General features: G+C 53.2%; 47 protein-coding genes and 3 pseudogenes (2 of these 50 running past the window's edge). 25 read left to right on the top strand and 25 right to left on the bottom strand.

The annotated features are described in order from the left end of the window. Together glnD and MMC1_RS07205 are read left to right on the top strand one after the other, a co-directional pair. Window positions 1–2731: the 3' portion of a [protein-PII] uridylyltransferase gene (gene glnD / locus MMC1_RS07210; protein WP_160162676.1), read on the top strand. Its footprint begins 5 nt before the window's first position; 2731 of the gene's 2736 nt are visible here — the last part of the coding sequence; the start codon falls outside the window, past its left edge; its stop codon occupies window positions 2729–2731. A 398-nt stretch (window positions 2732–3129) separates the two neighbouring features. Further along, window positions 3130–4482 (top strand): class II 3-deoxy-7-phosphoheptulonate synthase, encoded by a 1353-nt coding sequence (locus MMC1_RS07205; RefSeq protein ID WP_011713074.1) that lies wholly within the window; start codon window positions 3130–3132, stop codon window positions 4480–4482. Window positions 4483–4583: 101 nt separating this feature from the next. On the opposite strand, the gene MMC1_RS07200 is transcribed toward MMC1_RS07205, so the two are convergent. Next, window positions 4584–6425 carry an SLC13 family permease gene (locus MMC1_RS07200; RefSeq protein WP_011713073.1) on the bottom strand — a complete coding sequence of 614 codons (1842 nt, stop codon included), beginning with the start codon at window positions 6423–6425 and terminating at the stop codon, window positions 4584–4586. A gap of 231 nt (window positions 6426–6656) precedes the next feature. Between MMC1_RS07200 and MMC1_RS07195 the strand changes: the two genes are divergently transcribed. After that, window positions 6657–7028 (top strand): hypothetical protein, encoded by a 372-nt coding sequence (locus MMC1_RS07195; protein WP_011713072.1) that lies wholly within the window; start codon window positions 6657–6659, stop codon window positions 7026–7028. Between the two features lie 5 nt (window positions 7029–7033). On the opposite strand, the gene MMC1_RS07190 is transcribed toward MMC1_RS07195, so the two are convergent. From MMC1_RS07190 to MMC1_RS19780, 7 genes are all read right to left on the bottom strand, one after another. Continuing rightward, window positions 7034–7807, bottom strand: coding sequence for a DUF4126 family protein (locus MMC1_RS07190; protein ID WP_011713071.1), 774 nt, complete (start codon window positions 7805–7807; stop codon window positions 7034–7036). Window positions 7808–7951: 144 nt separating this feature from the next. Beyond that, window positions 7952–8824 carry a glucose-1-phosphate thymidylyltransferase RfbA gene (gene rfbA / locus MMC1_RS07185; RefSeq protein WP_011713070.1) on the bottom strand — a complete coding sequence of 291 codons (873 nt, stop codon included), beginning with the start codon at window positions 8822–8824 and terminating at the stop codon, window positions 7952–7954. Beyond that, entirely contained in the window at window positions 8821–9885 is a 1065-nt protein-coding gene (rfbB, locus tag MMC1_RS07180; RefSeq protein ID WP_011713069.1) for a dTDP-glucose 4,6-dehydratase, read from the bottom strand. Before rfbB ends, rfbA begins: the two co-directional genes overlap by 4 nt. Before the next feature lie 262 nt (window positions 9886–10147). After that, window positions 10148–11320, bottom strand: coding sequence for a GGDEF domain-containing protein (locus tag MMC1_RS07175; protein WP_011713068.1), 1173 nt, complete (start codon window positions 11318–11320; stop codon window positions 10148–10150). Window positions 11321–11332: 12 nt separating this feature from the next. Next, window positions 11333–12160 (bottom strand): carbon-nitrogen hydrolase family protein, encoded by an 828-nt coding sequence (locus MMC1_RS07170; RefSeq protein ID WP_011713067.1) that lies wholly within the window; start codon window positions 12158–12160, stop codon window positions 11333–11335. 19 nt (window positions 12161–12179) lie between these two features. Beyond that, window positions 12180–12437 (bottom strand): glutaredoxin 3, encoded by a 258-nt coding sequence (gene grxC / locus MMC1_RS07165; RefSeq protein ID WP_011713066.1) that lies wholly within the window; start codon window positions 12435–12437, stop codon window positions 12180–12182. A gap of 221 nt (window positions 12438–12658) precedes the next feature. Then, window positions 12659–13387: a ComF family protein gene (locus tag MMC1_RS19780; RefSeq protein WP_011713065.1), complete on the bottom strand. Its 729-nt coding sequence runs from the start codon at window positions 13385–13387 to the stop codon at window positions 12659–12661. Between the two features lie 73 nt (window positions 13388–13460). Here MMC1_RS19780 and MMC1_RS07155 point away from each other — a divergent pair, with 73 nt between their 5' ends. Beyond that, entirely contained in the window at window positions 13461–14366 is a 906-nt protein-coding gene (locus MMC1_RS07155; protein ID WP_011713064.1) for a methyltransferase domain-containing protein, read from the top strand. Window positions 14367–14567: 201 nt separating this feature from the next. Continuing rightward, a complete protein-coding gene (locus MMC1_RS07150) occupies window positions 14568–15998 on the top strand; it encodes a GGDEF domain-containing response regulator (protein WP_011713063.1) in 1431 nt (476 codons plus the stop codon). 40 nt (window positions 15999–16038) lie between these two features. Here MMC1_RS07150 and MMC1_RS07145 read toward each other — a convergent pair whose 3' ends face one another. After that, window positions 16039–16482: a (deoxy)nucleoside triphosphate pyrophosphohydrolase gene (locus MMC1_RS07145; protein WP_049757636.1), complete on the bottom strand. Its 444-nt coding sequence runs from the start codon at window positions 16480–16482 to the stop codon at window positions 16039–16041. Between the two features lie 28 nt (window positions 16483–16510). Further along, complete coding sequence (locus MMC1_RS07140; RefSeq protein ID WP_011713061.1) at window positions 16511–16948, bottom strand: hypothetical protein; 438 nt, start codon at window positions 16946–16948, stop codon at window positions 16511–16513. A gap of 87 nt (window positions 16949–17035) precedes the next feature. On the opposite strand from MMC1_RS07140, the gene argJ reads away from it, so the two are divergent. Continuing rightward, window positions 17036–18253: a bifunctional glutamate N-acetyltransferase/amino-acid acetyltransferase ArgJ gene (argJ, locus tag MMC1_RS07135; RefSeq protein WP_041640958.1), complete on the top strand. Its 1218-nt coding sequence runs from the start codon at window positions 17036–17038 to the stop codon at window positions 18251–18253. A 178-nt stretch (window positions 18254–18431) separates the two neighbouring features. On the opposite strand, the gene MMC1_RS07130 is transcribed toward argJ, so the two are convergent. Next, a complete protein-coding gene (locus MMC1_RS07130) occupies window positions 18432–19685 on the bottom strand; it encodes a PilZ domain-containing protein (RefSeq protein WP_011713059.1) in 1254 nt (417 codons plus the stop codon). A gap of 182 nt (window positions 19686–19867) precedes the next feature. Between MMC1_RS07130 and yrfG the strand changes: the two genes are divergently transcribed. Continuing rightward, window positions 19868–20569, top strand: a complete 702-nt coding sequence (gene yrfG / locus MMC1_RS07125) for a GMP/IMP nucleotidase (protein ID WP_011713058.1) — start codon at window positions 19868–19870, stop codon at window positions 20567–20569. 4 nt (window positions 20570–20573) lie between these two features. Here the strand turns inward: yrfG and MMC1_RS07120 are convergent, their stop codons facing one another. Then, on the bottom strand, window positions 20574–21077 hold the full coding sequence (locus MMC1_RS07120) for a deoxycytidylate deaminase (protein ID WP_011713057.1): 504 nt from the start codon (window positions 21075–21077) through the stop codon (window positions 20574–20576). Window positions 21078–21373: 296 nt separating this feature from the next. On the opposite strand from MMC1_RS07120, the gene glgB reads away from it, so the two are divergent. Beyond that, window positions 21374–23545, top strand: coding sequence for a 1,4-alpha-glucan branching protein GlgB (gene glgB, locus MMC1_RS07115; RefSeq protein ID WP_011713056.1), 2172 nt, complete (start codon window positions 21374–21376; stop codon window positions 23543–23545). Between the two features lie 81 nt (window positions 23546–23626). On the opposite strand, the gene MMC1_RS07110 is transcribed toward glgB, so the two are convergent. The 3 genes from MMC1_RS07110 to MMC1_RS07100 all read right to left on the bottom strand — a co-directional run bounded on the left by MMC1_RS07110 (window position 23627) and on the right by MMC1_RS07100 (window position 25546). Next, a complete protein-coding gene (locus MMC1_RS07110) occupies window positions 23627–24232 on the bottom strand; it encodes a hypothetical protein (protein ID WP_011713055.1) in 606 nt (201 codons plus the stop codon). Window positions 24233–24420: 188 nt separating this feature from the next. Then, a complete protein-coding gene (locus MMC1_RS07105; protein ID WP_011713054.1) occupies window positions 24421–25188 on the bottom strand; it encodes an RluA family pseudouridine synthase in 768 nt (255 codons plus the stop codon). Window positions 25189–25204: 16 nt separating this feature from the next. Beyond that, window positions 25205–25546, bottom strand: coding sequence for a DUF3301 domain-containing protein (locus MMC1_RS07100; protein ID WP_011713053.1), 342 nt, complete (start codon window positions 25544–25546; stop codon window positions 25205–25207). Window positions 25547–25613: 67 nt separating this feature from the next. Between MMC1_RS07100 and MMC1_RS07095 the strand changes: the two genes are divergently transcribed. After that, window positions 25614–27485: an ATP-binding cassette domain-containing protein gene (locus MMC1_RS07095; RefSeq protein ID WP_011713052.1), complete on the top strand. Its 1872-nt coding sequence runs from the start codon at window positions 25614–25616 to the stop codon at window positions 27483–27485. A 67-nt stretch (window positions 27486–27552) separates the two neighbouring features. On the opposite strand, the gene MMC1_RS07090 is transcribed toward MMC1_RS07095, so the two are convergent. After that, complete coding sequence (locus MMC1_RS07090) at window positions 27553–28515, bottom strand: GGDEF domain-containing protein (protein WP_011713051.1); 963 nt, start codon at window positions 28513–28515, stop codon at window positions 27553–27555. A gap of 321 nt (window positions 28516–28836) precedes the next feature. Between MMC1_RS07090 and MMC1_RS07085 the strand changes: the two genes are divergently transcribed. Further along, window positions 28837–31047, top strand: a complete 2211-nt coding sequence (locus MMC1_RS07085; protein WP_011713050.1) for a M1 family metallopeptidase — start codon at window positions 28837–28839, stop codon at window positions 31045–31047. 220 nt (window positions 31048–31267) lie between these two features. Here the strand turns inward: MMC1_RS07085 and MMC1_RS07080 are convergent, their stop codons facing one another. Together MMC1_RS07080 and MMC1_RS07075 are read right to left on the bottom strand one after the other, a co-directional pair. Next, the gene (locus tag MMC1_RS07080; protein ID WP_011713049.1) at window positions 31268–35581 is read right to left on the bottom strand and encodes a hypothetical protein; all 4314 of its coding nucleotides are present in this window, start codon (window positions 35579–35581) and stop codon (window positions 31268–31270) included. A gap of 1084 nt (window positions 35582–36665) precedes the next feature. Continuing rightward, a complete protein-coding gene (locus MMC1_RS07075) occupies window positions 36666–38129 on the bottom strand; it encodes an IS4-like element ISMasp2 family transposase (RefSeq protein ID WP_011711719.1) in 1464 nt (487 codons plus the stop codon). Window positions 38130–38269: 140 nt separating this feature from the next. Here MMC1_RS07075 and MMC1_RS21865 point away from each other — a divergent pair, with 140 nt between their 5' ends. From MMC1_RS21865 to MMC1_RS07055, 4 genes are all read left to right on the top strand, one after another. Further along, the gene (locus MMC1_RS21865) at window positions 38270–38491 is read left to right on the top strand and encodes a hypothetical protein (protein ID WP_041640956.1); all 222 of its coding nucleotides are present in this window, start codon (window positions 38270–38272) and stop codon (window positions 38489–38491) included. Between the two features lie 66 nt (window positions 38492–38557). After that, on the top strand, window positions 38558–39187 hold the full coding sequence (locus MMC1_RS07065) for a hypothetical protein (RefSeq protein ID WP_041640954.1): 630 nt from the start codon (window positions 38558–38560) through the stop codon (window positions 39185–39187). Between the two features lie 276 nt (window positions 39188–39463). Beyond that, on the top strand, window positions 39464–41155 hold the full coding sequence (locus tag MMC1_RS07060) for an IS1634-like element ISMasp1 family transposase (protein WP_011713047.1): 1692 nt from the start codon (window positions 39464–39466) through the stop codon (window positions 41153–41155). 106 nt (window positions 41156–41261) lie between these two features. Beyond that, window positions 41262–41471, top strand: a complete 210-nt coding sequence (locus MMC1_RS07055) for a thermonuclease family protein (RefSeq protein ID WP_160162675.1) — start codon at window positions 41262–41264, stop codon at window positions 41469–41471. Between the two features lie 128 nt (window positions 41472–41599). Here the strand turns inward: MMC1_RS07055 and MMC1_RS07050 are convergent, their stop codons facing one another. Beyond that, window positions 41600–42400, bottom strand: coding sequence for a hypothetical protein (locus tag MMC1_RS07050; protein ID WP_041640952.1), 801 nt, complete (start codon window positions 42398–42400; stop codon window positions 41600–41602). Window positions 42401–43250: 850 nt separating this feature from the next. Here MMC1_RS07050 and MMC1_RS19775 point away from each other — a divergent pair. The 3 genes and pseudogenes from MMC1_RS19775 to MMC1_RS07030 form a co-directional block, all read left to right on the top strand. Further along, on the top strand, window positions 43251–43634 hold the full coding sequence (locus MMC1_RS19775) for a hypothetical protein (protein WP_049757634.1): 384 nt from the start codon (window positions 43251–43253) through the stop codon (window positions 43632–43634). Between the two features lie 481 nt (window positions 43635–44115). Continuing rightward, a protein-coding gene (locus MMC1_RS21140; protein WP_085987172.1) for an IS5-like element ISMasp6 family transposase occupies window positions 44116–44879 on the top strand; the annotation gives its coding sequence in 2 pieces (ribosomal slippage) (window positions 44116–44476 and window positions 44476–44879; 765 coding nt in all). An 11-nt stretch (window positions 44880–44890) separates the two neighbouring features. Further along, window positions 44891–46384 (top strand): annotated as a pseudogene (locus MMC1_RS07030) (IS66-like element ISMasp5 family transposase); the annotation flags it as partial. 19 nt (window positions 46385–46403) lie between these two features. Here MMC1_RS07030 and MMC1_RS21860 read toward each other — a convergent pair. From MMC1_RS21860 to MMC1_RS21135, 4 genes and pseudogenes are all read right to left on the bottom strand, one after another. Then, window positions 46404–46574 carry a hypothetical protein gene (locus MMC1_RS21860; protein WP_160162674.1) on the bottom strand — a complete coding sequence of 57 codons (171 nt, stop codon included), beginning with the start codon at window positions 46572–46574 and terminating at the stop codon, window positions 46404–46406. A 2-nt stretch (window positions 46575–46576) separates the two neighbouring features. After that, on the bottom strand, window positions 46577–47218 hold the full coding sequence (locus MMC1_RS07025; RefSeq protein ID WP_011713040.1) for a hypothetical protein: 642 nt from the start codon (window positions 47216–47218) through the stop codon (window positions 46577–46579). Window positions 47219–47445: 227 nt separating this feature from the next. Next, entirely contained in the window at window positions 47446–47688 is a 243-nt protein-coding gene (locus tag MMC1_RS07020; protein WP_011713039.1) for a single-stranded DNA-binding protein, read from the bottom strand. A gap of 121 nt (window positions 47689–47809) precedes the next feature. Next, window positions 47810–49408: pseudogene (locus tag MMC1_RS21135) on the bottom strand (IS66-like element ISMasp5 family transposase). A gap of 282 nt (window positions 49409–49690) precedes the next feature. Here MMC1_RS21135 and MMC1_RS21125 point away from each other — a divergent pair. The 8 genes and pseudogenes from MMC1_RS21125 to MMC1_RS06975 form a co-directional block, all read left to right on the top strand. Further along, window positions 49691–50197, top strand: a pseudogene (locus MMC1_RS21125) (transposase family protein); the annotation flags it as partial. Window positions 50198–50639: 442 nt separating this feature from the next. After that, window positions 50640–50942 (top strand): transposase, encoded by a 303-nt coding sequence (locus MMC1_RS07005; RefSeq protein WP_011713035.1) that lies wholly within the window; start codon window positions 50640–50642, stop codon window positions 50940–50942. Next, window positions 50939–51910 carry an IS3 family transposase gene (locus MMC1_RS07000; protein ID WP_227665319.1) on the top strand — a complete coding sequence of 324 codons (972 nt, stop codon included), beginning with the start codon at window positions 50939–50941 and terminating at the stop codon, window positions 51908–51910. Before MMC1_RS07005 ends, MMC1_RS07000 begins: the two co-directional genes overlap by 4 nt. A 90-nt stretch (window positions 51911–52000) precedes the next feature. Beyond that, window positions 52001–52438, top strand: coding sequence for a group II intron maturase-specific domain-containing protein (locus MMC1_RS06995; protein ID WP_011713033.1), 438 nt, complete (start codon window positions 52001–52003; stop codon window positions 52436–52438). Window positions 52439–52504: 66 nt separating this feature from the next. After that, complete coding sequence (locus tag MMC1_RS06990; RefSeq protein WP_011714295.1) at window positions 52505–53050, top strand: integrase core domain-containing protein; 546 nt, start codon at window positions 52505–52507, stop codon at window positions 53048–53050. Between the two features lie 44 nt (window positions 53051–53094). After that, a complete protein-coding gene (locus tag MMC1_RS06985; RefSeq protein ID WP_011713031.1) occupies window positions 53095–53430 on the top strand; it encodes a hypothetical protein in 336 nt (111 codons plus the stop codon). Between the two features lie 139 nt (window positions 53431–53569). After that, entirely contained in the window at window positions 53570–54628 is a 1059-nt protein-coding gene (locus MMC1_RS06980) for a helix-turn-helix domain-containing protein (RefSeq protein ID WP_011713030.1), read from the top strand. A 3-nt stretch (window positions 54629–54631) separates the two neighbouring features. Continuing rightward, complete coding sequence (locus MMC1_RS06975) at window positions 54632–55135, top strand: PIN domain-containing protein (protein WP_011713029.1); 504 nt, start codon at window positions 54632–54634, stop codon at window positions 55133–55135. A 246-nt stretch (window positions 55136–55381) separates the two neighbouring features. Here the strand turns inward: MMC1_RS06975 and MMC1_RS06970 are convergent, their stop codons facing one another. Continuing rightward, window positions 55382–56560, bottom strand: coding sequence for a sigma 54-interacting transcriptional regulator (locus MMC1_RS06970; RefSeq protein WP_011713028.1), 1179 nt, complete (start codon window positions 56558–56560; stop codon window positions 55382–55384). Window positions 56561–56881: 321 nt separating this feature from the next. Then, window positions 56882–57671: the 3' portion of a hypothetical protein gene (locus MMC1_RS06965; protein ID WP_011713027.1), read on the bottom strand. The gene runs 626 nt beyond the window's last position; the window shows 790 of its 1416 coding nt (coding positions 627–1416); the start codon falls outside the window, past its right edge — the gene reads right to left on this strand; the stop codon is at window positions 56882–56884.

The following is a 57671-nucleotide window of genomic DNA, read 5'->3' as shown; positions in this document are numbered from 1 at the left end:
TCAAGATGCGAAACGCCCTCTGATCAACATTTCGGAACTCGATGAGGCCATTACCGATGCGGTGCGCCGCCACGGCCCCAGCCCCTTCGAGAGCAAAGGCCGACAAGAGTTGGTTAACATCTTTAAAAATGCGCTACAAATGGGCCGCGAGGCACTGCGTATTGAACATGAGTGCGGCGCAACGGGTCGGCGTATTGTCAAAGGCCACACCTTCGTCATGGACCTGCTGCTCAATCGGCTGCATGCCCTGGTACACGGCATTGCCCACCAAGCGGTCGAAGAGGGGGCCGCCACGCTGGATGAGCACCCGGATGAGCGCTATGCCATGGTGGCTACCGGCGGTTATGGCCGTGGTGAGTTAGCCCCGTATTCCGACATCGACCTGCTCTTTATCATACCCGACGCTGCCCCTAGCGAGATCACCGACAAGATTGAAAAGGTCCTCTATTTTCTATGGGACCTAGGCTTGGATGTCGGGCAGGCGGTGCGCACCCTAGATGAATGCATGGCCCAAGCCAATGAAGAGATTGAAAATCGCACCAGCATGCTGGAGTCGCGTTTTCTCGCCGGCAACCGCGCCCTCTTTAAAAACTTTAGCGAGCATTTTCAAGAGCGGGTTTTATCCGACCCTGCCCGTTTTCTCAAGGAGAAGTTAGAGGAGCAGTCCAAACGTCACGAACGTTTTGGCAATTCGCTCTTTTATCTGGAGCCCAATATTAAAGAAAACCCCGGCGGTCTGCGGGATATCCACACCCTTTTTTGGGCCGCTAAATACCGCTACAAAGTTATGCGCATTAAAGATCTTATTCCACAACAATTGATCACGGAAGAGGAGTATACCACCTTTACCCGCGCCCGTGAATTTTTATGGCGCATCCGCAATGCGCTACACTACACCGCCGACCGTCGCGATGACCGCTTGACCTTTGGCCACCAGCTCACCATCGCCCAGGATTTTGGCTATCGCGACCGCGAAGGCATGTTGGGTGTTGAGCAGTTTATGCGCCGCTACTATCAAACCGCCAAGCAGATCCATAATCTCTGTCAGGTGTTTTTGCATCAGTACACCGTTGAGCATAAGGATACCGAGCTCCAACGCCAACCGTTGGAAGACTGTTTTGTGCTCGAAGGCAACTTGCTTGCTGTTGACAGCCCTAACGCTTTTGAACAAGACCCGGCGCGTATGATGATCCTGTTTGAGATCGCCCAGCGCCATGGTGAGGCCATTCATCCAAACGCCCTGCGTCAAATAACCGGTCACCTTGCCTTGGCTGATCGCACTTTTCGCGTTGACGAGCGGGTAACCACCTCTTTTCGCAATATTCTAACCGCCCCCAATGGCGTCGCGTGGGCGTTGCGCAGCATGAACAACTGCGGCCTACTGGGCCGTTTTATCCCAGAATTTGGTCGTATTATTGGGCAAACCCAACACGACCTTTTCCATGTTTACACCGTGGATGAACATAGTATTCTGGCGGTGGAAGCGCTACGCGCCATCCGTGCTGGACGGTTAATGAAAGAGCTGCCCCTAGCCAGTGAACTCATCAGCCGGGTACGCAACCCCTTGGTGCTGCTCATGGCGGTACTGTTCCACGATATTGCCAAAGGGCGTGGCGGCAACCATGAGATCAAAGGGGCCATCATGGCCCGCGAGGTCTGCCCCCGCTTGGGGCTGGATCGCCAAGCTACCGAGCAAGTTGCTTGGTTGGTGCGCAACCATCTTATCTTCTCCCACACCGCTTTTCGGCGGGATATTAACGATCCAGAAACGGTCTTCCAGTTTGCCCGACAGATGGGTGGCCTGGAAAATATGGATATGTTACTGCTGCTCACCGTTTCAGATATCCGCGCGGTGGGACCCAATGTTTGGAGCGAGTGGAAAGCCTCCCTCTTACGGCGGCTCTACAATGTCACCTCGCAGGTTATTGTGCGAGGCCTCTTTAAACCAGAAGATATGGCAGAACTGGCCGCTGAGCAGCGCGAGGCCACCTTTGAACTGCTCATGAATGATTATCCCCACAATGAGGTCGAAACCTATCTTGAGCGTTTTTACGACGACTATTTTATCGGTTTTGAAACCGGTGCTGTGGCAGAACATTTTCGCAGTTTGTATGGCAAGTTTGATGAACCCTTGGCGGTCTGTTTTCGCACCAATCCTGCCTCGCATACCACCGATATGCTCATCTATTGTCAGGATCACCCCGGCTTGATTTCACGCATCTCGGGTGCGCTGGCGATGGAGTCCATCAGTATTTTATCCGCCAATGGCAATACCACCAAAGATGGCATGGCGTTGGATATTTTTGTCATCCAGGATTGGCAAGCCCAGCCTGTGGCCGACCTCGAAAAACAGCAGATGGTCAAACAGACCCTCGCTAAAATTCTCAGTGGCAAGCTCCACCCAGACACCCATAAGGCCCACAAACCCAAGATCCGTAAAGAGGATCACTTTATGGTGCCCACAGCGGTCAATTGGGACCATCATGCCTCAGAGATCTACACCATTATGGAGATCACCACGCGCAACCGCTTTGGCTTGCTGCACGCAGTAACCCGTACCTTGACCGAAGAGGGCGCCCAGATCAGCACCTGTAAAATTGCCACCTATGGCGAAAAGGCCATTGATGTCTTTTATCTGAAAGACCTGTTTGGCCTTAAACTCAACCATAACCGCTGCCAACGGATTGAAAGAGCCCTGCACGCCGCCCTAGAAGCGGTCGAGCCAGAATGACGCTTCGGCACAACGGCCCTCGCACCCCCGCACCCCCGCCACCTCGCCACAGCTTGGCGTGGTGGGGTGTGAAAGGCTCTGCCCGGAGCCTGCTGCGTGGGGTCAGAGCGCTGGCGCCCTCTCCTTTTATATGCCATGGGCCTTGGGCAGAACTGCAACCAGACAACCTAACACCTGAAAAACTCGGAGCAGACGCCTGCGCCACCCCCAGCCGGCCCGCGACCTAGACAACCCCCAAGCCGTTCGCTAGGTTGGCGGTGGTGGCGGGAAAATTGGGTGGTAACGGTTGCTTTTTAACCGCCATACGTGGCAAACTTCCGCGACTAACGTGCAACTCGACTGCCTTGTTCATCCATAGAATTGGGCTTTAATCCGACCCATTACTTGAGGATTTCACTGTGTCCAACCCGTGGCAACCCGACTCCTGGCGCAAATTTAACGCTCTGCAACAGCCTGAGTGGCCCAATCAGGACGAACTCCAACAGGTGTGCAAAAACCTGAGCAGCTATCCGCCGCTGGTGTTCGCCGGTGAGGTTCGCTCACTTTCTGGCCATCTCAAGCGGGTGGCCAATGGCAAAGCGTTTTTACTGCAAGGGGGCGATTGTGCCGAATCCTTTGGGGAGTTTAATGCCAACGCCATTCGCGACAAGCTCAAAATCCTGCTGCAAATGGCGGTTATTTTGACCTATGGCGGCGGGCGTCCCATCGTCAAGGTTGGGCGCATTGCCGGCCAGTTTGCCAAACCCCGCTCCAGCCCAACCGAAACCCAAGGGGATCAAACCCTACCCAGTTTCCGTGGGGAGATGGTCAACGATCCCGATTTTTCCGAATCCTCCCGCAACCCAGAGCCCAACCGTCTGGAACGGGTCTATTTTCAGTCGGCCAGTACTCTTAACCTGCTACGCGCCTTTACCAGTGGTGGTTTTGCCGATCTGCATAGTCTAAACAACTGGACCCGCGATTTTGTAAGCAACAGCCCCCAAGGCAAGCGCTACGCCGAAATCGCCGACAAACTGACGGACGCCCTTAAATTCATGGATACCGTGGGGATTAACTCCACCAACACCCCGGTGTTGCATGAGGTGGAGTATTTTACCAGCCACGAGGCGCTCATTCTCGATTATGAGCAGGCCCTCACCCGTGAGGATTCCCTGACCAATGAGTACTATTGCTGCTCGGCCCACATGTTGTGGATTGGCGAGCGCACCCGCCAGTTGGATGGTGCCCATGTGGAGTTTTTGCGCGGGGTGAAAAATCCCATTGGTGTCAAACTGGGTCCCAGCGCCACCGCCGAAGATGCCTTGCGCCTGTGCGATGCGCTGAATCCTCAGAATATACCCGGACGCCTCACCTTTATTACCCGCTTTGGGCACAATAAAGTGGAAGAGAATCTGCCAAAACTGATCCGCAGCATCAAACAGGCCGGTCGCTCCGTGATTTGGAGTTGTGACCCCATGCATGGCAATACCTTTACCGCCAGCAGCGGTTACAAAACCCGCAATGTGGACCATGTTATGTCGGAAATTCGCTCCTTTTTTGCGGTGCATAAAGCCGAAGGCACCTGCCCAGGCGGCGTACACTTTGAGCTCACCGGTGACGCGGTGACGGAGTGTGTGGGCGGCTCGCACCAAGTGACCGAGGCCCATCTGCCTGAGCGTTACGAGACCACCTGTGACCCCCGTCTCAACGCCACCCAGAGCCTGGATATTGCCTTTTTGATCACAGAGACGCTGCAAGACTTCAAAAAATAAGGCAGACATCTCGCTGAACCAAACGAGGGCGGATTATTAAGATCCGCCCTCGTTTTTTTAGACCTGTTTTAGCCCTACCCCGTTACCTGCGGCCCAAGGGTTTAGGGGGTGAATGGAAAAAATAGTGGCACACAGAGCAGCGTGACCACCATCACCAACACCTGCAAGGGCACACCAATCTTAACAAAGTCATTAAAGCGATAGTTGCCCGGCCCCAGCACCAAGGTGTTGACGGGGGAAGCGACGGGGGTTGCAAAGGCCGTGGAGGCCGCAATGGCAACGGTCATCAAGAGGGGATAGGGCGAAACCGCTAGCCCCTGTGCGGCACCAATGGCGATGGGGGCAATCAACACTGTGGTGGCGGTGTTGGAGATAAACTGGCTAAACAGGGTGGTGATTAAAAACAGACCCGCCATCATAACCATAGGGCTCATATCTCCCACTCCATCGAGCAACAACCCCACGATCAACTCGGCCCCACCACTTTTTTGCAAGGCGGTGGCCATGGGCAGCATACCGGCGATGAGAATCAGCGACTCCCAGCGGATGGATTGATAAGCCTCCTCCATGGTTAAACAGCGTAGCATCACCATGGCCACGGCGGCCAACATGACGGTTGCCACGGTGGGTAAGAGTTTTAAACCCAAGGCGACCAGCATCAATGCCACAATGGCCAACGCGATCCAGGAACGCTCCCGCGCGGGGACCACCTCATCCACCTCTTTGGGCAGGCTCATCACCATAAAATCTTTGCCCCGCACACCTAACAACTGGAGCTGCGACCAATTGCCCCCTACCAAAAGGGCGTCGCCACACTGCAACACGGTTTCACTGCTCGGGGCTGGCAGTGCCACACCCAACCGTTTGACCCCCAACACACTCAAGCCATAGCGCTTACGAAATTGCACTTCTGCCAATGATTTACCATTGATACGCGACCCCGGCGGGATCAACACCTCGGCAATGCCCAAAGCCAAAGCCATATGGGTAATGTGTTGTTCCTGCATGGGCAAGGCGCGTAACCCCTGCTGCTGCTCTACCAACCCCATCTGATCAGGGTTGTTGCAGACCATGTAGAGTTGGTCGCCCTGCATCAATGGGGTATGCGAGAGCGCGGGCAAAAACCGCATGTGACCAAACCGCCCAGCACGCTCAATGCCCATGAGGGTGCAGTTGTAGCGGGTGCGAAAATGCACCTCCGAGACCGACTGTCCAATCAATGCTGAACCGGGCTCCACCTGCATCCGCTTCATGCGGCTGCGCACTTGATAGCCCTCGGCCATCTCCCGTCGGGTTTGACGTTCACTCTGCTCTTCGCTGCGGGCCAGCCGCCGGTCGGGCAGTAAAAAACGCCCGGCCACCACCATGTAGAGCATCGTGACCACCAGCACCGCCAGACCAATGGGGGTAAATTCAAAAAAGCCAAATGGCTTTAAACCCGCATGCACCAGGGCCTGACTGGCGACCATGTTGGGGGGCGTGCCAATCAGCGTAAGCATGCCGCCAATCAGCGAGCCAAAGGCCAAGGGGATTAATAACCGTGAGGGCGCGATATCCCCCTTTGCCGCTAGGCCCATGGCCACGGGCATAAAAATCGCCACCGCGCCGGTGGAACTCATAAAGGCCGACAAGATGGCCACCGCCACCATTAACAGCAACATTAACCGCACCGGATGGTTCCCCGCTACCTGCATCAAGCGGTTGCCTGCATCGTAAGCAATACCGGTTTTGAACAGACCTTCCCCCACCACAAACAGCGCCGCAATCAACACCACCACCGGGTTGCCAAAACCCGCCAGCGCCTCCTGCATGGTCACTACCCCACTGACGCCCAACACCAGCATCACCCCGATTGCCACCACATCCAGACGCACCCGATCACTGGCAAACAGCACCACTGTGACCCCTAACAAACCGAACACCATGAGCATCTCTAAGTTCACGTAAGCTCCTTTATAACGCCATGTAAACGTAACAATTTATAAGAAACCTTGCGGGCAAGACACTACCCACAGCGTCCTCTTTTTGCAACCACTTTATAAAGATGTCAGGGGGGGCGTAAGCAGCGATTTGGCATACGGGATGAAAAAGTGATTTTTTTGGTTACAGCGCTGGTCATTCGAGGCCGGGGGATGCTAGCATAGCCCACCGTTTACCGCTGGGGAGTGACCACTATGGAATTTTTTGCAACCACGAAAAGCCCTTGGGATGCCCAGCAATTACAAGAGCAGATTACCCCGGCGCGACTGCCGCACTTTTGCAGCGCCATTAGCACCACCCTAGAGAGCGATGCTCAAGGTGGCCGTTACCACACCGACTGGGGGGAATTTGTCATCAGCTGGCAACCCATTCGTGGTGGTCTACGCATGAGCATGCCCACCTGCCCCAATGTGCTAAGCTGGAGCCTAACCACCGGCCTACCCCCAGACCCAAGCCAGCTGGTGGTACATGCCACCATCAACCGCACCGAGCATGACCCCGATTTTATTGAGTCCCTGGATGAATTTGTGGATGCCTGGATTGCGGGCATTTTATCTCATTGTTAAAGGGGTTACTCTTTAAGCAACCGGCTCTTTTCCCGCTCATACTCCCCACGGCTCAAGGCGCCATCATCCAACAGCGCTTTGAGCTTGGCCAAGCGATCCAGGTTGTCCCCCTGCCCCATTGCAGCCACCGGGGAGGCCCTATTGCTCACCACAGCGGCAGGGGGCGCATCCCCGCCCCCGCCAAACAGCCGCCCGATCCAGCGAAACACCCGTTTGATGGCGCCCCATATTTTGGGTAGCAGCCAAGCTGCAAAGATTAAAAAGAGCACCATAGCCGCCAAAAACCAGAGCGGGTGGTGTAGTGCCGCGTAGAGCCCACCAATCACCGCCACATCCTCACCAATGGAGGCCGCCCAGTTGGTAAAGGGCTCAGGGGAACTGTTAATCACCACCCGACTACCCGCCTTGGTGGCGTGGCTGACGGTGGCCATGCCGCCACCCAGAATCGCCGCAGCGAGCTCCATAGGGGCCCCCACCTCACCCACAGCCCCAGCGGCCATCATCGCCCCAGCGGGAATACGCACAAAGGTGTGAATGGTGTCCCAGCCGGTATCTACCCCAGGGGTTTTATCGGCGATAAACTCGACAAAATACATCAGCGAGGCTGCCACCATCACCATGGGGTTGGCCAATATCTGCAAATCTGGCGGGAGCGTAAAGGAACCATTCATGGAGGCAAAACCCAGCACCGCCATGGTGGCATAGAGGTTGATACCACTGGCCCACGAGGCCCCCATGGTTAACGCCAATACCTGGATAATATGTTGATACTGCTCCATCTGGCACCTCATTGGTCGCGTGGTCAGCCCGGTAACAATCGCGGAGCACGATCCTTATTTAACCCGCTTTATGCCCAACCTCTACACCGTGTTTGACTTGGGCTGTTTAGGCATAGCTCGCCCTGGGACTGCAATGGTTGCCCATCAATCGGGCTCTTCACACACCCGCAGCAGATATTGGCCGTAGCCATTTTTTAGATAGGGTTGGGCCAGCGCCCGCAATTGTGCTTGGTCGATCCAGCCCATACGGAAAGAGACCTCTTCTGGACAGGCAATCTTAACCCCTTGTCGTTTATCCAGCGTCTCCACAAAGGTGGCCGCGCGCAGCAGGGAGTCATGGGTACCGGTATCCAGCCAAGCGTAACCCCGCCCCAACCGTTCTACCGACAAAGAGCCCTCGGCAAGGTAGCGGTTGTTCAGATCGGTAATTTCCAACTCCCCCCTAGGGGATGGACGTAGCGCGCGGGCATACTCCACCACATGCTGGTCGTAGCAATAAAGCCCCGTGACAGCATAACGCGATTTTGGCTTCGCCGGTTTCTCTTCAATACCCAACGCCCTACCTTGGCTATCAAAATGCACCACGCCATAGCGCTCTGGATCACTGACCGCATAGGCAAATACGGTGGCCCCTTGCTGCCGCAAGGCAACCCGCTGCAACACCTGCGACAAGTCGTGTCCAAAAAAGATATTATCCCCCAATATCATGGTGCAAGGCTGTCTATCCAAAAAATCTTCTGCAATAATAAATGCTTGCGCCAAACCATCGGGAGAAGGCTGCACCGCATAGGAGAGGGAAACCCCCCAATTTGAGCCATCCCCCAACAACTGCTCAAAACGGGGTGTATCTTGTGGGGTGGAGATGATTAAAATATCCCGGATACCTGCCAACATCAGCGTGGTCAGGGGGTAATAGATCATCGGTTTATCATAGATCGGTAAGAGCTGCTTAGAGATCGGTATGGTCACCGGGTGCAGCCGGGTGCCGGATCCACCAGCAAGGACAATCCCCTTCATGCGCGCGCCCCTTGTTTGTCTAGTAAGCCTAAGCGTTGCTCTGCCACCCCGCGGATCTGCTCTACCCACTGGGGGTGCTGCAAATACCACTTTACCGTCTCTCTAAGACCCTGTTCAAAACTGACCGTTGGCTGCCATCCCAGTTGCTCGCTTATCTTACTGGCGTCAATGGCATAGCGAAAATCGTGGCCGGGACGGTCTTGCACAAATGCGATGAGCGAAGCATAGGGCTTTTCCCTAGGCTGCAATTCATCCAAAAGGGTGCAGAGGGTTTGAACCACCGTCAGGTTACTACGCTCAGCCCCACCGCCAATATTATAGGTTTGCCCCACCTGCCCCTGGGCTAACACCTGTCGCAGCGCCCGAGCATGGTCTGCCACATAGAGCCAGTCGCGCACATTGCTACCTTGACCATAGACGGGCAAAGGCTTTCCCGCTAGGGCATTTAAAATCATCAATGGAATTAATTTTTCCGGAAATTGGTAGGGTCCATAATTATTGGAACAATTGGTAATCAGGGTCGGCAGGCCATAGGTGGTATACCACGCCCGCACCAGATGGTCCGAAGCCGCTTTGCTGGCCGAATAGGGTGAGCTGGGGGCATAGGGGGTCTGTTCCGTAAAGAGCCCTTGCTCCCCTAAAGCGCCATACACCTCATCGGTGGAGACATGTAAAAAACGAAAGGTTTGTTGTTTGGCGGGCGCGGTTTGCACCCAATAGGCCCGAGCCGACTCCAGCAGTACAGCCGTACCCATCACATTGGTCTGTACAAAAGTAAGAGGACCATCAATGGAGCGGTCCACATGGCTTTCTGCGGCCAAATGTACCACCGCATCAGGCTGCTCTTGCACAAACAGTTGGCTCATGGCCCCTCGGTCACAGATATCAGCCTGCACAAAACGATAGTTTGGCCGCGCGGCGACCGGTGCCAATGAAGCCAGATTGCCCGAATAGGTTAAGAGATCCACCATAACCACCGAGCACTCTGCCTGTGTCACCAGCTGCCTAACCAACTCCGAGCCAATAAAACCGGCACCACCCGTAACCAATACCTTTTGCATACTCCAACACTCCTTGTTGTTGTTGGGCCATAACCCAACCTATGCAAGGGACGTGCGCAATTCCACCGTGTTGTCGTAAATTGGCCCCATTACAGGATTTAAGGAAAAGGATAGCAGCGTTTTCACAAGATCACCGCGGCGTGCCTAGGGTACAAAGGGTATGATCGGTGCCGCTGCGTGTCAGGGCCCCCCGGTCAGAGCCTGAAAGCCTTCATCACGTGCAGGTTGGGGAGGGTATGCCTATGATTAACCAGCCAGCGTGTTATATAAATAGCCCGCTGGGTGTCATATCTTCTTCATTATCACCAAAGCAGATACGGTTTTTACCACTTTGCTTGGCGAGATACATGCGCTTATCTGCCAGCTCAATGAGGGACTCCAAATCTTTAGCCTGATCGCTTATGAGCTCGGCCAGACCCAAACTGGCGGTCACCGGGGCACCGTCCGGGCGCAACCCCAGCCCCACATCCGCCAAACGATCCTGTACATAGACAATCTCTTCAGCCTTGGTGTTGGGCAATACCGCAATAAACTCCTCCCCACCCCAGCGCACCAGAAAATCCACCCGTCGCATGCTCGTCAGGATCGCAGAAGCGGCCTGTTTTAATACCTCATCTCCGCGATCATGGCCGTAGGCATCATTGATGGATTTAAAGTTATCCAGATCAATAAACATGAGCGACAAAGGGGTTTTACTGCGTTCGGCCAACAAAAAATATTTTTCCATCAACTCCAGACCTGTGCCCCGTGTGTAGGCGGTCGTGAGGGGATCATGGGAGGATTTATGGATAATCTCGCTAAAAAAGTGCAACTGGCTCATGGCCGAGATTAGCGTCACCCCGCCAATTAACGCCAATAACCAAATCAATCCCAAATGGGCATCGCTACTGATGGTGCCAAAATCATTGGAGCCAATAAAGATCTCGGCAGCCATGGCTGGCACCATAAAGAGAATCCCCTCCAGGGCGGTCAGCGGAAACACCCCCAACCCCGCCACCATAACAAAGGGGAGAAAGGCGTAACCCGTTACCAAGGAGCGGGCCATCTCGGAAAGCTGCAAGGGATATTCAGAGAAGAGCGCATGGGAGTAGATAAAAAAGAGCAACGGGATGGTGAGCATGGCCAACAGCCCTACATAGGCATCCCGCAGGCGGTCGGAGCGGTGAAAAACCACCGACAACGCACCAAATGAACCGGCGGCAATGAGACGCGCCACCGCCAGTGCGGGCCACATCTCCTGCGGCAGAAACAGCAGATCCAAAACCACCCACAACGGGGTAAGAATGGCAAAAATAGCCGAGACCAAACGTAAACGAGAGATCATCAGCACAGCGCGCTGCGCATCAATCAATTCGGAGTGGTAGCCGGGGAGCAACAGACCCAGCGGGTTGGTTTGGGTCTCGCCAAGCAGCTTTGCAAGCAACTTTTGTAACATAGCCCCCCCACTCTAAAAAGATAACACCCGATGCTGCAAACAGGGAATTTGTGACCGGCAGCGTGCAACCCGTGCGGGGTCTAGCGGTGCCAGCGCATAGCCTTCGCCATCGGCCACCCGCGCAACCACGCTGCCCCAGGGCTCTACGATCATGGAGCTGCCATAGGTTTTACGGTTGCCTGGATGCCGCCCCCACTGATTGGGCGCCAACAGGTGGCAGAAGTTTTCAACCGCCCGCGCCCGTAGCAGCAGCTCCCAATGCACCTGCCCCGTGGTTAACGTGAAAGCCGCTGGCACGGTGAAAATTTCCGCACCGGCATCGGTAAGGGCACGGTAAAGCTCGGGAAAACGCAGATCATAGCAGATCGAGAGACCAATGCGACCGAAGGGGCTATCCACCACCACAGGCTGGCTACCTGCCCGGATCATGTCTGACTCCCGATAGCCTTCACCACCGTTTAGGGTAACATCAAACAGGTGAATTTTGTCATAGCGGGCCACCACCTGCCCCTGGTCATTGACCACAAAGCTGCTATTGGCAACCCGCTGCGATTCTCCCACATCGGTGGGGATCGAACCCGCCACCACCCAAGCCCCATGGCGCTGGGCAAAAGCCTGTACCATCCTTAGACTTGGGCCATGTTGCGGGTCTTCCTGATGCGCCAATTTCTCTTTTTCATCTGCCCCAAAAAAGGAGAAATTTTCTGGCAACACCAAAAGCTTGGCTCCTGCCGTAGCCGCCTCTTCCAGCAACTGTTCGGCCCGCATAAGATTATGCACACGGTCATTACCGCTGTTGGTCTGGATAACCGCGGCCAATACCCCTTGAGCCTCGCTCATGTAACGCTCCCCAACCGAATTACAGCCCCAATAGAGGATCTAACTCACCATCCAATTCCAGCTCATACAGATCGTCGCAGCCCCCCACATGCCGATCCCCAATAAAAATTTGTGGCACCGTACGGCGCCCCCCCGACTTTGCAAGCATTTCATCCCGGCGGTCGGGCTGTTTATCGAGATTAATCTCGGTAAAATCCACGCCTTTTTTCTTAAACAGCTGCTTAGCACGCACGCAAAAGGGGCAGATGGTGGTGGAGTAGATGGTAATATCAGCCATGCTTAATCCTTACGGTTCTGTCTATAAGAGTACCGCCAAAGAGGGATCTTCCCTCCTAGAGCTCGCCTAGTGATGCGCACAAGCACCGCTTGGGGCATCAAAAAAACCGACAAATCCAGCGGATTTGTCCGCATAAATGTTGAAGTTGTTCATCCTACTTGCTGATTATATAAATGTAAACGATACTCCGCAGCACTTCTTGCCCCCCCCGGCCAGCCTGTTCATCCACCATAACGGGCGGTATCGCGCATCGCTTTGGCCAACACCATGACCGTAACCTGCCCAACACCCGATTTTTTGAGTGCTGCCGCAGCCTCTCGCACCGTGGCACCGGTGGTCATGGTATCATCCACCAGCAGCAGGTGCTCCGCGACCGCTCGCTCACCCCATTGAGCTCGAAAAACCCCGCGCATATTGGCCTCGCGGGCTTTGCGGTCCAGCCGGGTTTGGGGCAATGTCGCCACAGGCCGAAACAGCAAATCGGTAAGCAAGGGACGCCGTAGAGCCTTTGCTAAAGGCTTGGCCAGCAACGCCGCCTGATTAAAACCTCGTTTTCTTAGACGCTCTTCATGCAGCGGCACAGGCACCACCCCATCCACCTGCAATCCTTGCAGCTCACGGCCCAAACGAGCCCAACCCCAATGTGCGGCCATCGCCCCCCAGCGGCTTTTATCGGCAAATTTAGCCCCCAACAATAGCAGCGAGATGGGGGGCTCATAAGGGAACGCACACAAGGTCCGATCTTGCATCACCCCCACGCCCTGGCAGTGACCACAGCCGTTGGCCAAACTCATGGTCACCTCCTCACCACAGCGCCCACAAAGTTGGCTGGACAAGGTAGGTAGGCTGAGCCAGCACCCCTGGCAAAGGCTATATTTATCGCCCACATCAACCCCACACAGAGGGCAGTGATTGGGCAGTAACAGATTGAGCAGCGGATGATCCAACATCCCTTGCACCTTTGGTTAAGGATTTGCACCATAAGCACACTTACACTGCGACCCATTGTATGAGGAGTTTATCATGGAGCCCATGGTTCAAATGCCCGCACCCCTAGCCGCCCGCATTGATCCCCGCCGGGTACGCAGACTGCTGCAACGGGCGTTACCCCATGCACCGCTCCAAGATGGCCCGGTGGTGGAGAGTGCGCAAGTGCTGGTAGAACGCCTTGCCGAGCTGCGCATTACCCCCAAACGGCTCCTGCTGCTGGGCAGCCGCGACCTCATTTTAAGCCAAGCGCTTCAGCACCAATGGCCCAAAGCGCATGTGGTTACACAAGTCCTAGAGCATGGCTGGGCAACCCGCTTGCGCCCGCCCCCCAGCCGGGGTCTGTTTAAAACCACCCACGCCCCCTATCTCTGTGCAGATTTAACCGAGCTCCCCTATGCCGACAGCAGCTTTGATGGGGTAATCTCTAACCTAACCCTGCACTGGAGCCCCGACCCCAGCCGTACCCTAGCGGAGATCCGCCGGGTATTACGGGGGAACGGTTTTTTATTGAGCTCCCAACCCGGTGCAGACAACTTTCGCGAACTGCGCAGCGCCCTTGCCCAGTTGGACCAAACCCACTATGGACGCATCTTCCCGCGTTTACCCCGGGGCGTAGATATTCAACAGGTGGGGGATTTGCTGGCCAGCAGCGGCTACACGCTACCCTTTACCGACAAAGAGTCGGCTAACTTTCCCATCCCCGATCTGGCCACCTTGCTCGAAGAGTTCCGTGGCATGGGAACCGGCAACCCCCACCAGCAACGCCCGTTGGGTTTAGCCCCGCGTAGATGGTTGCACGAGCTGGAACACCTCTACCGACAACAACAACAGTGCGGCCCCAACGACCCCCTACCCGTGCAATTAGAGATTATCTTTGCCGTCGGATGGAAAGCCCCAGACCCATCGGGCAACAACCTTAAACTGCCGCCCAGCCCCTAATATTTATGGCGTCCAAAACGGTCATTTTGCCTTAGCCCAGGCCTTTTGCACAAAAATAGAACGAAAAGCGTTCCTATTTTGTCCTAAAGCCATTTTTCCGTTTACTTCGGGGGGGAAGTGCATAGACTGGATAGTATGTTATGGGTTTTATTCCTTACACTTTTGTCTAACTGGCGTATACATTTATGAGTATGTCTTATAATGACTGATCTTGGCTCGCCAACGGATACCGACCTTCTGAAATCCTTAACCGTACTGTATGCGGAGGATAATGAAGAGATTCGCGATCAACTCTGCATTTTCCTTAGACGCAGGGTCGGTACCCTGTTGACCGCAGACAATGGCGAATCTGGCTTGGCACTCTATCGTCAAGCCAAACCCGACATGATCATTACCGATATTCTTATGCCCAAGATGGATGGCCTTTCCATGGCCCGCGCCATCCGCAATGACGACACCCAAACCCCCATTATCGTCACCACCGCGTATAATGACGAAAACTTTTTTATGCGGGCCATTGAGCTGAGCATTGATCAATATGTGCTCAAACCTACCGATCCTTACCAGTTAATCAATGCGGTGTTGCGCTGTGGACGCAACCTCTGGCGTCAGCGTGAACGCGAAGCCGCCAACCAATATGCCCGCTTTTTGTTGGACATTCAGACCAACCCCCTCGCCGTGATCAACGAAGGCGCCATTGAGCACCTAAATAAAGCCTTTATTCAGTTTTTAGGGGTTGAAGATCTGGCTGCCTTTCGTGAACAGCAAAAATCTGGGCTGGATATCCTGCTTATTTTAGGGGAGCGCAGTTACTCCCTAACCAAAGAGAGCGCCCAGATCAGTAACGCCCTGCTGGAAGCAGGAGATGCCCAAGCGATTGTTTACCTACGTTGCGCAGGGGGCGGCTGTCAAGCGCTTAAAAAACAAGATGACCTGCAACGCAGTGTTGAGTTACGTCCCTTTGCGGCCTCAGTCAACCTTTTAGAGGGCCACAATAAGCTGGTGTTTACCTTTGCTGATATTGCCAGTATCGAATCCCATATGCGTAAGTTAGAAGAGATCGCCTTTACCGATGGCTTAACCGGCGTTGCCAACCGTGCCAGTCTCCAACAAATCCTCAATGCCGAGATGCAGCGAAGTCGGCGCCATGGCGGCACCTTCTCCATTATCCTCTTTGACATTGACCACTTTAAGCAGGTTAATGACAACTTTGGTCACCAAGTTGGGGATGATGTGCTACGCCTACTCGCCAGCACCATTGCCGATAATCTACGGGCCACCGATACCATCGCCCGTTGGGGGGGCGAAGAGTTTATGGTGGTCTGTCCAGAGATCAATATTGAAGCCGCCCACCGGCTGGCCGAAAAGCTACGCCAACTCATTGAGCACATTACCTTTCCCGAGGTCAAGCAGATCACCAGCAGCTTTGGTGTTACGCAGTTTCAAAAAAACGATCAATCCCGCAGCTTGACCCAACGAGCCGATTGCGCCCTCTATCGGGCTAAGGAGGGGGGCCGCAACCGCGTAGAACAAGAAGCCCCCGCCCCTGACGAGAATAACGACACCCCCACCAACACCGCCCTAGGAGATCATTCCAGAGCCGATCTCCACCCCCCTTCGCTTAGAACTTAGAGCCGCCGCCCCAACTGCACGGCGGCCCTTTTGCCCTAGACTAAGGGTAAGTCAACCCCTGTTCGGCAAACAGTTGCGCAAGCAAGGGTAGGTCCGCAGGGGGAAACGTCAGTTGGCGCAAGCTGGGCAGTTCAAACCACGCTACCGCATGCACATCCAACGCCTGTGGAGTGCCGTAAAAACGGCCTACCCGAAACAGCGGCATAAGCAGATGAAAGGTGCCATAATCATGGGAAACGAAGGCCCACGGAGTGAGCGCCTCGATCTGTAGCCCCACTTCCTCTTCAATCTCCCGTACCAGGGCCTGTTCGGGGCTTTCACCCGGATGCAACTTGCCCCCCGGGAACTCCCAGTGCAGCGCCAAGTGCCCCCCACGCTTACGCTGGGTCAACAGCACCCGATTCTCTTGCATGATCAGCGCAGCCGAGACCAATAAGAGGGGCTTTTCTGCATCCTTGTTTTTGTGGCTCCCCCCTTGTTCCATCCTTTTTCGCCCGTTCATGGCAGACCTTTTAGGCCGAAAAAAGACGGGCAATCAGCCCTCTTTTCGGGTGCTCTGACATCTCACACTTGGTGCTCGCTTGTTGCCATTGGGGCACCGGTTGAGGCTGCTCTTTGGAGAAAATCCACCAGGGTAAAATACCGCCGCTGCCCCCGCAGCCACAGCCCGCCCGCTTGGGATGGTAAATTTTTATCAGCCTGGGCTCTTCCTGGCTCTGCACATAGACCATGGTGCTCCAGACCCCTTTTTCCGCGGCCAAGATCTCCTCGACCAAGGTTAGGTAGTGGGCACGGGCAGCTTGTGCGGTGAGTGGCGTATGGGGTTGATCCAGATTTTCCGGCTGAACCGCATACCAATCGCCATGTTGGGCTAGGCGCTCTCCCAGGGCGCGGGCATCTTCCAACCGGAACATGCCATCGAAGGAGCCTTTTAGACGTTCGTTAAACATCAATACTTCCATCCTTGTGCAACTCAGGTCAAAATGGTGTGTTGCTTCACTATATCTGTTTTGTCCCCTTTTGACGAGGCGTTACCTATGGCTGTCGGCACCCCCATTATTCCAGAACTGCCTGCCATTGCGGGTTTTCGTGCCGCTGCGACGGCGTGTGGCATTAAAAAAAATGAGACCCTAGACCTTACCCTGGTCGCCATGCAGGCGGGCACCAGCGTGGCTGGTGTCTATACTAAAAATCGCATCGTTTCCCCCACTGTCACCCTTTGTCGGGACCGGCTTAAGGAGCGCGAAGCCCGTGCTTTGCTGGTTAACTCCGGCAATGCCAATGTGAGCAATGGTCCACAAGGGATGCTGGACGCCCTCTCCAACGGCAAAACGGTAGCCGACCAACTGGGCGTAGAAGATCGCCAAGTCTTCATCTCTTCGACCGGGGTTATTGGCGCCGCACTGCCCGTGCATAAGATTAATGCGGCCATTCCGGGTTTGGTGGAAAATTTACAACCGGGCAATTGGTTACAGGCCGCACGGGGCATTATGACCACCGACACCTTTGCCAAGGTTGCCGTGCGTCACAGCCAGATTGATGGCACCCCTATCACTATGGTGGGCATGGCCAAAGGATCGGGTATGATCCACCCCAACATGGCGACCATGCTGGCCTATCTGTTTACCGATGCCGCCGTTAGTAGCGAGCTGTTGCAAACCCTGCTTAACCGGGCCGTGCAGTTAAGCTTTAATAGCATTACGGTGGATGGGGACTGCTCCACCAACGACACCCTCATGCTGTTTGCCTCTGGGGCCGCGCCACATACCCCCTTGGCAGATGAAGATGACCCACGTCTTGCCCCCTTTGCCGAAATGCTCAATGATCTGGCTATGGAACTGGCCCAGTGGATTGTGCGAGATGGTGAAGGTGCCAGCAAGTTTGTTACCGTACAGGTGCGTGGCGCCCAAGATGAGACCGCTGCCCGGCAAGTGGCCATGAAGGTGGCCACCAGCTCCTTGGTTAAAACCGCCTTTGCGGGTTCTGACCCCAACTGGGGGCGCATCTGTATGGCGGTAGGTTCGGCTGGAATTGCTATTGAAGAGGATCTGATTGATATTTTTCTAGGGGATGTGCAAATCGTTAACCGAGGCCAGCGTGACGCCGCTTATACCGAAGAGCAGGGACAGGCGGTCATGAACGAGGCAGAGATTGGTATTACCATTGATCTCAACCAAGGAGAGGCCCAAGCCACCATCTGGACCTGTGACCTTACCCATGATTATGTGTCGATTAATGCCGACTATCGCAGTTAAGCCCGCAAGATCAAAGCTTACAAACCGCCCTCTCGCTGGCTGAGGGCGGTGAACCAACGCCCCGTAAAAAAGCTCTGGCCAAGGTATGGGTCAGCGCTTTTTTACGGGGCACACCGAAGTCACCCCCCTTGCGGTTATCCACCTGGGATAGCGCGGCACGCCTTGGATAAAACGGTACTCAATCCACCAGACTCATGGCCCTTTGTTGGATCTCCCGCACCACCTCAGCTTGGCGCTGATAGACAAACTGCGAGATAAATACCTCAGAACTGGTATCGGGTTTAATGCTTACCCCCAACATGGTTTTGCCGCCCACCCACTCTTTAACCGCCACAATACTGCCCGAAACCCGTAGGGTCTGACCCTTTTTCTCCAGCACCATATTGCACTCTACCGGCTCGCCAAAGGGAATGGGGGTTCCACCACACACCACCCCCATACCGGTCGCGGAAATATCCAACAGCTCCCCACTCAGTTTACGCCCATCCCCTAATACCACCACATTGACGGGATCTTTAGGCTTAACCCGAATATGGTTACGATCCCCCGCACCGAGTTCGGTAAAGGTGAGGTTTTTTAACTCCACCTCCTGCTTTTCACGGTTTAGGAACACCACATCGGCGCGAATGGGCGCGGGTAACATGCTATCCTTGATCAAGGTAGAACGGTCTTCACCCACCACAAAGCTTTGGAACTTATGCAGCTTTAATACGGCATTTCCCTTCATCTCTAAAATAGAGACAATCTTCGCATTGTAGCTAATGGGTACCCCTTTATAGATATTAAAACAGGCAGGCTCCCCCCCCTGTTCCATCAACAATTTCAGCGCTTCAATCGGGGTTACGCGGGGCTCTTGCTCTTCTGCCTCCTCATCATCCACAAAGACCGAAGCCTCTTCATCCTCCAAACGGGCTGCGCCACTCTGGGCATCACTCTTGGGTGCTGACGTTTTTTCTTCGCTGCTACTTTTTGCGGTAATGCTTTCCTTGCCCTGGTTTTTTTGCAGCTCATCCTCAGCAGCTTGCACCTGAGCATCATCCAGACCACTGGCCGAAAGCACCTCTTTAAAAGCCACCGCATTAAAGTGCTTAAAAGCCTCCAGCTGCCGCTGTAACCGCAATTCCAACCACTTTTGCAGATCTTTTTCCATCGCTTTCATGGTGGCGGCCAGGGCACGATTTTGTTTAATAAACCCCTCATACGCCTGTTTTTGCTGATTATTTATGGGGGGTAATTTGGCACTGTTAATGCCAGGATAAAAATGTTTATAGTACAGATAGCCGGCGGCGGGCGCATGGTTTTTATCCACCGCAGCGTCCCCGTGCAAACGACGGATCTGTGTAAAAAAATGGCGTACAAAGTGAGGGGCGTACTGTTTGTAAAAGGGCAACAGCACACGCAGGGATTGCTCCTCACCTGGGGTAACGGTCATACTGGTTTCCTTAATTATCAGAGATTCGATTGAACCTAGCTGGCCCGGCGGCTCATAACCCGGCATGGCTCAATCGTACCATGCCCACAGAAAACTCTCTAGCGAGCGTTGTGTAAGAAAGTGTAGGGCAAGCGCCCGACACTTTCCAGCCCCAAAATATTTAGCCGCCCATTGGAGTTGCCATGCCAGCATCAGCCCCCATTCAGCTGCTTAACCCATTCGATCCCCAGCGCCACTGGCCGCTGGTTGAAACGGTTTTGTTGGATATGGACGGCACCCTTTTGGACCGCCACTTTGACGACCATTTTTTTTTGGAGAGCGTGCCAAACCATTATGCTCAACAGAAAAATTTACCCCTAGATCAAGCTCGTACCGAGGTACTGCACGCCTACCAGCAGGTGGAAAGCACCTTATTATGGTACGATCTGGACTATTGGAGCCGCACCCTGCACATGGACATCCCCCTGCTTAAACGGGAGGTGGCCCATTTAATTGCCGTACACCCCCACGTCTGCCCCTTTTTAGAGCGCGTGCGTGCCACGGGCCGCCCCCTCTATCTGGTGACCAACGCCCACAGCGCCTCATTATCGTTAAAAATGCAGCGCACCCCCATTGGCCGTTACTTTGACCGTATTCTCTCCAGCCATGAGCTAGGTCTGCCCAAAGAAGACCCCAATTTTTGGCCCCTTTTACAACAACAACTTGGGTTTAACAAGGCATCGACCCTATTGGCAGAGGATTCTGAACCGGTGCTCCGGAGCGCAGCCCACTACGGGATCGCCTTTCCCTTGCATATTGCTGCACCCAGCTCAGTGCTGGCCCCGCAGTTTAGCACACAGTTTAGCTCTTTTCGGGATTTCTCCCAACTGCTGCCACCCTGCTAGCCCCTTAGCAACGCTTGCACCCGGCCTCAGTCAGCTCTTCTGGCGTTGTCATCTCGGCTGTTTGCCAATCTTGGATATGGTGCAGGACAATGCCCGCATAGTCGGCAATATCTTTAGCCCGTGGATCATCATAGGCCTCGGCATAAAAGACCTCTTTTACCCCAATATTCGCCAGCGCCCCCATGCATGCACCACAGGGATGGGTGGTTACATAGACCCGACACCCCTCCAGTTTAATACCGTGTCGCCCGGCATTGGCAATACCATTGGCCTCGGCATGGGCGCAGACACATAACCCCAAGCCCTGACCGCTGGGCACCCCAGCCTCGCGCCGCGCACAGCTGGTGGGGTGTGGATAACCACTGGGCACCCCATTAAAACCGGTGGCAAGCAGCCGCTTATCCCGCACAAACACCGCGCCAACCCGCCGGCCCGATGCACAGGTGCTCATCTCTGCCGCCAATTTGGCAACGCGCATCCAATGAATATCCCAACTGGGTCGGCTCATCTTTGGCTTCCTTCTGGGTAGAGTGGCACCACCACGGCACGAACCTACTCTATCGGTTTATGGGAGCCGTTGCATAAGCGATCCGCTCACTGCCCAAAAATCAGCCCGCATCCCCACCCCTAAAGGCCCCGGCCACACAGCCCTTAGCAAGTATAGATACACGTTTTTAATCTGATCGCCCCATGACTCTATAAAAAAATCACTGCACCAACGAATCCCGCTTGCTTGCGACACCCCCACCCGGCAACATAGGCGTTTATGCTAAAATAGTGCTGCTGTCTTATTTGGAGCCGCGTATGAATTTGGACCCTCAACAGATCCAGGAACTGCAATCTGGTTTCTCCGCTGATCCCTTTGCCGTGCTCGGTCGCCACGACCAGCCCGATGGACAGGTGGCCGTCACTGTGCTCAGCCCCCGCACAGAGCGGCTATTTTTAACCAATATCGGTCAGGAAATGACGCGCATACCGGACAGCGATCTGTTCCATTGGTGTGGTGATGGACGCGCACTGCCCTACCATTATCGTTTGCGCCGAGTGGATGCCCACGGCAGCCAAACCGAATTTCATGACCCCTACAGCATGCCACCGATGATTGGTGATCTGGACCGCCATCTCTTTAATGAGGGCACCCACCACCATGCCGGCCAGTTTTTAGGCGCTCACCGTATGGAGGTGGAGGGCATTCGTGGGGTCTGTTTTGCCGTTTGGGCCCCCAATGCCCAACGGGTAAGTGTGGTGGGGGATTTCAACCAATGGGATGGCCGTATCCACCCCATGCGCCTGCACCAAGATAGCGGCATTTGGGAGATCTTTATCCCCGCGCTGAAACGGGGCGAACATTATAAATATGAAATTCGTACCACCAACGGTGCCTTGCTGCTCAAAAGCGACCCCTACGGCCATGCTCATCAACTACGCCCAGAAAATGCCTCGATCATCACAGAACCGAGCAACTACCCCTGGCATGATGAGGTGTGGATGCGTGCTCGCAGCCGCTTTAATTGGCAAAAAAAACCCATTAGCATTTACGAGGTACACTTAGGTTCCTGGCTCGATGCTGCCACGGACCCCTTTCCCAACTATCGGGAGCTCGGCAAACGCTTGGCCCGCTACTGTAGCGAAATGGGCTTTACCCATGTGGAACTGATGCCCATCAATGAACACCCCTTTGATGGCTCCTGGGGCTACCAAAGTACCGGTTATTTTGCCGTCACCTCCCGCTTTGGCGATGGGGATGATTTTCGCGCTATGGTGGACCAACTGCACGGCGCCAATATTGGGGTTATCCTAGACTGGGTGCCGGCGCATTTTCCTAAAGATGCCCACGGTTTGGGGCAGTTTGATGGCACAGCCCTGTATGAACATCAAGACCCCCGCCTTGGGGAGCATCAGGATTGGGATACGCTGATTTTTAATTTTGGCCGTCTTGAGGTCAAATCTTTCCTTATATCCAGCGCCCTACACATGCTCACCCGCTACCATCTGGATGGTCTACGGGTCGATGCCGTAGCCTCCATGCTCTACCTGGACTACTCCCGCGAGGATTGGTTGCCCAACAAATATGGTGGCCGGGAAAATCTGGAAGCGATCACCTTTTTACGCGAACTTAACCAGGCGGTTCACCATGACTGCCCCGGCGTGTTGATGATCGCTGAAGAGTCCACAGCTTGGCCACAAGTTACCCGTCCCCCTGAGTTGGGCGGATTGGGTTTTAACATGAAGTGGAATATGGGCTGGATGAACGATACCTTGAGCTATTTCAGCAAGGATCCCATCCACCGAAAATATCACCATGATAATCTGACCTTCAGCCTTTATTATGCGTTTTCAGAAAACTTCACCCTGCCTTTTTCCCATGATGAGGTGGTACACGGCAAAGCCTCTATGCTGGGCAAAATGCCGGGGGATGAGTGGCAGCGGTTTGCTAACCTGCGCCTTCTTTACACCTACATGTTTACCCATCCGGGGAAAAAGCTGCTGTTTATGGGATGCGAATTTGGTCAAAGCCAGGAGTGGAACTTTAGCCAAGCCCTACCGTGGGAACTGCTGGAGCACACTTTTCACAAGGGTTTACAACAACTGGTCAAGGATCTTAACCTGCTCTATTGCAAGGAAACCGCCCTGCACGAGCGGGACTTCACCCCCGATGGCTTTCAGTGGATCGACTGTCACGACAGTGACCAATCCATTATTAGCTTTCAGCGTAAATCCAGCGAGGGTGAGGTGGTGGTACTGCTCAACTTTACCCCCATCCCCCGAGACAATTATCGCATCGGCGTACCCCGCCCAGGTCTTTATAAAGAGATCTTCAATGCCGACTCAGGCCACTATGGGGGCAGCAACTATGGCAATGGTATGAGCCAGTTACTAACCGAACCCTACCCTTGGATGAACCAGCTTCAATCGTTGGTGCTTAATGTTCCCCCTATGGCGGGAATTATCCTACGCTGTGAGCAAGAAGGGTAAACCGCCCCCCCTTTGCACCACAAAAAAAGGCCAGGAGCAGATCGCTCCTGGCCTTTTTTTGTGGTAAACAGCTTGGTCGTGTCAATCAATTTCCAACTCGTCAAACTGGTGCAGCACCGTCACCAACTCCATGACCGCTTGAGCCGCCTGCTCTTCATCTTCGGTCATCACCAAGGCTTGCATAATATCGGTAATGGCCAGCCAGAGTTCCAGATGCTCAAAATCAATTTGCGCAGCCACAGCGGCCATCTGGTTCATGGTATCTTTACGGCGTTTAATCATGCTTTGAATGCTCTTGACCGCATCGACATCCAGATCCTTGGCATTGGCAATTTTTAGATCCAAGGTGACCGGTTCGGTAGGATCGACCCCCACATTACCCTGGGCCCGGTAGAGGGCATGGTCCAGCATGGCCGCCAAAAAATGGCGCAGTGTCAACTTGTCATTCACCATCCTCTGACGGGTAGAGCGCCACTCAAACAGGGCGAACAGAAAGACCATCAAGCCGCCCTGCAAGGCAAAACTGATCAATACCGGCAGGATGCTCAGGCTAAAATCGGTTTCCCAATAGAGCACGATCATCAACAAGGGCACGGCGGTTAAAAAGATTAACAGCAGAACCAGATAGAAAGATAGCAGACGCTTCCAAAAGGGCATCTCTACCTCACGCGTCATCGCTAAGGACATCACAAAGCCTCGTACCTAAGAGTGGGCCACCAGACGGAGGCGTCTCCCCCCATCATGCCCTTGCCAAAGCAACATATGGGATACACCTAGCGACATGAATGCAATACCGGGACCACCCTTAACACTCGCACCCTAGCGCCAACCGAAAACAAGCCTATTTATGGGGGGATTTACAGAGCACCCCGCAGCTATGCGGCCCCATGCCCGGTTTCGTCAGCCCGAGTATGGGGCTCAAAACGGGTAGAGGGCCACGCTTCAGCCCGGTAGCCACACTGCTCCAACAAACCCCGCATGGCGCGGGGGGGCGGTGCGCTGACATTGATGGGCGCTTTACTGGCGGAGATGGGCAAAATAATCTGTCGTGCGTGCAGATGCAGGGTAAGCTGCGGCTCACTGGGGGCCGCGCCATACTGGAGGTCCCCCTCGATAGGCAAGCCCACATGGGCGCAATGCACGCGGATTTGGTGGGTACGTCCCGTTTTAGGGGTAAGCTCCAACCAGCTATGGGTGGCGCTACGCCCCAACACCCGATAGAGGGTAAGAGATGACTTGCCTTGCTCTGGGTCCACCACCATACGCCAGCCCTGTTGCGCGGTGCTGATTTTATACAGAGGAAAATCCATACTGCCCTGCGCTTGCGGCGGTCCCCCCTGCACCACCGCCCAGTAGGTTTTTTGCACCTTCCCTTGGCTAAAGAGTTTGCCTAACTTGCTTAATGCTTTAGCATGGCGACCCAAAACCAGACAGCCACTGGTGTCACGGTCCAGCCGATGTGCTAAGGCAGGCGCTTTGGGCAGCCCAAAGCGCAAACCACCAAACAACGCCTCTAAATTGGCACCGCCACCGGGTCCGGCATGCACGGGAATACCCGCCGGTTTATTGATAATAAGCAAAAGACCATCGCGATAGAGCAAGCGCGATTCCAGGTCGTTCGCTGTTATCGTTTTTGTTTTCATCTTGTTACACCAGTTTTTAAGAGCATGGAAAAGTGGGTGGTAAAGAATCTTCTGCGTGGGGTTGCAACATCACCTGTTGCAACTGCTCGCCAACCTGTATGATAACCCCCTCGTGGGAGAGCCCATCCCCCAAGCTGTAGCGAAACCCGTAGACCCGGCGGATCTGTAAGGCCAGCCGTTGCGGGTGCCGTTCCAGGCGCATACTGGTGAGATAGGCTGCACCATCCAGCAGGGAGGCTCCCATCTCTTGACACACCTGATAGGCGGTACGCACGGCCCGCTCACGGGCCTGCATTTGATAGTACCAGAGCAGCCCTACCAGCGCGGTACAGAGCAACCATAAGGTTGGATCGGACATGGAACTCCCCTTCATTCACGTGGCGGGCGCTTAAAGCGACTGTCATACACTACTTGAGTATACTGCAATGGCGCTTCTGGATCTGAAAAAGATTCGCTTGGGCTACGGTGGCCCGCTTCTGCTTGACGGCGTGGATTTTACCATTGAATCGGGCGAACGGGTATGTTTGGTCGGTCGCAATGGTAGCGGCAAAACCACCCTGTTTAAAGTCGTGGCGGGGGAGGTACTACCCGATGATGGCGAGGTCGCCTTGGCGAAGGGCTTAAAGGTGGCCCGCATGATCCAAGATGTGCCCGGTGCCCTGGAGGGCAGCGTATTTGACATTGTGGCCCAGGGGCTGGGGGAAACCGGCGAACTGATTGCCCGCTACCACCACGCCATGCTGTCGGGAGATGTCGAGGCCATGCACACACTGCATGACCAACTGGATGCCACCCCTCAGGGGTGGAATGGTCAACAGCAGATTGAATCGGCCCTCTCCCGGCTCAATCTGGATGGCGATCAGCTATTTGCCAACCTCTCGGGCGGGCTCAAACGGCGCGCCTTGATGGCCCGTGCGGTGGTCTCTCAACCCGATTTACTGCTGCTGGATGAGCCCACCAACCACCTAGATATTCCCTCCATTGAGTGGTTAGAAAGCTTTTTAAAAAGCTACCGGGGCACCCTGCTGTTTATTACCCACGACCGCCGCTTTTTACGCGCCTTAGCGACCCGCATTGTGGAGCTGGACCGTGGCCAACTGACCAGTTGGCCTGGGAATTATGATGCCTACCTACAGGGCAAGGCCGATCTGCTGCTGGTCGAAGAGAAACAGAACGCCCGCTTTGATAAAAAGTTGGCCCAAGAGGAGGCGTGGATTCGTCAGGGCATAAAAGCCCGGCGCACCCGCAATGAGGGTCGTGTACGGGCGCTGCAAGCGCTGCGTTTAGAGCGCCGCGCCCGGCGTGAGCTCTCCGGTAGCGCCAAAATCTCCATTCAGGAGGCCTCCCGTTCCGGTCGTCTGGTGGTGGAGTGCGATAAGGTTGGCTTTAGCTATGCCGATACCCCTTACATCCGGGATCTTACCACCACCCTTATCCGTGGCGATAAAGTGGGCATTGTGGGGCCCAATGGCTGTGGTAAAACCACCCTACTTAATCTGCTATTGGGCAAATTAAAGCCCCAAAGCGGTGAGCTCAAACTGGGTACCCGCTTGGAGATTGCCTATTTTGACCAGCATCGCGCCAGTCTAGACCCCAATGCTACGGTGCAGGATAGCGTTGCCAATGGTCGTGATCGCCTTGATGTGAACGGAGAAAATCGCCATGTTATCGGCTATTTACAAGATTTTCTCTTTTCCCCAGAGCGGGCCCGCTCACCGGTTTCTGTGCTGTCGGGTGGGGAGCGCAATCGACTGCTGCTGGCCAAACTGTTTGCCCAGCCCGCCAACATGTTGGTATTGGACGAGCCGACCAATGATCTGGATGCCGAAACTCTGGAGTTGTTAGAGTCCCACGTGGTCAATTTTAATGGCACTGTATTGGTGGTGAGCCATGATCGGGAGTTCCTTAACAATGTGGTCTCCTCCACCCTCGTATTTGAAGGGGATGCCTTGGTTAAGGAGTACCCAGGCGGCTATGATGACTGGTTAGAACAGCGCCCTGCCGTCGCCGTGGAGAGCAAACCCAGCCTCAAGCCCGCCTCGCCGCAAAAGAGCACCAAAAAGGCGGTTAAGCTCACCTATAAAGATCAACGGGCATTGGAGACCTTGCCTGCCGAGATTGAGCAGTTGGAAGGGGAAAAAGCGGCATTAGAGGCGCTGCTTGCCGACCCGGCCATGCATCTGCGGGAAAACGTGGAGCAGGCCAATCAAGCCACCGAGCGGTTGGCCAAGCTGGAGGCAGAATTGGAAGATAAATATCACCGCTGGGATGTGCTGGAGTCCAAGGCGGCGGGCTGAGCCGCTCATGCCCTGCACGCGGGCCATGCCACCGGGTGCGGCGCTGATCCTGAGCCAAGGGGCCGGATCAGTCGCCCACCACCACCCGGTTACGGCCCTGATTCTTGGCTTGGTAGAGCGCGGCATCGGCGGTGGCGATGAGTTCACTCACGCTATCCACGGTGCCGCTGGTTTGCGCCACCCCTAATGATATGGTAATGCCGGAAAGAGAGTTGCCCTCATCATCCTTAATTTCCAGCGCCTCCACCGCAGTACGCAGTCGCTCGGCGATCATACGCCCCGATACCGCATCGGTATCGGGCAGCACCACAGCAAACTCTTCACCACCGTAACGGGCAGCAATATCACCAGGGCGTAGATGCAGGCTGATGGTATGCGCCAGTGCAATGAGCGCCTCATCCCCCCCTTGGTGACCGTGGGTATCGTTGTAGCGTTTAAAGTGGTCTACATCCAGCATGATTAAAGAGAGCGGGTTTTGGCTGTGCTCGACCCGCCGCATCTGCCGCTGCATGCTCTCATCAAACCAACGCCGGTTGTAGATACCGGTGAGGGGATCCACCTTGGCAAAGGTTTCTAACTTACGCTGTCGCTCCGACCCCTCAATAATCACCCGATTATTATTGCGCATACGTTTAGAGAGTATATTCAATAAATTACATGCAAGGGTATGGGATGAGTGAATTAAAGACCATACCCGACTTTCATCAATGCTGAGCAGTTTGGTGGCACCCTCGGCAAGGACATAGGCCGACGCCCGCCCTTGATCAATGATAGAGAGCTCACCAACGCAGGAACCGGTTTCCAAAATCAACAAGGGTTCGGTCTGGATTCCCCCCAAATGGACCCGCGCCTGCCCCTCTAACAGCACATAGAGCGCATCGTTGGGATAGTCTGGCGAGATGATAATATCATCATGCTGCATGGTGTAGACCCAGCAATCTTCCAGCACATAAGCGACGGATTCATAGCCGACCCCATAAAACAGGTGGAGCTGATCGTATGATTCACCTTGATATTTTGTTTTTTTCATCACACGACCTTTATGCTTAGAGGCACCTTGTATCACCGAGCACCATTTTTACCAGTTACACAGAATTAGACAAGCATTTACACACCCTAGCGGTTGGTTTATGGACCCAGCTAGGATAAAACAGTGATTTAGGGCTAGAGGGTGACGCCATAAAAAAACTAACCTATGGAAAATATGGATACTTTCTAACGAGCATTGAGCAATCATCGTAGACGGGGCAGGAATAATGGTGATTTTTTTTAGGTTCCATTGTCCTGTTCGGCACATTTGGTACACTTGGCACTACTCTTTGCCGTTTGAACTTCATGGGTTTTCTAACCGATGCTAACATGCCAACCACTGACAAACCATTGCTTTGCTCTGCTCACAGCGCTCTGCTTACTGCTACCCATCCAGCTTGCCCACGCCGAGCAGCCGCTGATTCATCACGAGCTGATTGTCACCCTCTACCCTGACCGCCACCATATTGAGGTACGGGATGCCATACGCCTGCCCGAGGCTTGGCAGTCGCAAAAATTAAGTTTTTTGCTCTCAGACAAACTGCAAATTTCCGCCATGGAGGGACGCACCATGACGGATATGGCGCGGGTGGTGGACCCCACTCAGCAGGGCGGCTTTCACACTTACCAGCTCGCTCCTTACCTGCCAAACGAGCAGGAAAAACAAGAAAAAGCGCCCATTCCCCAATTAATCCTGCGCTACAGTGGCAAAATTGAGAGCACCATGCAGCAGCCAGTCTCCGGTTATCGGGGTGGGGCGACCATCTCCACCGGGGGCATTGGTGAAGAAGGGGTGTTTTTAGGGGGTGGCACCGGTTGGGTACCCTATTTTGAAGGTGCGCTTAACCATTTTCGTCTCACCGTCATTATGCCCCAAGGCTGGCGCAGTCTCAGTCAGGGCAAACCGCTCAGCCACACCCAGGAGCGTGACCGTATGGTGGATGTGTGGGAGGCCCCGCACCCCACCGAAGCGATCTATCTCCATGCGGGGCAGTGGCACCGCTACAAAAAACAGGTCACGACCCGCCATGGTCAACAGCCCCTGCTGCTGGCTGTGCTGCTGCGTCAAGCCGACGAGCCCTTGGCCCAAAGCTATCTGCAAGACACCCTAGACTATATTAACCTCTATGAAGATCTGATTGGCCCATACAGCTACGATAAATTTGTGCTGGCCGAAAATTTTTGGGAAACCGGCTACGGTATGCCCTCTTTTACCCTGCTGGGATCGCAAGTCATTCGGCTACCCTTTATCCGCACCTCCAGCTACCCCCATGAGATTTTGCACAATTGGTGGGGCAACGGCGTGTTTGTGGATTATGCCCAAGGCAACTGGAGCGAGGGACTCACCGCCTATATGGCCGACTATCTGCTACAAGAACATAATCACCAAGGGGTACTCTATCGCCATACCACCCTCAGCAAATATGCCGGCTTTGTGCGCCGTGAAAACGATTTTCCCCTCACCCATTTTACCAGCCGTCACGATGGGGCAAGCCAAGCCATTGGTTATGGTAAGGGTTTGATGTTTTTCCATATGTTACGGCGCCATTTGGGGGATAAGATGTTTATCCAGGGATTGCGCAGTTTTTACCAGCAGTACCGCTTTAAAGCCGCCAGTTACGCCGATTTACGCCGTACTTTTGAGCAAATCTCTAGCATGGATTTGCGCCCCTTTTTCACCCAATGGACGCAACGCGCCGGAGCCCCTGAATTGGAGCTGGAAGCGACCAGCATCCAGCCCGATGGCCGTGGTTGGCGTCTGAATTTTACCCTGCTGCAAAAACAGCCTGGAGCGCCCTACCAGCTTCAAGTTCCCCTCCAAGTCACTTTGCAAGGAGAGAGCCAGCCCCAACCCTTGGTTATTCCCATGCAGCGCCTTAACCAAACGGTTTCACGCTACTTTTCCAGCCGCCCTGAGCGGTTGGATATTGACCCTGCCTTCGACCTTTTCCGTACACTGCACGCCGGGGAGATTCCCCCTACCCTTAGCGCACTGTTTGGGCATCCCCACATCCTAGCGGTGCTCCCCAGTAAGGGCCCCTTAGCGGAGCAACAAGCCCTGCGCCGACTGGTGCATGCCTGGGGGTTGAGCAGCGTGCAGGATGACCAGTTAACCAATCTACCCACTGATCAAGCCTTGTGGATCTTAGGGCAGCACAACCGCTTCCGTGAGCAAGCCCTAGCCCCCCTGCGCAACCAAGGGGTTGAGGTGGTTCACAACCAGATCACCCTGGCTGGTAAACCCTACGAACTGGCCAAACACAGTGTCGTGACCGTTACCCGCCAGGGCAAGCAACCCATCGCTTGGCTTAGCCCCCAGGCGGACCAGATTGACGCCCTCATCCGCAAGTTACCCCATTATGGGGCCTATGGGCATCTGCTCTTTGCAGGGGATAGCAGCGAAAATCTGTTGCGCGGCAAATGGAGCCAGACCCAATACCCTCTCTCGGTGGTGTTCGACGCCCAAGGCCAAGCCAGCACCGCCCAGAGCGCCCCTACCCTAGCCCCCGAGCTAAGCTTGACGGCCCCTTAGCGCCAGCCTCCGCTCGCTGTGGTGGGATCGTATCGGCTCTGAGCGTAAGGATTAACCGAGCTAAGCAGGGTGGCGATTCACGCTAACGAAAAACGGGGCAACGCGGTGGCACCCTTGCAGACCAAAAAAAGGGGGGCGGAAGAATAGGCTTGATTGAATACGGGGGAGATTGCGCTTACGCCGCGATGCAACCTACCGAAAAGGGGATGGGCGGCGCAACTTATGGATGGCTAAAACGCCCAAACAGGCGCTGCCACATCCGTTTAGCCCAGGAGGAAGGCCGGGGTTTATGCTGCTCTAAGGCCGCATAAACCGGCAAAATCCAAGTTTGACTGCGCACTTTTTCCAGGGGCATCCCCTGACTGCGCAGCAGCAGATTTTCATAGCTGTGCAGCAGGCTAAGCAGACCTTGGTGCAGGCTCTCTGGCTGCTCCAGAAAGGCTTCATACATAAGCATAAGCGCCTGTTTGGCTATGGGTTCAACCGCACCATATTGGCCGACCAACATCAGACACACCGCATACTGGTGATGGTTAACCGCCACAAAGGGGCGTATCACCTGTAAATCGCCCTCCTGTTTAAGCAGTGGCACGCAGATCTCCACCGCTTTTTGGGCCATGTTTAGTGCCCGACTATACTGCTTTTCCTGCACCAGATATTGGGCCAACCGCTGAAAATTACGGGCCCGTCGCACATACAGGCGCAGCTCCAACAAAGGCTCCACATGCCCTTGAAACAGCGATTCTCCCCAGAGCGCCAAACTTTCGCTCTGTTTAAAATCATCCACCTCAAAGGCCATTTCGGCCATCCGCGCCAGCAGTTCCCCCAATTTTACCCCGTGGGGCTCTACCGTGCGCCCCTGTAAGGGGGAGAGCACCCTCTGCAACGCCCCCAAACGCTGCGCGGCATCCAACTCGGGCTGGCTTTCAAAACGCTCAAGCAGACACTCCGCCAGCGTCATACGGGCCGAAAGTTGTTGATGATTTTCCACATATTGCATCTTTTGCAACTGTTCAACCAGCTCAGTCAGGGTCTCATAACGCCCCGCATGATCCCCCAAGCGATGCTGCACCATCGCCAACAGCTCCAAGGTGCGCACCCATAGGGGCTCCAGCGTTTGGGGCTGCTGCCCCGCACACTGGGGCCACAGCAGTAGCGTTTTTGTTAATTCACCACAAGCCTCTTCCAGACGCTCATCCTCACGCCCCAGCAAGGTTGCCACATTGAGCCGTTCGGTGGCTAAAGTGGGCATAAAGTGTTGCTGACCCGCCAAGACCAGCTTTTCAAATACCTTAACCGCAGCCTGCCGGTAGCTCAGGGCCTGCTGGGGCAAATCCAAATGACGGGCACAATCCGAAGCCTCGCAGTAGCCCTGGCCCATATTGGCACCAAACGCCATATGGTCGCTCTCATACAGCCCATCAATAAGTTGCAGCCCCAATGCCGCAGAGGCCATAGCCTCGTCTTTGGCCCCGCCTGCCACCAAGAGCTGCGCTCGAATAAGCGCCATACGCCCCAGCGCGATCACCCACAACGACCTTAACTTAACCGCACCGGGCTGCTGCTGTTGGGCCGCAAACCACATCTGCCCCTGGGTTACCAGCTGCTCAGCCTGCTCCATGCGGTTATCCTCGACGAGGCTTTTAATCTGGGCCTCCCAGCTCTCCAGCAGCGCAGCGGCATCATCAACCTCTTGGTTGCGCACCACTTGCCGCATCAGGATATCACGCAAATTTTGCAGTGCTTCCAGTGCGCCCGCCCGGTTGCCCACTTCCTGACACAGCAGCCAGCGGTTACGACACACTTGGGGAGCGATGCGATCGAGCTCCTGCTCTTGTAATTGGGCATAACCGGAGAGGAGCTGTACCATCGCCTCGCCACACACTTTGGCCGCCTCACGGCTTCGACCAGCATCCCGCAAAAACAGGCCTAGGCTATCCAACGCCTGCACATGCGCGGGAAGATACTCTTCATCCCCCAACTCCAACACCCCATACAGACCCACCGTGCGCCGCATAGCACGAATCGCTTGGTGAATCTGCCCCTGATTGGCCAACCCCACACTTTGATTATGCAACGCCATAACCAATAAGGGGTTAAACTCTCGGGGTTGCCGTTGGGCCAATCGCTCAAACAGCGCCACCGCCTCGCTGACGCTTTGCAACGCCAGGGTTTGATCACCCCGCTCAAAATTGCTGTCTGCCAATTGATAAATCGCAGCGGCTAAGCGCTCTTCATAGTAAAGGGGCTCTTGGGCGGCCAATTCCCGGTAGAGGCTCACCGCCTCCTGTAACAACGTACTACTGAGTTCATGCTGGCCAAGTCGCTGGAGTGGCTTACTAAACTGTTCACACAGCTCGGCCATAAACGGACGATACAGCTCTGGCTCCCGTTCCATCATCTCACGGGTAAGGGTGAGGGCGCGGTTGCCTTCGGCCAAAGCTTCATCATCATGGCCCAACTCAGCCAGCAAGAAAGTACGGTTACTGTGGGCTTTAACCACATTGGCACCATGGAGCTGAGGGTCGCGCTTATAGAGACCATCAAACACATCCGCCGCCTTACTCACCCACTGCAAAGCCTCTTTTAACTGACCGGCCTCTTTGAGCACATTGCTGGTATTATTCAGCGCCGCGGCATAGTCACCCGCAAACTGCCGGGGATGAATTTTCGCCAGCCGCTCAAACAGAGAAAGGGATTGGGTGCAGCTTTGAATCGCCCCACTATGGTCTTGCAGCGTCCCCAGGCTCACCCCCAAACTGTTGAGGGCGCGCGCCCAACTGGCGGTAAACGTCTCGGCATCACGAAGGGCTAACGATTCAAACAGCAAGCGGGCCTGCTCCTTCATCTCCACCGCTTGTTCTATCTGCTCCAACTCCTCCAACCGTAAACCACAAGAGCTTAAAGCGTCGGCGAGGTCGGGTTCAAAAATATCTGCCGCCTCCTCCACCAGAGCCTCAAAGATATGCACCGAACGCTGGGCAAATGTAAGGGCTTGCTCAAACCGTTGCAGATAGCTGAGCACGTAGGAGAGCATGTTGCAATAGTGGCCCAGGGCCGGATAATAGGCATGGCTTACCACCCCCTGCACCACTGCATCCAACCGTTCGACCAAATGGTTTAGGATGGTCTGCTCCAACTCACTAACCGGGCCAAAACCCGAGGGCATACTATCGACCAAATCCATCAAATCATTCAGGGGCAGGCGGTCATCCAAGATCCGCTCTTCAATACGCTGCACCAATTGGTTAAAACGATGATCGTCACTCTCGCCATGCAGACAATGGATCAACTGCAACAACGGCCATTTGCCTCCAACCGCCGTGGTGGCCACAAGCAGTTGCTGCTGCAACGGGAGGGGAAGTTCCAACAAATGGGTGCTAATAAAAGCGACCGCCAGCGGCTCTGGCCCCAGCGGGGGGATGCCGCCATCCCCGGCAATCGGCCAAGCGTAATAGTCCTGCACACCGTAGCGCAGGCGTTGCGCCAGCATGCGCAAGCGATCCCCATCCACCCCCAGATCTAACGCCAAAGGTGCCATTTGCTGGCTCAGGGTTTGGGCATCTAACCCATGGCAGAGGGTATTAAACAGCACCATAGGCAGCAGTGCCGTTGCCCATTCACCCTCCATCTGGCGCTGCACCTGCAAGCCCAGCATCGCCCCCATGGCGCGCTCAACTGCAAGGGGTTCCGGTGCCAACAGCGTTTCCAACAAGGTATCATCGTTGTTGGGTGTGTGCGCCACCACAAACGCCACCATCCACAGGTAGAGGGGGTCTTCGCACCAATCCCGATGCGCCAGGGCGTTAATCCAGGGTAAGCCGGTACGGTAACTGCCCAAAGAGAGGTTGGGGTTATAGTGGGCAAGCAAAGATTTTAAAAACTGAAAACGATGCGATGGTTTTGCCAAAAACGACGTCAACGTGGCGCCATGGCTGTAGTCGAAAAACTGGCTTAAATGCAGGCGGGCCCGACCCGCGCTCTCTAGCAGATCTCGCCACCAACCCCAGGTAGGGTCTCCATGGTCAGCCAAAAACAGTACCCGCAACCGGTGGGGCACCTGATCGGGATGGCGAGCCAACGCACAGAGCCACCCCCCCAACGCCTCAGCCTGTTCGGGGGCCTCATCCACCACAATTAAGGTGGGACGATCCATCTGCACCGAGAGAGGACGGTCCTTACCCTTTTGCCCGCCGTCACTCTGCCAAAAACCGCAACACCATTGATCAGAGACCCGTTTGCATAGCTCTGCTGCCATACGGCTTTTGCCCGCCAATGGCTCGCCCACCACCACCTGCAAAGAGATGGCATCCTCACGCGCCATCCAGGTTAGCAGCCGATCAAACGTTTCGGTATGTAAAAAGGGTTGTTGCCAGAGCAGTTGCGCCACGCCCGCTAGGGGTTCTAACGCCTCAATGGCGTGCAAGTTTAAGGCGCGGTCGCCAATACGCACCCGCTGCTGCTCATGGGGTGTGGCGTCAACCCGCCCTTTGTTATGGCTAAGCAGTCGAAGATGCGGGGGATGGTTGGGCATGATGGGTCAGGCTCCAGAGCCTTACGGTCCACAGGGCGATTGGCATGCTCAAAATCTTGGTATACCAAAAAATAGAGAGAGGTTTTCTATTCTACTCTTTTTTAGTAACTATTTACCACCCTATCTGAGGAAAAAATCTTTGATACGCTTTTTCGCGTATTTTAAAGAATGAGGTATCCTGTAGAAGTGTTGTCAGTACGGGCTTTTTGAGGAGGCCCTATCTGGCCATTTCCAGCCAATCGACCATCAGTGGGGTTGGATGTGGGCTGGTAAGTATATCCTCCTGCTCGGCACCTCGCCTTAATGTGTCCAGTGACGCGCACCGTTTTCAAGTAAATCACAGCTTAATATCCATGCTTTATACGCTTTTTAAGCAGAAAGTCCGGTTGAGGCGAGCGAAGCCTGGACCCAAACCTAGAGGTAAAGATGAAAAGACGGGAAAGAAGCCGGCTGATGCAACTTTACCTGGAATTAAGCAACTGTCCCCGGAATTACCTAGGGAATTACCTAGGGAATTACCTAGGTAATTACCTAGAAATAAAATCGTCTGACACTTGAAATATATTGTTACCGTACATATATGGAAGAGTTGAAGGGCTGAGCATGCAGAATCCAGGGACTGCTGCATGCTCAGAATGGTCACCCAACCGTGCTGCAACACGGTAGAGCCGAAACCTACGCCTGTATATTATCAGGATCTCCTATGGAGACAAGGTGAAATAGGGTAACCGCAAACGCAACAGTCCTTATCTTCCATGGAGATTGCAATGTCTGGAAATCGAACGAAAAGTGGTCCTCAGTGTTGGACCAGAACCAGGAATGACGGGTCTTCCTACGTCACCTGCGAAGGAAGCTCATCGGGAGGTGGTGGAAATCGAAGGTCTCGCCCTAAACATCCTAGAAGAAATTTCAGGCCTAAAGATGCCAAACCTGATCAGTGGACATGGGCAGATGTCATCGCATCAGCTATCAACCGAATTCTCAATGCACCCGACGGGCAAGTACAAGTACCTGACGGGAACGAGGGAGTCATCAACTTCACTAAAAAAGGCAATAGACTCTTTCATGATGGAACACATGGAACTCAAGTTTCGCAGTTCGTTTCGGCCAGAATTTGACGTTGTGAACCAAGGGGATCGAGCATCAATGCCTTGCTGAGCCAAGCCTCGACCTCCTGTTCAAAGAGTTCAATTACCTCGTTTTTTTGGTGATTTTCAAGAATGGATGTTCGGCCAAGGGCATCATTGAAGATGGCGCGGAAGGTATGCCAGAGCTTTCGGGCATAGGTCAAAGCGGCCAGATTGTGGGCGAGTTGATCCCGCTGGCTGCCTTTGATCGCCACCATGCTGGAGAGAACAGCATGGCGCATGGCAGCTAGGTGTAGGCAGGCGATGACTGCTTCGAAGGATCGGACGGATTCATTAAGGAAACCAAGGTGCTGTTTGGATTCCTTGTAGAAAACTTCGATTCCCCAGCGGTTGGCGTAGTGCTCGATCATATTTGACAGCCCCATTGACCGGTCTGTGGTCAGAAAGACGGCCCACTCCTTCGAGCCGGTTTTCGGATCGATCAGCCGGACGAAGAACAGACGTATAAGGCCGATTTCGGGGTGCTCTGCATCTAGGAAGGTTCCTTTGAAGCGCTTGGACCCCTTAGCTTTCCTGATCTTGCCCTTGGCAAACCGGGTGTAAAGTTCGGCACTGGTCAGTCTCTCGCCCTGGAATAGGAACTTGGTGTTGTTGCGCTTCCATCGGATCAGGGGGACCACGCCCAGATCCAGGATTTTCTTGACGAACTTAACCGATGAGTACCAAGCATCGGCGAGAAAATACTGGGCCGGAATCCCAGCTTGAATGGCTCTGGCAACCATGTCGACAGTCTGATCAAGCTTAGACATCTTGGCCGCCTCACGGTAACGCCGTCCAAGATGTGAGCGACAATCGAACCGGTAACTGAGGATGTGGAGCAGATTGCTGATCAGAGGCCGCTTTGAAAAACGCAAAGCGGCATCCAGTGGCAAGGTTCCCTGCTTGTTAACCCAGACCAAGTGGGCTGCTTCAAAACCTGCAACTGAGCGGCCGGTATTGTGGTCATGATGCCAGCAAACACCTTCAATACGATCACCACGCTTCTCTTTGACGGTGGTATCGGCAACAAGGTAGCCGGGGCCGAGATCCAGCGTTCGCCACTGGGGTAGTAACTTTTTGATTAGCGCCCAATGCGCATTCCGCCATGGAAATTGGCGTTGGAGCAACCGGTAGAAGGTATCCTTGCCTACCGCGAAGACCGACAGAAAGTGGTCGCGGCAAAAAAGGTGAATGGATGGCACCTTCAACAGAGGATGCAGGATCAGTAACATGATCAGCGTCGGAAGATCCTTCCCCGTTCGTTTGCTCCATCCGCGCCGATTGAATATCGCCTGGAAGCCAATTTCCTGGAGAAAATCGACGATAGCGTTATCTACGCCGAATACTCCAAAGGATTGGGTTTTGATCTCGTCAATCATGGGGGTAGGCACAGTAGCCTGTTCCCTGTTATGCTGATTCATGAAGCTGGCCTCGTCCCTGAGCTATCTGACTGATTCGACACCAGAATTATAGCATACACGAGGCAGCTTTGCCCTTGACTTGGTTGGCAAATATCAGTCCAATTGATCGGTCAACGAACTGCGAAACTTGAGATGGAAAGATGGCTTTTGACGTGTTTTTCAACAAAGATGGTTCTGTCAACGTCAAGACAGTCTCCGTAGATCGTTGGGAGCATGGGGGAGTTGCACCGAAGCCTGAGGGGATGAGGATTTGGGCAGATGAGACAGGGAAAGTGTTCTACGAGATCCTGCCTGAACTCTCTTTTTTCGAAAATGCCCGCTATCCTGGTTACGCAATTTATCGGGAGGGGAGCTACGAGTAAGGTATTGTGAGTGAGAGCCTGGGGAGAAAAGCCTTCCCCAGGCTTTTCTTCTTCAGGGTGAGAATCATGAAATTGAAATATTATCTGTTTAAGATCATGCCGGTCCTTTTCCTATCAGGCTGCCAGATGGCAGCGTTTGATGCACCTTTAGCCCCCGTGGAAAATGGAGTCAAAATAGATCAAGTTTTTTTACCTGCTTGCCTTATTGATAAAAAAGGCAAAATGACACATTTGCACACATCACCCGTCGCCAACGGCTATAAAGTTGTTCCTACGGACAACCTAAAGGGCCAACATCTTCTTTTTTATGTGGTGAACTTTAATGGTTTCACTCTATGGCACTTTCCGTCGAAGATTACCGCCAAGAAGAGTCTTATTCCCACGCTTGAAGATAATGCAGACATCTATCAGATATTTTTAGCCGAAATGGTAGACGGTAGAATCCAGTTATTGGGACTAAATATCGATCGTTTGGTTCAATCCGTAGATCTGGGCGAACTGCGGGCAAAAGCACCTCGTGAATGTCTTCCGACACAAGCCATGAAGGATATGACAAGCTGCAGTGATAATCCAAACCACTGGGTCTTCAATACAACAACAGAACACTTAAAGCAGTATCTATTACATTTAGGAGAGTCTGCTTTTACAGAAGAGTTTGTGCATTTATTCAATAAGCAAGATTGCCGGGGGCTTTAAACAGACGTGTTTCGTTCCATGTACCGAGTGCAAACCAAAATTCCATGGCAAATGTCCGAACTTGACAAATCCACTATAGACTGTTTTCGCAGGCTTTTTTGCTCCATTTTCGAACAGCAAGTTCGGACCGGGTCCGAACTTGACCGGACTTTCTTGCAGAAATCTAAGATTCATATTTAAAAACAGCAAGATATGCAAATTCACCTGATTTTTGTAGTCATGTAATGTTTGTTTTTATTCATTTAATATTTGAATTTTTCTGCTATAATCATAGCCATGCATATTGAACGTGTTCCCAATCGAAATTCACACCCAACCGTGCTGCTGCGGGAATCCTACCGTGAAAACGGTAAGGTCAAAAAGCGCACCCTGGGTAACTTGACTGGTCAACCCGAGGAGACCATTGAGGCTTTGCGTGTGGTGCTCAAGGGTGGACGCATGATGCCGATGACCTCAGCCCTGACCATTGAGGCCAGTCTGCCTCATGGCCATGTCGCTGCTGTCGTCGGAGTGATAAAATCCCTGGGCCTTAAAAGTTTGCTGGGAACAAAACAAACGCGCTACCGCAATTTAATCCTGGCGCTGATTGCCCAGAGAGTGCTTCAACCTGCATCAAAACTGGCCTCGCACCGGCTGTTCAACACGACCACCTTGGGGCAGGAGTTCGGCGTGGCTGACGCCAACAAGGAAGAACTTTACAAAGCCCTCGATTGGCTCGGAGCGCAACAGGAACGCATGGAGAATCGCTTGGTGAAACAGCACCTTAAGGATGGCTCCATGGTACTGTTTGATCTCACTTCCACCTATCTGGAAGGAAGACAGTGTGAACTGGCTGAGTACGGCTACAGCCGCGACCACCGCCCAGACAAACTCCAGATTGAGATTGGCCTGCTGTGCGACAAGGAGGGTCGCCCTCTGGCCGTGGAGGTGTTTCCCGGCAATACAGGCGATCCCACTACGCTGACCGCCCAAGTGAACAAGCTCAAGGCGCGCTTTGGCCTCAAACAGGTCATAGTTGTTGGTGATCGGGGTATGATCACCCAGGCCCGGATTGACGAAGATCTCCAACCTGCTGGTTTTTCATGGATTACCGCCTTGCGCCACAGCACCATCCGATCACTGGCCAAAACAGACAACTGGCCTTCTTTATTCGATGCGCGCAACTTTGCCGAGATCACCTCCCCAGATTTCCCAGGTGAGCGACTGATGGTCTGCCGCAATCCCTTCCTGGCCGAGGATCAGGGGCGATCACGACGGGAACTGTTGACCATCGCAGAACAGGGGTTGGAGACGATCCTGCAAGCCGTGCAAGAGGGCTCTTTGCGTGATTGTGGTCAAATTGGCAAAAGGGCCGACCGGGTTCTGCGCAAGCTCAAAATCGCCCGTTATTTCAACTTGGAGATTGCTCCAGGGCGGTTCGCTTGGTCCCGTAAGCAGGCTGTTATCGATCAGGAAACAGCCCTGGACGGAATCTATGTGGTCCGCACCAACCTTCCCGAAAAGGAGATCTCCAGTGCCGACACGATCCGCCAATACAAATCATTGGCCCAGGTAGAGAGCGCCTTCAGACATTTGAAGAGCAGTCTGGATATCCGACCGATCTTTCATTTCCGTGCCGATCGCATCAAAGCCCACGTCTTCCTGTGCATGTTGGCCTACATGGTAGAACGGAAAATGCGGATCAAGTTAAAAACGCTACTGTTCACCGATGAAGCGCCATTGCTCCCCGACGATCCTGTCATGCCCAGAGAGTCATCGCCAAACGCCAAAGAGAAAACCGGCACAAGACGCTCTCCGGTAGGCCATGCCTTGCAGAGTTTCAGCACCCTGCTGGAGCAATTGGCCACCTTGACCCGTAATACTGTTCGTGCCCAATGGGAGCCCGCGACTGGTAAACCGTTTGAGATGCTTGCTAACATCACCCCCCTACAGCAGGAGGCCTTCCGGCTACTCAGCACCTCGCCTTAATGTGTCCAGTGACGCGCACCGTTTTCAAGTAAATCACAGCTTAATATCAATGCTTTATACGCTTTTTAAGCAGAAAGTCCGGGCCAAATGCCCGGAGGAAAAGCGGATGGCCCTGGAGGCCAAGGAGCGGGTCCGGCAACTTCTGGCGAAAGCGGAACACGTCACGTTACGAGAGACGGGGCGGGACAAATACTTCCGCATTGTGGCCAGGGTGGTGGCGGACGGAGTGGACGTGGGGGAGATGCTGATCCGGGAGGGGCTGGCGGCGCCTTACGACGGCGGGAGAAAGACCGGGGAGTGGTGCAGGACGGAATGAGGTGCTGCCCATTCCAAGCTCCCGTGCCTGGGAAAGCGGGGCGGGGGACTCCCGGAATTCCCCCCCGCAGGAGGATGGGTCCATATATGTCCCCGGAATTCCCCGGAATTCCGGGGGTTGGTGAACAGTTACATTGGATCAAACCAATTTTTGATTTCTGAGTCAATAATACATGTCATTTCTTTTTTTAAATATGGCGGCAATAAAGCAATATTGGCCAACTTCTCATCTGCATAGAGTTTAGTTGTCCAAAGTGAAAAACAATCAACAAGCGCCCCTATGCCATATAGTAAAAGAAACCCAAACAAACTCAATAATCCAAAGGAAAAAACGATACCGATAAAAAAAACATACACCCAAAGCAGATTGGGCAAATGCATTCCAGTTGAGCAGAACTGTATTTGTGTTGCGACCTTTGCTAAAGCAGGAGCCAATATTAATGTTAGCACCAAATTGAAAGAGCCGGGAAATGGCCCACTAAACAACGGTTCTTTAATGCGCAGAATAAATCTCCTGAAAAGCGGAGCAACAGTGATAACAAGTACAGCGTATTTAAGCGCATCAACATAACTTTGAACGTGTCTCAAATCCTTCATATTCCAACAGTATGTATCTGACGAAAACATATACATGGAAACGCCAAAGACTAGACATAATGGGATAAATATTGTGAAAAAAATTCTAAACAGCATGCCCTCCAATTTTTTAATACTATTTCTTTTGCCATCGTCAGCGCATAGAATAATTGCTTCCCTAAACTCCAATTCTGTAGCAGAAAAGCCGCTATTTAATGATCGAAGATCTTCGAATGTCTTTTTTATAACAACATCATTCAAATGCTCTTTCTTATACCTATCACCCAAGATATAGTATTTTTTGTGTACATATTTCCAAACACACTCATATGTTTTTTCAGGAGATATTTGCATGCTTACTCTTTCCAACAATAATTGAGTCCCATGGGAATTCCGGAGACAGTATATCAGTATATCCATTTCATAGGGGATTCGATCCTTCATTGTTTGCCCGGACCCAGGTTTGACCGTTTGCTCGCCCGTATGACAACCAAGTTCACTCTCGAACGAGTCCAATATCAGCGACTCATGTTAAACTTTGATATTTCAACGGGAAAGTGAGTCCGGTTTTGTCGGACTCACCAGGGGGCGAGTCCAGAGCTTTTGGAGAATATTGGCAGGGAGAGAAGAGAAAGGCAACTTCCGACTCCGGCGGGTCCGGCTTGGGACCAAATTCATTTCCAAACCGTCGTCCCTAACCATTGGAAACATTGGGGTTTTTGAATGCGAAAAGACCGCCGGGGTGGGCGGTCTTTCGGTGGAGAAAACCCTGCAAAATCAAAATGGTGGACCGTTCCTTCCCTAAAATCAGAAATTCGACTTTTTTCCCCGTCACTTGGCCGCGAGCTTGGGCAAACAGGTAGCAGAGCCGATCGTCTGACCAGAAAAACGCTTAAACAATAAGTTAATCAATAGGTTCTGAAATGACATGCAAAGCCGGTCGAGGTCCAGCTTCGATGGGTACACGGAAGATGGTTTTTATGCAGGATTGGATTCGGGTTCGATTACCGGAGTCGAACCGGCTGCCCAGGCTTCTGATTCTGGACCTCTGGATTCGCAGGTCCAATTTTGGACCCTTGATCTGAATGTCACGGCGACCGCCAGGAGGGGCGGATTTTGAGGGCTGTTCCAATTTGTAGGAATGGAGTATTATGCTATATTATCAGCTTCATACAGATTATATTTGTCGCGGTAGGTTTTGGCTATGGATCGTTGGTTCACCTTTCTGTTCACCCTCTTTGCGCACCACTTCACACCACGGCATAACGCTGAGGTCCGGCTGCTGAAAGCACAGATCAAAATCCTGCGCGACCGGGTCCCGTCAGCCCGCATTATCCCGTCCGTTGAGGAAAAAGCCGAGCTCGTGCGCCTGGGGGCCATTTGTGGCCACGACGTGGGCGAACTCATGGAGGTGGTTAAACCAGCCACCTACCGGCGGTGGCTCGACCGCAGCGAGAAAGGCGATGTGCCCCAGAATGTTGGTCGGCCCCGTATTACCCAGGAGATCCGGGGCCTGGTGATAAAGCTGTCAAAGGAGAACGTGCTCTGGGGTTATAGGGTAACCGTTCAGAGACCCCTCGTTCAGTAAGGATGTTCACCGTCTGAGAAGGAATTGACTGCTGGGGCTGGCACCAATTTTGTTTGATCTTGGCAAAGAATGTCCTTGACACGATTTTCGTCGAAAACGTGAAATTTCAAAAGGAGAGTGCGATCCGATCTGTTTAGTCTATCAAAGCCTTGAGGGGGAATTGTGGCGGGTTTTCAGCTGTGGGCCCAGCCCGGAGACGAGCGTATTTTTACACTGGCTCCAATGGGGCGCAGAAGCTCAAAAATCTCTTCCTGGAAACTCGTGTTATCATGTTCATGTTGATTCATTCACCGGCGATGATATGGCGCACGAACTATGAAGCTTTCGGATCACGACCTGCTACAGATTGATGAGGAATATCTCTCCTCGCTATCGTCTGCAGCATTGCTGGCCGTCAGCCGGAAAATGTTGGAGGATCTTAGATACTGTCGTCACAAGATAAGCTGATGTAGAATAGGAGTCAAAGCAAGGAGGCTTTGACATGACTGCATCTTACCGTAGGCACGATATTTCAGACCAACTATGGTCACGCCTTGAGCCCCATTTGCCTGGAAGGGCTGGAAGCTGGGGAGGTGTAGCCAAGGACAACCGCCTTTTTATCAATGCGGTGTTTTGGATCTTGCGTACAGGTGCGCCATGGCGCGATCTTCCACCAGATTATGGCGATTGGAACAACACTCAACGCCGTTTCTGCCGGTGGCGCGACAAAGGGATCTGGGAGAAGCTGCTTGACCAGATGATTGAAGACCCTGATTACGAGTGGTTGATGATCGATGCATCTCACTGCAAGGTGCATCCGCATGCAGCTGGGGCCAAAGGCGGCAATCAAGAGATGAGTCGCACAAAAGGGGGCTCAACAGTAAGATACATTTGGCCGTGGATGCGCATGGTATGCCGGTCAGAGCGATTATCACGAAGGGTACCCGAGCTGATTGCTCACAAGCTCAAGCCTTGATATCGGGTTTTGAAGCAGAGTGCTTGCTGGCTGACAGGGGTTATGACAGCGACGCTATAGTTGAGCAAGCTTGCGAACAGGGAATGAAGCCAGTGATCCCGCCGCGCAAAAACAGGAAAACTCCACGAGTGTATGATGTGGATCTCTATAAAATCCGTCACTTGGTAGAGAATGCATTTTTGCATTTGAAAAGATGGCGAGGCATCGCCACCAGATACGCCAAGAACGTAGATTCATTCCTGGCGGCGGTACAAATCAGGTGTATTGCCATCTGGGGCGCAATCTTGTGACGACAGTATCTAAGGAATCTCGTGAGCGTTTGAACCGGACACCTGATAACAGCTCCCAGCCGCCCAGCAGTCGTCCGGCGTACCTTGGAATTCCAGTTGAGGAGGATGAAGCGCATCTGGATGAGGATGAGGAAGACGCTTCGCCGGATAAAAAGAAGGGGGCCAATGATGAGGGTGGAGATGATTCACCAGGGCCTTCCGGTAATTCTACTCCCCCTGCTCCAGGAAAGGGCAAGCCGGATTCTTCAAGCGAGAAGCCGAAAGGTAGGGCTGGGAAGCCGATCGGCGCCAAAGGCTTCGGCCGTACCCAAATAATCCCGATTCGGAGTACCGTGGTTCATCGAGCGGAAACGTGTGCTGCCTGCGATGCTGCCCTTCCCTTGGATGCTCGATTTATAGCTCGAATCGGCTATGTGACCATCGATCTGATAAGGGGTGGCCCGGATCAGCCTGGATTGAGGCTGGAGGGAACCAAGCACCTTTTTGGGGAAATTGCCTGTAGATGCGGCCATATTTCATGTACCGGGCCCGGCACAGGGGATCGACTTGAGATTGCAGGACGCAAAACTGCCACCAATTTGAGTGAATGGCGTATTGTCGGCCCCATGTTGGCAGCTTTCATTGTTGCGCTCGCAAAACGGATGCGGTTGTCTCGCTCCAAGGTCCAGGAGTTTTTAATCGATTGGTTCGGCCTGGAGTTGAGTGTCGGGACCATCGACAATTGCATACGTGAAGTCGGGCTGGCTGCCAACCCTGTTCAGGATGAACTGATTGCTGAACTTCGTGCATCTGCTCTGGCTCATGTAGACGAAACGCCTTGGAAGCAAAAAGGTCAAGCTTTGTGGCTTTGGGTTTTCGCGACGGCCAATACAGTCTTGTTTTGTGTGGGACCTCGGACACGGCAAATGGTCATGGATATCCTGACCGAGGAATTCGCGGGCTGGCTGATGAGCGACGGACTCATGAACTACCGGACTTTTTCAAAGCGGCTGCGTTGCTGGGCACACCTGATCCGGAAGGCCAAAGGGTTGTCGGTAAGCCTGGATAAAGAGACCAAACGATTCGGCTCCAGGGTATTGGAAGTCCTGGAATACATGGTCGAAGAGGTCAAAGACGGATCGGATCCGCCTGCTGCCGCGTCGATTTTGGAAGATTTCCAGGGATACTGCGAAATGTACAGAGATTATCCCCCGTCCGAAAAGGTTCGCAGCCTTGCCGTTGAGCTTCTCAATGACTGGGATGTCATCTGGCTACCCTTGAGATCTCCGGGGTTGCCACTGACAAACAATGATGCTGAACGTGCGCTGCGCCACTGGGTCATCGCGCGTTTGATCAGCCACGGAACTCGTACGGCAGAAGGGAGCCAAGTATTGGGTGTGCTGGCTAGCGTCATCGAAACTTGTCGATTGCGGAACGTGTCCCCCTGGGACTATCTCGCTAAGGTGATTGCTGAACGGAGAAAGGGAAACCCCGTACCACCGTTACCGGCTCCAGTAGCCGCTTGATATCGGGGTCTCTGAACGGTTACCGTGAAATAAGGACTTTATTGTTTGGTGTGCCTTTGTTCTTCTTGTCATAGTTTGAAAGATTATTGTTCGGATCAGGAATGCCAGCGTTTGTTATATCTGAGCTTGAAAAAATCTCAGGAACTTTTTTGTCAAAAACTGCGCTTCTCAGTTGATCAATGAAAGTCATGATTAGCTCCTTTCAGTATTGTCCACATTTTGTGCTGTTATTTTTCTCGCAGTTAGTTTAAGAATTCCATTTATTGCGAGGCGAATCACTGTGATGATGATGGCAAAACCAATAAATCCTATCAAAAAATCTGTTTCACTGGGTCCATCATAATGTTTATCGGTACTGGCTTGATATATTGGAATAGCCACAAGAAAGAGATAAATGACTAACCAGACGTAGGCTAAGCGCCCTTTCTTTGCCAGCATAACATTTGGTAATGGGGCAAGTAGCACCGACAAAAAATCAACAATGCCAACGAAAAAATTCACGCTTTTCCAGATGCCGTCATCCACCTTTTCCTTGTTGATTGACGGGGCCATGGCATAGGCTTTTTCAACGGCAGCATGAGCTTTCACAGATAGGCCTTTTGAAGCAGGCTCTTTTTCTGCTTTTTCTTGTTTAATTGCAGAAAGTTCCTCAGGAGTTAGGCGAGGCTGCTGAACGGCGATGTAGATGATAATTCCAAAAATTGAAGTAAAAAAAACGAACAATCCCCAACCGATGGAAGACATCCCACGTCTTCCAGCATCCTTTCCGATAAGGAAACCGATAACAGCGTCAAATAACAATATAATAATGAGGAAAAAAATGAAGATTTCCACTATTTACTCCATCGTTGTGTTTTTTGAATAAGAAACTGACATTTCCCAAGTGACTCACAGCAAACCTCTCATTTGACCGAAAACAGCTCCTAAAACCGTCCCGGAACCTCAACGATGGCATCTCTGCCCGCATCAGATGGTAGCCAGTGGGGAGAGACTGGCGCTTTGGCCTTTAACTGAATCAGCAGTCTCTCTGATGAGTCATTTGGTAAAATTTTAGCGGACATTTATTCAACTCTATAGGTCTGGTGGTTGTTAGATTTCTTTTCCCCAATGCAGATTCTTTTTAACAGACCAGCCTCTACGGTGCTTTTGAATTTTCCGCCAAAGGAGGTTGGGCTCTGAATATGTTTCCACTCTTTTCCATATAGTTCTGATAGCTCATATACGCCTTGGCTAATTGCATCAATAAGTGATTGAGCTTTCGTGATTTCTTCCACTTTGAGTTTTTTTGGTCCCACTTCTCCCATGTTAGTCCTCGTATATATGCAATGGTGGGCTAGAATTTGTTTTCCCTTGAAATGCCACTGTCATATGGACTCCTCCATTTATATATGACTGCGCCATTGTAACCGTTCAGAGACCCCGATATCAAGCGGCTACTGGAGCCGGTAACGGTGGTACGGGGTTTCCCTTTCTCCGTTCAGCAATCACCTTAGCGAGATAGTCCCAGGGGGACACGTTCCGCAATCGACAAGTTTCGATGACGCTAGCCAGCACACCCAATACTTGGCTCCCTTCTGCCGTACGAGTTCCGTGGCTGATCAAACGCGCGATGACCCAGTGGCGCAGCGCACGTTCAGCATCATTGTTTGTCAGTGGCAACCCCGGAGATCTCAAGGGTAGCCAGATGACATCCCAGTCATTGAGAAGCTCAACGGCAAGGCTGCGAACCTTCTCGGACGGGGGATAATCTCTGTATATTTCGCAGTATCCCTGGAAATCTTCTAAAATCGACGCGGCAGCAGGCGGATCCGATCCGTCTTTGACCTCTTCGACCATGTATTCTAGGACTTCCAATACCCTGGAGCCGAATCGTTTGGTATCTTTATCCAGGCTTACCGACAACCCTTTGGCCTTCCGGATCAGGTGTGCCCAGCAACGCAACCGCTTTGAAAAAGTCCGGTAGTTCATGAGTCCGTCGCTCATCAGCCAGCCCGCGAATTCCTCGGTCAGGATATCCATGACCATTTGCCGTGTCCGAGGTCCCACACAAAACAAGACTGTATTGGCCGTCGCGAAAACCCAAAGCCACAAAGCTTGACCTTTTTGCTTTCAAGGCGTTTCGTCTACATGAGCCAGAGCAGATGCACGAAGTTCAGCAATCAGTTCATCCTGAACAGGGTTGGCAGCCAGCCCGACTTCACGTATGCAATTGTCGATGGTCCCGACACTCAACTCCAGGCCGAACCAATCGATTAAAAACTCCTGGACCTTGGAGCGAGACAACCGCATCCGTTTTGCGAGCGCAACAATGAAAGCTGCCAACATGGGGCCGACAATACGCCATTCACTCAAACTGGTGGCAGTTTTGCGTCCTGCAATCTCAAGTCGATCCCCTGTGCCGGGACCGGTACATGAAATATGGCCGCATCTACAGGCAATTTCCCCAAAAAGGTGCTTGGTTCCCTCCAGCCTCAATCCAGGCTGATCCGGGCCACCCCTTATCAGATCGATGGTCACATAGCCGATTCGAGCTATAAATCGAGCATCCAAGGGAAGGGCAGCATCGCAGGCAGCACACGTTTCCGCTCGATGAACCACGGTACTCCGAATCGGAATTATTTGGGTACGGCCGAAGCCTTTGGCGCCGATCGGCTTCCCAGCCCTACCTTTCGGCTTCTCGCTTGAAGAATCCGGCTTGCCCTTTCCTGGAGCAGGGGGAGTAGAATTACCGGAAGGCCCTGGTGAATCATCTCCACCCTCATCATCGGCCCCCTTCTTTTTATCCGGCGAAGCGTCATCTTCATCCTCATCCAGATGCGCTTCATCCTCCTCAACTGGAATTCCAAGGTACGCCGGACGACTGCTGGGCGGCTGGGAGCTGTTATCAGGTGTCCGGTTCAAACGCTCACGAGATTCCTTAAGATCCTCCAACATTTTCCGGCTGACGGCCAGCAATTCTGCAGACGATAGCGAGGAGAGATATTTCTCATCAATCTGGAGCAGGTCGTGATCCGAAAGCTTCATAGTTCGTGCGCCATATCATCGCCGGTGAATGAATCAACATGAACATGATAACACGAGTTTCCAGGAAGAGATTTTTGAGCTTCTGCGCCCCATTGGAGCCAGTGTAAAAATACGCTCGTCTCCGGGGTGGGCCCACAGCTGAAAACCCGCCACAATTCCCCCTCAAGGCTTTGATAGATGTAAAATCCCGGATGATTCCATTTACTATCTGAGCTATCCTTTATTCCAAGCTCGAGCCTTCATGGCAGCGCTGGGATCAGGAGCTATCAGAGGGAAACAGTCATGAACATCCGATTACACGCCAACGCGACAACGACACCAAGGACACGTAAGCAAATTCAGGATTCAACACTGCCGGTTACCGTGCTTGCTTCAGAGCTTGGTATCACAACGGATACCGTGCGGCGTTGGAAGGGGCGAACCGACACGGAGGATCGTTCCCACACGCCTCATCATTTGCAGACCACGTTGTCACCCGAGCAAGAAGCGATTGCTGTTGAGCTGCGTCAAACGTTCCTTCTTCCCCTCGATGATCTTTTGGTCGTTATGCGAGAATTCGTCAATCCCGATGTTAGCCGCTCTGGTTTGGACCGATGCCTTCGTCGCCATGGCGTTTCACGCTTACGAGACTTGATTCCTCAACCTGAAGGTGAGAAGAAACCCATAAAAACTTTCAAGGATTATGAGCCAAGCTACGTCCATGTAGATTATAAATACCTCCCTCAGATGCCGAATGAATCCTCTCGTCGCTATCTGTTCGTCGCCATAGACCGAGCCAGCCGTTGGGTGTCCCTATCGAAAATATCGTCCTCATTGAAATAAAAGTCTTTTTTCTATCAGCGTGATATACTGGTTCTCGTCATAATCTGCTCTTTGAAAATCGAGACACCCACCCCCGGACACAGGGCTCCCCAACAGGTACGAGCTGGCTCCGGCATGTGGTTAAACCATGAGGGTGACCTGTTGTGTTGATTGGGAAATTGGACGCGCAACTCCATTTTCCACCACAACACGGTCACCCACAGCAAGGTTATTCCCCGTTGCTTGAACGATCCCCTGCCCTGTTGCCACGCGAACTATTGGACCGTTCCTTCCCTAAAATCAGAAATTCGACTTTTTCCCCGTCACTTGGCCGCGAGCTTGGGCAAACAGGTAGCAGAGCCTGTTTAGGTCCAGATGGAAGGTGACATAATCGCCGTTCATGATATATAGATAATGAACGGAGGTTGAGATGAGACAGAAAAAACGGCGATACACAGCAGCGCAGAAAGTCAGCTATGTCCGGAGGCACCTGGTTGAAAAGGTGGTTTTGTCGGACATATGCGATGAGGTTGGTATTCAACCCAGTCAGTACTATGGGTGGCAGAAAGCGCTGTTTGAGAATGGTGAAGCAGCTTTGGCTGATAAGCGAGGCCAAAAAGCTCGTGACCGTCAGGTTGCCGAGTTGGAAGCCAAACTGGCCAGCAAGAACGAGGTCATTTCTGAGCTTCTTGAAGAGCTTGTGGCTTTAAAAAAAAGTCATGGGGTGACCTGAATGGCCGTTGGGTAGAGCCGGACGTACGCGATTCAGTCGTTGATTTCGTTACGCTTTGGTCTGAAAAAGGGGAGATAGACACAAAACGTATCGTTGGCTGGATAGGGATCCAGCGTGGCAAGTTCTATTCATGGCGTAAACGATATGGGATGGCCAATGAGCACAATGGCCGTATTCCCCGTGATTTTTGGCTGGAAGAGTGGGAACGAGAGGCGACCGTTAACTTTTTCCATGAGCATCCGGATGAAGGCTACCGACGTTTGACCTACATGATGTTGGATGCAGATGTTGTGGCAGTCAGCCCTGCCTCTGTCCTACGTGTTCTCAGAGCGGCCGGGTTGATGCGGAAGTGGAGTCCGCCCCCTTCTCAGAAAGGAACGGGGTTCAAGCAGCCGCTGGAGCCACACAAACACTGGCATATCGACATCTCCTACTTGAACATTCAGGGGACGTTTTACTACCTATGCAGTGTGTTGGATGGGTGCAGCCGCTTTATCCTTCACTGGGAGATCCGGGAATCGATGAAGGAGGATGAGGTTGAGGTTATCCTGCTTAGGGCCAAGGAAGCCTACCCAGAAGCCAAGCCGCGTGTGATCTCGGATAATGGCCCTCAGTTTGTGGCTAAGGATTTCAAGACCTTTATCCGGGAAAGCGGCATGACGCATGTGCGGACTTCCCCTTATTATCCGCAGAGCAATGGCAAACTGGAGCGGTTTCACGGTACCCTGAAACGCGAGTGTATCCGTCCCCAGACGCCCCTTTCTCTGGAAGATGCACAGCGGGTTGTGGAAGGATACGTTGAGCACTACAACACATACCGGTTGCATAGCGCCACCGGCTATATCACTCCAAAGGACCGCCTAGAAGGGCGTCATGATGAGATCCTGGCTGCACGCGAACAAAAGCTGGAAACGGCCAGAGAAGAGCGTAAAATCAGGCGAAGACGGCAGGCTTTTCAGCCATCCTAAAAAATGGCTGAAAAGCCGGTCTGCTAACTGATATTTTGGATTTGGCGATTGTCATGTTTCCGCTGAACCAGCACAAGCATTTCGAATCTCTTGGAAAAGGTCAGGGAAATCATCAAAAGTCACAAAAGCTCTACAGCCGGTGGATTGATTCTCCTTCTGAATCCAATCATCAGGGGGTGGGCGAATTATCACCGGCATGTAGTGAGTGGAAGGGTTTTTGCCCGCGTTGACCATGCAATATGGCAAGCTATCTGGGCCTGGGCAGTCCGAAGACATCCCAAGAAATCGAAAAAGTGGGTCCGCTCAAAATATTTCACCACGGAAGGGGGAAATAACTGGGCATTCTTCGGGGAGACCTATGCTGGCGTGAGAGTGTTGCTCTTCAAAGCAACATCACTCGGCATCATTCGTCACATCAAGGTCAGACAGGATCTCAATCCCTATGATCCAGCCTGGAAGGATTACCTTGTGAAACGGGTAGCCAAATCCACCCCTGGCTCGGGCTGGGTGCCGCAAGGTGCCTTTTGAAGGCTTGAGCCGTGTGCGGTGAAAGTCGCACGCACGGTTCTTAGGGGGGGATGTGGGGGTAACCCCATGTCTCTACCCGACGACATCTTCACCCTGACCGGTGTGAAGACCGCATATGTGCTATTTTTCATCCACCTGGAAAGCCGCCGGGTGTTCTGCAGTTCGCCATCCTATTCGCCGGACAGCGCCTGGGTGACGCAGCAGGCCCGGAACATGCTGATGTGGTGCGATGACGAGGGCATCAGCCCCGAATTCCTGATCCGTGACGCCGACACCAAGTTCACTGCCTCCTTCAATGAGGTATGGCAATCCGAGGGAGCTCGGGTGATCCAAATCCCGCCAAAATCACCCCAGGCGAACGCATTCGCGGAGTCCTGGATAGCCAGCTTCAAGCGGGAGTGTCTGGAGTTCTTTATCTGTGTCAGCCGCCGACAGCTGGACTACATCTGCCGCCGATGGGTGTATCATCACAACACCGATCGTCCTCACCAGGGTGTTGATATCGGCAACAACGTGCTACAGGTGAATTTCAAGCCGACTCAAACGGGTGATGTCCGGTGCCGGGAGGATCTTGGAGGGATTATCCGATCCTACTACCGGGAGGCTGCCTGATCGGCTGCCCGTTTTCATTATTTGATTTTTCAGCGAGGTGTGTGATGGCAAAGAACCCCTTTATGGGTAAGTGGCGGATCGTTCATATGGATGAATGGGGGGAAGATTATCTGGACTTGGTCGCCCCCGCTCACATCACCTTCGACAAGGAAGATATGGGAAGCTTCCAGTTTGGTGCCGTGCAGGGCTGGCTGGATTGTCGGAGGGGTGCGCTTGATGGTGAGCCCATCATTGAGTTCTCATGGCAGGGACAAAATGACAGTGATGAGGCTTGCGGTCGGGGGTGGGCTAAGTTGACGGCAGAAGGCCTGGGAGGTCATCTATTCATCCACGCAAGCGACGACTCGCCATTTCGCGCTGTGAAGATGGTTGGCAAGTGAGTCGTCCTGCTACCCGGCGAGCCTTGTTGAGCAAAATGTCATTGGCAGTGGCAGGTAGCCTGCGCAAGGGGATAAATGCTATTTTGGTTTACAAGATCGCACACTCACCTCTAAAATGTAAACCAAAAGGGAGGTCGCCATGTTCAGTGAACGCTTAAAACTCGCTAGAAAGCGTGAGGGGCTGTCCCTTCGCGATTTAGCATCTCGTATTGATGGAACCGTCTCCGCTCAGGCTATTGGCAAATACGAGCGTGGCGAAATGATGCCCAGCTCAACTGTCTCCATCGCCCTTTCAAAAGCCCTCGGAGTCTCGGTGAGCTACCTCCTAAGCCCGTCCGACATTTCTCTGGAAAAAGTGGAGTTCCGAAAACTCGCCTCAACTAAAGCTCGTGAGCGTGCCATGGTTGAGGGGGCTGTGCTCGATCATGTGGATCGTTATCTTCAGATCGAAGAGCTGCTCGATATTTCCAGTGCAAAATGGGAAGAGCCTGAAGGAGCGCCATTCCAAGTTAAGTCCCTCAATGAAGCAGAAGACGCAGCAGAAGCTGTTCGCATAGCATGGAATCTTGGCGGAAACCCCATCCCCGACATGACCGAGCTTCTGGAAGAACGGGGAATCAAAGTTCTCAAGCTGGACTTTCCTTTACGGGTTGATGGTGTGACCTGTCATGTACGCCGACCAGGTTCCGGAAGAGATGGTGTTCCCGTTGTAGTTTGCTCCACCAACAAGTCCATAGAGCGGCAACGCTTTACCTTAGCCCACGAGCTAGGGCATATGCTGCTCGAGGTTAATGGTGAAATTGACGAGGAGAAGGCGTGCCATCGTTTTGCCAGTGCGTTTCTTGCGCCAAAAGAAGAACTGTTTGACGAAGTGGGGCGACCACGTCATGCGTTCGGCTATACGGAACTTATAGAAATCAAACAGATGTTTGGTGTAAGCGCAGCTGCCCTGGTTGTTCGTTTTCGTGACTTGGGAATCATCACCGATGCGAAACTGAAAAGGATCTTCACCGGAATGGGGCGGAAATGGAGAAAAGAGGAGCCAGCCCCATTAGAGCGTGACGAGCCAACCCGCCGGTTTCGCCGCTTGTGTCTTCGAGCTCTGGCAGAAGACGCAATTTCCCAATCAAAAGCTGCAGAGTTGCTCGGCCTCCCGGTAAGCGAGATTGATCGTATTATGGCCGGTCCGGCGGAGTAATGGATGGTGCGAATCCTTGTCAGTGACAGCTCGGTACTTATTGAGTTTTCCAAGCGAGGTCTCCTTGAGGAGATGTTCCGCTTACCTTTTGATTTTGTTGTGCCTGACTTGCTCTTCGAGGAAGAGCTGATCGACCTGGGACAATACAGCAGGGATGACCTGCTTCAATTCGGTCTGGGGATTGAAGCGCTTGACCCAATTGGCGTCACAACCGCGCTGTCGTATCAATCCCGCCGCAGTCGGTTGAGCCTGGTGGATTGTTTTGCTCTTGCCCTCGCGTCTGGGAAAAAATACACCCTTCTCACCGGCGACAAGCCAATGCGGACATTTGCAGAAACTGAAGGCATTGAAGTTCATGGGACGTTGTGGCTCATGGACCATCTGCTTGCTGAGGGGGTTGTCCCAGCTGAGGATATTTTGGTGGCGCTCGAAGCAATGAAGAACGACCCGCGGTGCCACATCCCAAGCCAAGAATTATCTCGACGCATTCAGCAGTTATCCAAGTGAGATGTTTGGATTTGGCTGATGAGTCGTTTGCTGGATATCCGAGATGCTGCTAGTGGGCGATGAGGTATCCTGCCATCCGTCCTAATTCACTATCAGGATAAAAATCCCAAGGGACAATGAGACACCTCTCATACTTGCGGAATGTTCCAAAACGTGGGCAAATCGTAACATTTACAGACAATCTGTGACAGCAAGCTGAGTGAGGTTAAAATAGCGATTCCCGTTATTTTAGGATTCGGTTGTTTCCTAAAATAAGCAGCGGTAGCCGGCCATGCGACCGGACTGACCGTCAGGGCCCAGAGCACCCATGGTCACTAATGCCGACAATTCACGACTCGCCGTTCGGATGGAGATTCCCAGCTCAGTTGCCAACTCCTGTCGGGTGATTCGGCCAAGCGCTCGCGTGAGAGCAACGGCCTGCTCCTGGCGCTGGGTGAGCTGCGGCATCTCATCTTCTGAGTCGGGTGCTGCCAAGGCGAAGATCGTCTGGCCAGAGACAACAGATCGCGACACATCTCCCTCAGCCACCATGCGGCTCAGGTGTCGGTGAATTGTGGGCTTGGGAATCTTCAGCCTGCTCTGCAGGTCGACCAGGGCCAAACTGCCGGCTTGCTGGAGCGCCGATGTGATCCGCTCCTTCACTGACTTGTTCGGGTCTTCAACGCCAACGGTGTCCGGAAGGTGGCCAACCAGGTGCTCTGCAAAAATATTCCTACGGGCATCCACCGCTGCGGCCAGGATGATGTTCTGCAGCTCCCGCACATTGCCCGGCCAATGATAGGCCATCAGGAGCGTCTGGGCATCCCGGCTCAAACCGGTCCCGGTGAAATCCTCTCGGGATTTCAGGAACGCCCGGGCCAGCTTGACGATGTCATGCCCACGCTCTCTGAGTGCGGGCAACTGGATCGCATATCCCTTGAGTCGGAAGATCAAATCCTCCCGGAATTTTCTTTCTTCCGCCATCTCGGCAAGATCGCGGTGCGTGGCGGAAAGGATCCGAACATCCACCTTCTGCACGGCCTTTGCGCCGACGGGCCGGACTTCTCCTTCCTGCAACACCCGAAGGATCTTTGCCTGGAGTGGCAGTGGCATGTCCCCGATTTCATCCAGAAACAGGGTTCCGGTGCTGGCCTGGACAAACAGGCCGTCTTTGTCGCTGGTTGCCCCACTGAACGCGCCTTTCTTGTACCCAAACAGCTCCGCTTCCAGCAATTCCGCAGGTATGGCGGCGCAATTGACGGCGACGAACGGTTTCTGGGCTCGGCGGCTCTGGTCATGGATGAATTGGGCAAACAGCTCCTTGCCAGTACCGCTCTCACCGGTGATCAGCACGGGCAGCACCGTCTTGGCGACCTTCTTGGCTTTTGCCAAGGTCGCTTTCAGAGCGGTGCTGTTGCCGATGATCTGGTGCGGTTTGCTGGACACGGTACCCTCTCACGTTGATTTGACGTGTTCAGGGTAGTGGTCCGGTGTTTGTTCATGCCACGGCGGAGGCATGGCGGAGACATGAACAGCATGACGTCATGGTGTTCATGCATGACGTCCGGTCGGTCCGGCATGACGTCCGGCTAGTCTGGCATGACGTCATGGTGTTCATGCATGACGTCTGGCTGGTCCGGCATGACCTCAGCAAGACGCAAAAAAGGTCTTGCCAGATGCCCAGCAAGACCTTACCCAATGGTTCAAAATCATTTTCAAAAAATATTTGCTGTGTTGGAGAGCAGAATCTTGCCTTGGTGTTTGTTTTTATGGGGTGTTCTTCAGTTTTCTGTTCATAAAGAAAATTCGGAAGGAAACTACACCAATGATTGTTAGCAGAAGTAAAAGTAGAAACAAGCGAGTGGTTTTATGCTCCTGCTGTAAAGTCCCCTCCTGGTGAGCTTTTAATGCAGCGACGTCTTCAACTAATCGCTTGGTATCATTATGATAATTGGCTATCAAAGTCTTCATCTCTTCAATTTGTTCTTCAATTTCAGAATCTAGCTCTTCCAAGCTTGAAAGAACAACTAAAATGGCCTGCGCCCCATCTATCAGCCTCCTGTACTCAATTAACGCCTTCTGAACTCTACCCAATGTTGTTACATCAGAACGAATGGTCGTGTTTTGCGACAAGGCTAAAGAAGAAATTCTCTGTTGTTCAAGTTTCAAACTTTTTACGTAGTTAACCAGAACAATGAAAAATGTCTGATCGCTGTATTCTTCAAGAGCGGGTAGTTGCGCTATTTTCATTATTTGTTCAAAAAAAACGGCGGTCTCACCTCTATACCTTAGGCCGACGTGGGATAAATATACTGAAAAAAGAAGCGGTATTAGATCATTATCTGGCTCCGACAAAATTGAGTGCTTAAAGTAGTTTTCATTGATATCTAAGAAATCCACTGACTCTTGGTAGAGTGATGCAGTTGCAAACAAAAAGGCAGGTAACGTCCCATTCATCTGAAGCGTGTTTGCATACTTGATGGCGTGATCGGCGTATTCAGCAGCCTCGTGATATTGATGGGTAACAAAATAAAGGTAGGCCAACAATGTACGCACC

The sequence above is a fragment of the Magnetococcus marinus MC-1 genome, assembly GCF_000014865.1.
GTDB lineage: Bacteria > Pseudomonadota > Magnetococcia > Magnetococcales > Magnetococcaceae > Magnetococcus > Magnetococcus marinus.
This window is presented reverse-complemented; position numbering and strand designations above follow the sequence as displayed.

Coding starts and splice junctions, on each gene's coding strand:
- MMC1_RS07195 (WP_011713072.1), top strand. CDS start 6,657: ATGGAATTTTTTGCAACCACGAAAAGCCCTTGGGATGCCCAGCAATTA.
- MMC1_RS07190 (WP_011713071.1), bottom strand. CDS start 7,807: ATGGAGCAGTATCAACATATTATCCAGGTATTGGCGTTAACCATGGGG.
- rfbA (WP_011713070.1), bottom strand. CDS start 8,824: ATGAAGGGGATTGTCCTTGCTGGTGGATCCGGCACCCGGCTGCACCCG.
- rfbB (WP_011713069.1), bottom strand. CDS start 9,885: ATGCAAAAGGTATTGGTTACGGGTGGTGCCGGTTTTATTGGCTCGGAG.
- MMC1_RS07175 (WP_011713068.1), bottom strand. CDS start 11,320: ATGTTACAAAAGTTGCTTGCAAAGCTGCTTGGCGAGACCCAAACCAAC.
- MMC1_RS07170 (WP_011713067.1), bottom strand. CDS start 12,160: ATGAGCGAGGCTCAAGGGGTATTGGCCGCGGTTATCCAGACCAACAGC.
- grxC (WP_011713066.1), bottom strand. CDS start 12,437: ATGGCTGATATTACCATCTACTCCACCACCATCTGCCCCTTTTGCGTG.
- MMC1_RS19780 (WP_011713065.1), bottom strand. CDS start 13,387: ATGTTGGATCATCCGCTGCTCAATCTGTTACTGCCCAATCACTGCCCT.
- MMC1_RS07155 (WP_011713064.1), top strand. CDS start 13,461: ATGGAGCCCATGGTTCAAATGCCCGCACCCCTAGCCGCCCGCATTGAT.
- MMC1_RS07150 (WP_011713063.1), top strand. CDS start 14,568: ATGACTGATCTTGGCTCGCCAACGGATACCGACCTTCTGAAATCCTTA.
- MMC1_RS07145 (WP_049757636.1), bottom strand. CDS start 16,482: ATGGAACAAGGGGGGAGCCACAAAAACAAGGATGCAGAAAAGCCCCTC.
- MMC1_RS07140 (WP_011713061.1), bottom strand. CDS start 16,948: ATGTTTAACGAACGTCTAAAAGGCTCCTTCGATGGCATGTTCCGGTTG.
- argJ (WP_041640958.1), top strand. CDS start 17,036: ATGGCTGTCGGCACCCCCATTATTCCAGAACTGCCTGCCATTGCGGGT.
- MMC1_RS07130 (WP_011713059.1), bottom strand. CDS start 19,685: ATGACCGTTACCCCAGGTGAGGAGCAATCCCTGCGTGTGCTGTTGCCC.
- yrfG (WP_011713058.1), top strand. CDS start 19,868: ATGCCAGCATCAGCCCCCATTCAGCTGCTTAACCCATTCGATCCCCAG.
- MMC1_RS07120 (WP_011713057.1), bottom strand. CDS start 21,077: ATGAGCCGACCCAGTTGGGATATTCATTGGATGCGCGTTGCCAAATTG.
- glgB (WP_011713056.1), top strand. CDS start 21,374: ATGAATTTGGACCCTCAACAGATCCAGGAACTGCAATCTGGTTTCTCC.
- MMC1_RS07110 (WP_011713055.1), bottom strand. CDS start 24,232: ATGTCCTTAGCGATGACGCGTGAGGTAGAGATGCCCTTTTGGAAGCGT.
- MMC1_RS07105 (WP_011713054.1), bottom strand. CDS start 25,188: ATGAAAACAAAAACGATAACAGCGAACGACCTGGAATCGCGCTTGCTC.
- MMC1_RS07100 (WP_011713053.1), bottom strand. CDS start 25,546: ATGTCCGATCCAACCTTATGGTTGCTCTGTACCGCGCTGGTAGGGCTG.
- MMC1_RS07095 (WP_011713052.1), top strand. CDS start 25,614: ATGGCGCTTCTGGATCTGAAAAAGATTCGCTTGGGCTACGGTGGCCCG.
- MMC1_RS07090 (WP_011713051.1), bottom strand. CDS start 28,515: ATGAAAAAAACAAAATATCAAGGTGAATCATACGATCAGCTCCACCTG.
- MMC1_RS07085 (WP_011713050.1), top strand. CDS start 28,837: ATGCTAACATGCCAACCACTGACAAACCATTGCTTTGCTCTGCTCACA.
- MMC1_RS07080 (WP_011713049.1), bottom strand. CDS start 35,581: ATGCCCAACCATCCCCCGCATCTTCGACTGCTTAGCCATAACAAAGGG.
- MMC1_RS07075 (WP_011711719.1), bottom strand. CDS start 38,129: ATGAATCAGCATAACAGGGAACAGGCTACTGTGCCTACCCCCATGATT.
- MMC1_RS21865 (WP_041640956.1), top strand. CDS start 38,270: ATGGCTTTTGACGTGTTTTTCAACAAAGATGGTTCTGTCAACGTCAAG.
- MMC1_RS07065 (WP_041640954.1), top strand. CDS start 38,558: ATGAAATTGAAATATTATCTGTTTAAGATCATGCCGGTCCTTTTCCTA.
- MMC1_RS07060 (WP_011713047.1), top strand. CDS start 39,464: ATGCATATTGAACGTGTTCCCAATCGAAATTCACACCCAACCGTGCTG.
- MMC1_RS07055 (WP_160162675.1), top strand. CDS start 41,262: ATGGCCCTGGAGGCCAAGGAGCGGGTCCGGCAACTTCTGGCGAAAGCG.
- MMC1_RS07050 (WP_041640952.1), bottom strand. CDS start 42,400: ATGCAAATATCTCCTGAAAAAACATATGAGTGTGTTTGGAAATATGTA.
- MMC1_RS19775 (WP_049757634.1), top strand. CDS start 43,251: ATGGATCGTTGGTTCACCTTTCTGTTCACCCTCTTTGCGCACCACTTC.
- MMC1_RS21860 (WP_160162674.1), bottom strand. CDS start 46,574: ATGACTTTCATTGATCAACTGAGAAGCGCAGTTTTTGACAAAAAAGTT.
- MMC1_RS07020 (WP_011713039.1), bottom strand. CDS start 47,688: ATGGGAGAAGTGGGACCAAAAAAACTCAAAGTGGAAGAAATCACGAAA.
- MMC1_RS07005 (WP_011713035.1), top strand. CDS start 50,640: ATGAGACAGAAAAAACGGCGATACACAGCAGCGCAGAAAGTCAGCTAT.
- MMC1_RS06990 (WP_011714295.1), top strand. CDS start 52,505: ATGTCTCTACCCGACGACATCTTCACCCTGACCGGTGTGAAGACCGCA.
- MMC1_RS06985 (WP_011713031.1), top strand. CDS start 53,095: ATGGCAAAGAACCCCTTTATGGGTAAGTGGCGGATCGTTCATATGGAT.
- MMC1_RS06980 (WP_011713030.1), top strand. CDS start 53,570: ATGTTCAGTGAACGCTTAAAACTCGCTAGAAAGCGTGAGGGGCTGTCC.
- MMC1_RS06975 (WP_011713029.1), top strand. CDS start 54,632: ATGGTGCGAATCCTTGTCAGTGACAGCTCGGTACTTATTGAGTTTTCC.